Here is a 57,671-nt window from a genome sequence, read left to right on the forward strand (position 1 = left end):
CTGCATAAATGAGCGCCACTAACTAACTGACTACAAGGATCTCTCTAACTGATTTTAGTTTAAGGCTAATTAACTAAACATTACTTCAAAGTGATTTCCTTTGCGGCAAGCGCTTCTTTAAAATCTACACTAACGGTCTTAACAGTATTGAAGAATTTCTTACCGTTAGCAAGCGCTACATCCACTTTGGAGATGCAACCGTTTTCTATAGTTACCTCAGTAACTTTGATCTCCTGATTGATAAGCGCTCTGTAATTTGCAATCCCACCGCGTTTGATAATGAAGTTGCTTTTGGGGAAGTTGATATGATCGTATGAACTGTGTGCAGGTGCGGCGATTTTTAAAATATCTCCTGCTTTAACTTTTGGCGTTTCGCAAGTTTCTTGCGCGTTGGCAGTTACAGTTCCCAGTGCCAATGCGGCTATTAAAAATAAAGTTTTCATAGTACTGATTTTTATAATTATTATGTGTTTGACTTTCTTACCTATATAAAAGCAAGGCATATGCCAACACCATAAAAACTAATCAAAACTATGTTTCAAAATACTGATAAACAGTATTTTAAACTTTGTCAAGCTTGTTAAACTGAAGAATGAATTCGGATATTTTTTACACAAACCGGGTAAAAACGAACCGTTTTTGAGTTAAGATTCATCAAGTTTGTTCCGCAGGGTTTTGCGGGTAATTTGAAGAATTTCGGCAGCTTTGGTTTTATTGTTTCCCGTAGACCGAAGCACTTTCTTAATATATTCCCGTTCCATTTGTGCCAAAGAAACCAATTTATGTTCCGGCATTTCCAGGCTGTACTTTAAATGATCAGGAAGATCTTTTATCGTCACCATTTTATCGCACATAATCACCGCGCGCTGAATCACATTCTCCAATTCGCGTATATTCCCGGGCCACGAGTAGCGCTTTAAAACTTCAAGCGCTTCTGGATCAATCCGTACAAACCGATCTTTGTATTCAACCCCATATTTAAAAAGGAATTTATCTACCAGCAAAGGGATGTCACTCATACGCGCTCTTAAAGCCGGTAAGGGAATTTCAACAACACTCAAACGGTAATACAAATCCTCTCTAAAGGTTTGCTTTTTGATCATTTCCGGCAGGTTATTGTTGGTTGCCGCAATAACTCTTACATCAATCTTTTCAGGCTTTTGAGCCCCAACACGAACGACTTCTTTTTCCTGCAACACTCTAAGCAGTCTTGCTTGAACCGCCAGAGAGGCATTGCCTATTTCGTCTAAAAAGATCGTTCCGCCCTGCGCGGCTTGAAACGCACCTTTACGATCTTTATCTGCACCGGTAAAAGCACCTTTGGTATAGCCAAAAAGTTCGGCTTCAAGAAGGTTTTCGGGTATTCCGCCACAATTCACGGGAATAAAAGGTGCGCTGCTAAACTTGCCTTCATAATGAATCGCACGCGCCACAAGCTCTTTACCTGTACCGCTTTCACCATTGATAAAAATAGTTGCCTTATTGTCTTTTACCCTGTCTATAATTTGAAGTACTTCTTCGATCTTTTCTGAAGCGCCAATGATCTCTCCCTGATGTTTAGATTTGGGAACAGTATTTTTTACCGGCTCTTTAGAAGCTTTAGGCAAAGCTTTAGCTACGGCTGCCTGCAATTCGCCTTTGGTAAAAGGCTTCGTAAGGTATTCTACCACACCAGATTTGATCGCTTTTAAAGAATCTTGTACCGAAGGAAACCCTGTAACCACCAGTTTTGGCAAATCTGGATAATGCTCAGAAACAAATTTAATAAGCTCAAATCCATCAATTTGTGGCATTTTTAAATCGGTGATCAACAGATCTATGTGTGTATCTTTTAAGATCGCCACCGCTTCTTTTACCGAAACCGCTCTGTAGGTATGATAATTCCAGCTGTGCAGATGCCGCTGCAGCAACTCTAAAATGTGCAAATCATCATCTACGATCAATATATTTTCTTTACGTAATCTCATTATTTGGGTAAACTTACTTTAAATACAGCGCCTTTGGTTTCATTATTTTTTGCTGAAATGCTTCCGTTATGGCTGGTGACAATACCGTGTACCACGCTCAATCCCAGTCCGGCTCCAGAACCTGTAGGCTTCGTTGTAAAAAAAGGTTGAAACACTTTTTCAAGCCCTTCTTCTGAAAGTCCCGGTCCTTCATCAAAAATTTCCAAGTAAATATTCTTTGCATCCTGACTCACCCTGATCTGAACCAAACCATCAGGCGGCGAAAAATAGATGGCATTGATCGTTAAATTAAAAAGTATTTGCGTGAGCTGTACCGTATCTACGTGCAGCAACATTTCTTCATCTTCGATGTCTACACTATAGCGCACATTTTCTTTTCTAAACGTGGCATCGAGCAAATTGATCGCTTCTTTAACCTGCGGCACAATGTTAACCAAGGTTTTTTCCTGAGGCATGGCTCTTGAAAAAAACATCAACTTCTTAACCACCTCTCGAGAAAAGATGGCGTTTTTGATGATTTTATCTAAGTCTGCACCGGCAGCGGTATTTTCTTCTAAATCATCTTTGAGCAATTCGGCAAAGCCCAGAATATTGGCCAAGGGCGTGTTGAGTTCGTGTGCGATTCCTGCGGTTAACTCCCCAATGATCGCCAGACGATCGGCGTGCTCCATCTGTTGGCGTAAACGCGCTGCATTTTGTTTACTTGCCACACGATCCAGATAGTCACCAATTTTAATTCCTATATTATCAATAAGCGGCTGTTCTTCGGTTAAAAAATCGAGGGATTCATCATTCAAATACACTTTTATAAAGCCATCAAATTCATCAAAGACTTTAATTTTTGTAGCGAGGTATTTATCGGTTAAAATCGTGCCTGTTGCAACTTTATAATCACCCTGCTTGATGACGACTTCTGTAGCTTCGGGGTATTGAAATCCTATTTTTATACTGTCTGCGATGGCTTGAAACGTTTGCAGATGCTCTTTAGGATCGGCATCAACCAAAATCGAAGAGACTTCATACAAACACGTCAATTCTTTAATACGTTCTTTTAATGCTGCTTTTACTGAATTCATCAAATCAAAAATAGATATCTTACTAAGTTACTCAACCTTTTTACATTATAAGAATCAACAGGTTGAAAGCCACAAAATTTAAGATGCTTTTGCGTTCTTTTTGGTCTTATAAAAAACAAGCACTTGTAGCGCAACACCGATGCAAATGAGGAAGAAAATCTCAAAATTTGCCATAAGTGCACTTACATTGAGTGATTTCTGTGCGCTTTTAGTAAGGTTACGACTTTCGGTGATCTGAATTTCAGACAGTTCTTTCAAATATCCTTTGAGCTGAACGATTTGATCACGATGCATTTTAGGGTTTTGGTGAGCAACTGCTTTAGCTTCCATTTTTTCCAACTCCTTAAATTCTTCCTTAAAGCGCTCTAGTAATTCGGCTTCTGAACGCGTCAACTTTGTCGCTTCAAAGGAGGTGATGCGTTCGTTTATTGAAGTATTCCATTTTTGTGCAGCGACATTTTGCTCTTGCACATGATTCAATTCTTTTTGATGTAAGGCTTCGGCAATAGAATAGATATATCCTTGCACCATCACCCGATCTTTATAAACCTCGTTAACCGTTTTTTGTGCGGTTTCAAAATGATGCTGATCGATACGGTTGGTTGCTAAAACCATTAAAAACACCACCGCGAGCGCCATAATTGTATTCAAACGATTTACCATAACTCTGTTTTTAAGTGCTTTATAAAACTATTCTTAGTCAAGGATCAAAAAGTTCACCAGAATAAAACCGTTAAAAACAGTCGGCTGATTTACAGCTATTTATATAAATAAGCTGAAAAACGCTCTATACAGCATTGCGGAAAAAATACCCGTTTCGGGTAAAAAGTAACCAGTTGTTTACTTTCTTATTTTGAAGTGGTTGACATTGATGACTGTAGTTTTTGCTAAAAAAATACCAGTATTGACTAAGTTATACGCAAAACCTGTTATTTCAACACATTATATTTACGGCATTGCGTCTGAAGCTGTTTACCGCATTGTGGGTTCAAGCGCTTAGGCTATTATTAATTACAACCGGTTTAACAAGATTTGATCTTTATGAAACGCTTACAGCTTACCTATCTTTTTTCCTTGCTCTTTTTTGTACTAGGCATCTCAAACAGCACCGCCCAAAGCGGAGATCAAATGCTGGACGGCATCGGAGAAACCGGACTTATCGCACGCTATATATTTGACGAGAATACCAAAGACTGGTCTCGAAATAACCTGCACGCTTCGACCAATGCAGAAGAAGTGAATTTTGTAGTCAACGCACAATTTGAGCAGGCGCTTCAATTGACTGGCGAAACATATTTAAGCCTTCCTCAAACGACACTAAACACTATAGAATCTTTGTCAATATCCGCTTGGGTTCAGTTAAATACTAATGAAAAGGGACAGGAACTGTTTGATTTTAGCAGTTCATCAAACACGCACTTTTCGGCAGAAACAGTAGGTGATGAAACAATTAAAATAGGTTTGAAGCAAGGCCCCAAAAGCATTTCGGTGTCTATTCCTGATGTTGCTCCAAACCAATGGCAGCATCTTGTGATCGTCCTTGATTTTACAACACAAAATCTTGAAACCTACCTCAACGGAAGATTGATCGCAAAACAACCTACTGCAGCGCTCGACCTCAATTCTTTTTTTGATACCGAAAGCAATAAGCTTACCATTGGTAAGAACGTAAATGGATTGCTTCATGATTTTAGAATCTATCGCATTCCGCTGCGTCAAAATCAAATAGAAACTATTTACAACAATGCTCTTGGCAAAGAAGAAGCTGTAGTGAATGAGCGCCACGAACCCGAAGACAACCTTCAGGTCTTTGATAAAGATGTTCCGCAGTTGTATAACCAGTATCTCTCCAATGTTGCTGATGTAACAGTAGAAACCGTTGTTGGGCAATTACCACGCTTACCGCGCTTTGTAGATGCTACCTACAAATTACCGGTAAACACTTCTCAGGTTCGCGTGATCTGGCCGGCACCAAAAGATAACAGCAGTGTACTTCAACCGGGACAGTATGAAATTACAGGAAGCATTTCTGGCACCAGCTTTAAGCCGAAAGCTACTGTGCTTGTAAAAGCAGTACAACCAAGCAAAACGCCGGTACGCAAGCTCACTTCTTTTGCATTAAACGAAGTAAATCTTAACAACACCAGCTTGGGCGATCATTCAAAATTTATAGAAAACCGCAATAAGTTTATAGACACCCTCGCGCAAACCAATCCTGACTCTTTTTTGTATATGTTTCGCAATGCTTTTGGTCAGGAACAACCCGAAGGAGCGACACCACTTGGAGTTTGGGATACGCAAGAAACCAAATTGCGCGGTCACGCTACAGGGCATTATCTAACCGCTATTGCTCAAGCCTACGCAAGCACAGGCTACGATAAAGCCCTTCAGAAGAATTTTGAAGACAAGATGAATTATATGGTGAATACACTTTATGATTTATCTCAATTATCCGGAAAACCTAAAACTGAAGGTGGCGCGTATGTAGAAGATCCTTCATCGGTACCTCCGGGTCCCGGAAGTACTGCATATACTTCAGATTTGAGTGAAGACGGCATTCGCACCGATTACTGGAATTGGGGTAAAGGCTTTATCAGCGCATATCCACCAGACCAGTTTATTATGCTGGAACATGGTGCGAAATACGGAGGGCAGGAAACTCAGGTTTGGGCGCCGTATTATACGCTACATAAAATTCTTGCCGGACTCATCGATGTTTATGAAGTAAGCGGAAATCCTAAAGCGCTTCAAGTGGCAGAAGGAATGGCAGCTTGGGTACACACCCGTTTGAGCAAATTACCTACCGAAACTTTAATCACGATGTGGAATACTTATATCGCAGGAGAGCTTGGTGGTATCAACGAATCCCTAGCGCATTTGCACCGCATTACCGGTAAGTCTGAATATTTGGAAACTGCCAAACTTTTTGACAACATCAAGGTGTTTTATGGCGATGCCGAACACACGCACGGACTCGCAAAAAATGTTGATACCTATCGTGGATTACACGCCAATCAACACATCCCACAAATTATGGGTGCTCTAGAATTGTATCGCAATTCAAACAGCCCGGAATATTATCACATCGCAGATAATTTCTGGTATAAGACTAAAAACGATTATATGTACAGCATAGGCGGTGTTGCCGGTGCGCGCAATCCTGCCAATGCAGAATGTTTTGTGGCACAACCTGCAACCTTGTACGAAAACGGACTTTCAGCAGGCGGACAGAACGAGACTTGCGGCACTTACAATATGCTTAAACTTACCCGCGGACTCTTCTTCTACAATCAACAACCCGAGTTGATGGATTATTATGAGCAAGCATTATACAATCAAATTCTTGCTTCGGTGGCAGAAAACAGTCCGGCGAATACCTATCATATTCCTTTGCGTCCGGGCTCTAGAAAGCAATTCAGCAATGCAGATATGAGTGGTTTTACCTGCTGTAACGGTACTGCCATTGAGAGCAGCACCAAGCTTCAGAATTCGATTTATTTTAAAAGCGTAGACAACAAAGCGCTTTATGTAAATCTTTTTGTACCTTCTACCTTAACCTGGAAAGAACAGGATGTTGTGATCACGCAAGAAACTTCATTTCCAAGGGAAGATCACACGAAACTTACCGTAAACGGAAAAGGGAAATTTGAGCTAAATCTTAGAATTCCGGGTTGGGCGACAGCCGGCGTGGAACTCAAAATAAACGGGAAAACTCAAAAAATAGCCATTGAAGCAGGAAGCTACTTGAGCCTTGACCGAAAGTGGAAAAATGGCGATACGATCGAATTAAAAATGCCATTCACCTTCCACTTGGACCCGATTATGGATCAAGAGAATATCGCGAGTCTTTTTTACGGTCCGGTACTTTTAGCTGCACAAGAAGATGCACCAAGAACCGATTTTAGAAAGATCACCCTTAACGCCGAAGATCTTGGCAAAACCATCACCGGTGATCCTAAAGCCTTAGAGTTTACCATTGATGGCACTACATTCAAGCCCTTTTTTGAGACGTATGAGCGTCACTCGGTATATCTTGATGTGAGTCTAAAAAATTAAAGACGCATCGAAAAAAAATCAATTCAACCCAAAAAGCTGATTTACTTTTAGTTGAAAAATAACGAGAACGTTATAGCAAGAAGCACAATTTTTTTGTGATTCGCGTAAACAAAAATTAATCGTGTAATGCGGAAGCTCGTATTTAGGGAATTCCTACTTTTACAAACCTATGAAGTACTCTTTTCTCAAAGAGTACTACGTTAAACGCACCATGAACGCACGAATAAAACAGAGTCTTTCGCTTTTATTCCTGGCCTTTTTTCTTACTACAAAAATGGCCGGTCTTCATGTGCTTACCCACGATGATTCAGACCTAAAAGAAGATTGTGCCATTTGCCACGTTTTGGTCACAGATCATCAGACTGCAATAGTTTTACAAGATGCAGAAGAATTTGTTCCTGCAACCTGCTATCCTGTTTTTCAAGAAAAGCAGCACGTAAATCCTACGGTATCGTACAAAGGAAGTTTACACTCCTATCATCTATTCTCCCGGCCTCCCCCGGTAGCTTAAACCCTTGTCGTTTTTATTTTTCTATTGCAACCTTGATACCATAGCTATCGAGGTAACGCATTGTATTGGTTTTAAACCAAGAACACGCATCGTGTCTTTATAAAAGCGACAAGCCTGCATTTTCTTAGCTCCTTGCACTTCAGGGAAGTTTCTAACATCATCACTTTTACACATGTTATTTAGACTGCTGGTACTATGTACAGGCCTAGGGCTTGGCACATACTCCTTTGCACAACAAACCTCAATGATACAAGGTTCTGTTGTAGACTCCATTTCTCTAAAACCACTTTCCGGGGTGACTATTCTGGGAACAGACTCCTATGCTGTCACCAACGCTTTGGGCGAATTTCAACTGAAATCACCCAAGAATTCTCAGGTTTTTGAAGTTTCGCATTTAGGTTATGCTTCGGCGAAATTCATCCTGGACTCCAATCAAAGCGCACCGCTGGTCATCAAGCTAAAACTCAGCAGTACCGCGCTTGACGAAGTTTCGGTACAAGGAAAAACATACAAACGCCTCGAAAAAGAATCGGCTACGGTTTCAGTATCTGTAGATGAAGAATTTCTAAATGCCAATCGCGAAAACAGCCTGATGCAAACCTTGAGAAAAATCCCTGGGGTGAGCACGATGACTATCGGTTCGGGGCAATCCAAGCCTACGATCCGCGGACTTGGATTCAACCGGGTAAGTGTGGTACAAAATGGGGTCAAGCACGAAGCTCAACAATGGGGCAGCGATCACGGCCTTGAGATCGACCAATACGACATACAAGACATTCGCATCATTAAAGGACCGGCCTCCTTGATGTACGGTTCTGATGCCATTGCGGGTGTCGTTGACATTCAACCGTCAAAAGCTCCGGCGATGCATTCGTTTGGCGGTGAAGTCAATATTCTAGGCGAAACCAACAACGACCTTCTCGCAGTCTCAGCCGGCGTGCAAGGCAGAAAAGAAAAATGGTACTATCGCGCACGGCTTACCTATAGGGATTATGCCGATTTTAAAGTGCCTACTGACCGTATCAATTATGAAAATTATGTGTTTGATTTGCACGATAATGACCTGAGAAATACTGCGGGCAGGGAAGCTAACGGAAGTTTCAGTTTTGGGTATGCGAGCGACAACTTCAGATCTGAAACTTTTGTAAGTAACGTCAATGCAAAAAACGGATTTTTCGCCAACGCACATGGACTTGAAGTACGTACTTCCAGCATTGATTATGACGCCTCCAATCGTGACATCGACCTACCCTTTCATAACGTAAATCACATTAAAGTCACCAATAATACCACGATAAACCTGGAGGAACACACCTTGCATTTTGATCTGGGCTACCAAAACAACCAGCGCGAAGAACATTCTGAACCGGTGCCGCACGGCTATATGCCCAAGCCTCCAAATAGCAGAGAACGGGTGTTTACAAAAAACACGTATTCCCTAAATGCTAAAGATATTTTTCAGCTTGAGAAGCATACGCTTTCCGCAGGAATCAATACCGAATTACAAAACAACAACATTGGCGGCTGGGGATTTTTGATTCCGGCGTATGACCGTTATTCTGCAGGAACCTATGTATTTGATCATTTTGAACTTACTGAAGATTTGCATGTACAGGGCGGACTGCGTTTTGACGCGGGACGTGTAGCAACCAAAGCGCATTATGACTGGTACCGCTCGCCGCGTGACAATCCTGATGGATCAACCTCAAATGTATACCTGCAGCGCGCAGAGAACAGAACGCTTGATTTTGGGAGTTTTAGCGGTTCGCTAGGCATCAGTTACATTAACGGCAACACCAATTATAAACTGAACGCCGGCAAGAGTTTTAGAATGCCACTTGCACACGAACTCGCTTCAGACGGAGTGAATTACCATATGTATCGCTACGAACGTGGAAACCTTAATCTCGATCCTGAAGCTTCCTACCAACTAGATGCCGAAGTAACACATACTTCCGGCAGGTTCAATTTTGGAGTAAGTCCGTTTCTCAACTACTTTGAAAATTACATTTATCTCAACCCGACTTCAAATTATTTTGAAACGCTTCAGATCTATGAATACACACAGGCTGAAGTGTTTAGAACCGGTGGTGAACTAACTGCCTGGATGCAGGTTAACCAAGATTTTCGCTTAGACGCTTCCGCAGAATATGTGTACTCCAGACAAACCAGCGGTCCTAAAGAAGGATTTACGATTCCGTTTTCTCCGCCGTTGATCGGGATGCTTTCTGCAAGTTACACTCTGGGTAACTGGAGCCTTTTTAAAGACGTGAATCTTAATGCCGATTTGCGTGTTGCCGCAGCGCAAACAGACATTGTTCCGCCGGAAGAGATTACGGCAGGTTACCAAATGCTCAACCTCGCAGTGATGAGTAAACTCAACCTGTTTAATAGTCAAAAACCTGCTTTACTACGTGTAAAGCTCAACAATGTTTTTAATACAGCATATTACGATCACACCAGCTTCTACAGGCTCATCGACGTGCCGGAAGCCGGCCGAAACCTATCGGTTTCACTAACCCTGCCTTTTTAAACACTTTTATTAATCTATAAACACTAAATCTAAATTTTATGAAACTAAACATTAAACACTTAGCACTTTTTGTACTCTCGGGCATCACTTTGAGTTCGTGCAGTGATGACGACAACGAACTAGTCGTAGAAGAAGCTCCTGTGATCTCAAACTTCGAGTTTGGAGAAGGAAGCACACACGGGGATGAGCAGGTGGCTTACAAAGGATCTGACATTCACTTAGAAGCAGAAATTGTTGCTGAAGCGACCGTAAGCAGTATTGCATTAGAAATTCACGCACACGACCTGGAATTAGGTGAAGGTGAAGAAGAATGGGACCTTAACCAAGTGTATACAGATGCTGATTATCTTGTGATCAATCCTACTTTTCACAAGCACGTAGAGGTACCTGCAAATGCACCGGCCGGAGAGTATCATATTTCTTTAACGGTAACCGACGCTAACGGAAACAGTACAGAAGTAGAAGGTCATCTTCACGTAGAAGACCCGATCACAACAAGCGACCTATCTATCGATGAAAGTGTAGCGCGTGGTAATGATTTTCACGCAGAATTTTTGATCGAAGCGGTACACGGGGTACATAACATCACCGTTGACATTCACGCGCACGGCCTGACCGTAGCTGAAGGTGAAGCAGAATGGGATTTTGAGCAAATTTTTGAAGAAGGTTACCACGGGGAAACGTCAGTAGAATTTCACGAGCATATTGATGTTCCTGCTACTGCGCCAGTAGGTGAATACCACATGGTTATCACTATTGAAGATGAAGAGGGTAACATCTCTGAGATTGACACGCATCTTGACGTGACTGCCTAAGCGCTATTAAAAATTAAATGCCTGCATTTTTGCGGGCATTTAGTTTTCATTGGCTTTTTGACACCATTAAGCTGATTTTAAACTCAGCAAACCACTCTCGATCATCGAGAAAAAATTGAATTTTATGAGAAGAATAGCTTTTATAACACTCGTGTTCAGTAGTCTTTTTATCGCATCATGTTCGTCAGATAATGATTCGGTTAGAGATGAAGAACGCCCAACGATCACCATAAATTACAACGCCGGTTTTCCGCAAGCTTGTGAAACATTACAACGTGGCGAGACCTATACCTTTACTGCCAGAGTACAGACAACCAGGCACTAGCCTCTTACAGTCTTGATCTACATCACAACTTTGATCATCATACACACGACGATCAAGGTGCTACTTGCGACCTGGAACCCGTTAAAACTGCGGTAAATCCCTTAATTTATATGGAGAATTTCAGTTTAGCTGACAGACCGACGGAATATGAAATTCAAATTGAAGTGAGCATTCCTGAGGATATTGACACCGGCGATTACCATTGCTCCTATTCGGTAACTGATGAAACCGGTTGGCAAAGCCGAACTTCAGTTGACATCAAAATTGTGGAATAATTGACTAAATAGCATTTGTTTATCATTTCGTTTTTCAATTCAACTACAATACAAACCATCTCAGGATTTTAAACCCTTTGATGGCAGCCATAAAAAAAAGCCCGCTCATCGCGGGCTTTTTTACTTGCTTCAATTGGTTAAGCTTCACAGCTTACACACTCTTTTTTCTGCTTAAACTTCTGCGCAGCATTCATACTGTGCTGATAGTAAAGCGACTTCAAACCTAGTTTCCAGGCGGTGATATGAATTTTATTAATCTCTTTAATCGGCATATCAGGATGCACTAACAGGTTAATCGATTGTCCTTGATCAATGTGATTTTGTCTGTTTGCGGCTTGATAGATGATCGCCATCTGATCGATCTCTGCATAGGTTTTAAACACATCTTTTTCTTGCTCTGTTAAGAACTCCAGGTGTTGAACACTTCCATCATTATCACGTACGCTTCTCCACACTTCTGGAGTATTCATTCCTTTTTCTTCAAAAAGCTCTTCAAGGAATGGATTTTTGATCGTGGTCTTGATCTTAGCGATATCTTTTACATACACATTAGACCAAATAGGCTCTATACCCTGAGAAACCTGTCCTAAAATAAATGCTGAAGAAGTAGTAGGCGCAATAGCATTAAGCGTTGCGTTACGTCTTCCGTAGCCCTTTAAAGTTTCTGGCTCACCAAATTTCTCTGCAAGCTCTTCTGAAGCTTTATACGAACGTTGTTTGATCTCTCTAAAGATCTCACTGTTTAGATCATAAGCTTCCTGGCTGTCAAACGCGTGTCTCTTAGACTGAAGTAAAGAATGCCATCCTAATACTCCAAGACCTAAAGCTCTGTTTGATTTTGCGAAGTTATACGCACGCTCCATAAACATAAAGGTCTGGCGGTGATCGCGATTGTCTGAATCACGATATTCTTCAAGCTTGTCTATAAATTCGGTAAGTACAGCATCAAGGAAGCATACCATAGTCTCTACAGCATCGGTATTCTTCCACTTATCATAATGCAATACGTTTATTGAAGAAAGCACACATACAAAAGACCACTCGTCGCTAGAAGGCAACATAATCTCTGTACACAAGTTACTTGCATAAATGTCGTGCCCTTTGTCTTTATATACATCCGGCTTTCCGTTGTTGGCATTATCGGTATAGAAAATATACGGATATCCCATCTCACCACGGCGCTGTAACACTTTTGCCCAAACTTCACGCTTATCTGTATCTCCATCGATCATCTCTTGCATCCACGTGCTGTCTACAGTAACCCCGTGTGTCAATTGCTGAATCGAGTTCCCTTCGGTACCAATTTCTAAGAATTCTTTAATATCCGGGTGACTGATAGGTAAGTATGGAGAGAAACGCCCGCGACGTACAGAACCTTGACTCACCACGTCAACCATTTTATCAAACAGCTGCATGATGTGTACTGCTCCACTCGCGTAACCGTTGTTCTTCACCGCAGCACCACGGTGACGAATTTTTCCAAAATACCCAGAAGTACCCCCTCCAAGTTTTGACATCATTCCAACCTCAGACTGTGTATACAGAATGTTACCCATATCGTCATCGATATGCGAACCAAAACAGCTGATAGGAAGTCCACGTTTTTTACCAAAGTTTGACCAAACCGGTGACGCCAGCGAAAAATAGCCTTCGCCCATATACTTGTAGAACTTATCTGAAAAGCCCGGCATTCTTAAGATTTCTTCTGCACGGTCTGCGATCTCGCGTATGCGCTCTTCAGCAGAAACGCCTTCAGAAAGATAACCTGCAGCTAAAAAGCTACGGCTGTGTTCTGTTAACCAATCAAACGACGGTTCATCTGTATTCTTTTCAGTCGCATCCTGTAGTGCGTCGCGACGTGCTTTTAAAAGATCGTTGTCTTTTGTATGTTGAACATTGGTTTCAGTGCTGTTTTCTAGTTTGGTAGTGTTTTCTCTCATGGCTTAAAATAAGTCGTCGCTGGTTATACTTTGTGTTCTTTTGCTATAATTAATCGAGCGTTTCACGAAGAAATCGCCGTGCTTGGTTCCTATAATTTCATCATCAAACCATTCGGTTTCCTGAAGTAATGCTTCGTCAATATCAAATAGTTTTTCAAGACCAATGGCTTCAAGCGATTTGTTGAATCTGTTTTTTAGAAACTCATTGATCACTGCTTTTGGCAAGAAGTCTAGTTCGCCTTTTTCAAAAATCCAGTCCACCACTTTACTCTCTGCTTCAAACGAGTTCAAGCACATTTCTTTGATCAGGTTGTTGTGCTCCTCATCAAACCACTCCGGATTTTCTTTCTTGATGATGTTGATGATATCAACACCAAAATCTCCGTGAATTTGCTCTTCTTTTGAAGTCGCTTCTACCGCATTTGAAATTCCTTTAAGCATATTTTTATGCTTATTGAAGGCCATGATGATCAAGAATTGAGAGAAAAGCGATACGTGCTCGATAAACAAAGCAAAGAGTAAAATAGACTCTGTGTACTCTCTGTCATCGTCACTTTTAGCGTGCTTTAATGAAGTCTCCAAGTAATGCACACGCTTCATGATTACCGGCTTTTTCTTAAGCTCCTTAAACTCTTCGTTAAGTCCTAAAATCTCCAACAGATGTGAATACGCATCGTGGTGTCTTACTTCACTTTCTGCAAAGGTTGCCCCTACTGCAGCGATCTCTGGTTTTGGTAAACGATGGTGCACATCTCCCCAAAAAGTCTTCACTGCAACTTCGATTTGCGAAATGGCAAGCATGGTGTTTTTGATCGCGCTGCGCTCAACTTCGCTAAGACCGGTTTTAAAATCCTGAATATCACTGGTGAAATTAAATTCGGTGTGAATCCAGTACGAGTGTCTAATCGCGGCAACATATTCATTCAACTCCGGATACTCGTATGGCTTAAGGTTGATGCGCTTTTCAAAAATATTTGTTTTACGCTCCAGCGCACGTTTGTTACGATAGATGATATAGGCTTTTGCCACATCATGAAACTCACTACTCATCAATTTATCTTCAACCATATCTTGCACTTGCTCAACGGTTGGGATATATTCAGACTCCTGCTCTTTATTGTTCAACAAAGATTCATACACCTGCATAGAAATTAACTTTGCATCTTGTTCTGAACCATGACCTAACGCCGCCATTGCATTTGCAATTGCATTCGTAATTTTCTCCAGCACAAAAGGCGCCGTGCTGTAATCCCTCTTGATAATTTTTTTGATCTCTTGTGAACTCATGATATCTCCTTAAAATGTCTATTGAAATGCGTAACTCTAAAAATTGAAGTCAAAAATCCTCACGCCGGCACCGACTAAACGTCGACACCCGTCTTAAAAACAGGCAACTAAAAAATTGGATGTGTAACTTTTAACTTCATGTAAAGTTTATATTTTGTTGCTTACGATTTGAGGTGTAGCAAAAAAGGTTTTCAACGATTTATCAACGATTCTCTTGAAAACTTTTTAAATACCTGAAAAACAGCTATTTAATTACCGTAAAACGCAAATGTTAAGATTAAACCAAAGCCTGATTTAAAGCCTTAAAACCTCCTTCTTTTCACCCCAATTTTAGCCAGTCAAAAACCGGTTTAGCAAGTGGTTTTTTAAGGGTTAACACGTATTAAGTTCGCTGAAAAATCATTAAAGTTCAAGGTTTTGTTTTTAGGTTGAAAAAACATTTGATCTAACTTCATCAAATCTCTTTTCAACATTAAAATCGCCGCATAAAAAAAGCTTCTCTGTAGGAGAAGCTTTTTCATTTATATCTAATTCAAAAATTAATTCAATCGAATCGTGTCACCAGATTGCCATTCAGAATACGTTACAGCACCGTCTTGAACCAAAGCAATTTTAAATTTACGATTCATCGTACGAGAACCTTCCGTTTGCTCAATATGAACCTCTACTTCACCATCAACTGTGTTGGCTTCAAAATTCAGCATGGCATAATCTCCTGATTGATAGCCATAACCTTCTCCCGCATCATCATAAAGACTTCCTGAAGCTTTTCCTTCAGCATCCAGATTTACAAAAAGAGTAAGTTCTGAAGTGCTGTAATCTACCGTACTTTGGATCACTGGGCCCACAGGTATGATCGCCCCGTCTCTCAATTTCACACTTGCCTGATATTTATCTGTGTTTTCTTCCAGGCTGATCTCTTGCCAGTCTCCTTGAGGCATTTTTAGATCTTCTGCCCATTGCGGAGTGATCAACAGATCTTCTCCTAAAAGGAAACTCTGCTGCTCTCCTCTCAAAGAAGTGTCTGTAATATCTGCAAAAAATGTAGGGCGCATTATAGGCATTCCGGTTTGAGAAGCTTCTTGAAACAAGGTATATAAATACGGCATTAAGCGGTACCTGCGATTGATCGCTGTACGGGATACCTGCTCGATTTCTTCACCAAAAGCCCAAGGCTCCTGTGCTTCAGTTTCATTTGATGTATGATTTCTACTGAAGGGATAATACGCTCCTAAAGCGATCCAATTAGCAAAGACTTCGGGAGACGGACTCTTAGTAAATCCGCCAATATCGGGACCGTTAAAAGGCTGACCGCTCAAACTTAAATTGATCGACATAGGGATTGACATTTTTAAATTATCCCAAGTAGCCGAGTTGTCACCCGTCCAGGTAGCTGCATAGCGCTGCCCACCTAAGAAGTTTGCTCTTGAAAGTACAAAAGGTCTTTTTTCAGGATTCACTGCCATAATTCCTTCGCGGCTCGAGCGTACCATCAGCAACCCATATACATTATGATAACGCAAATGTTTATCCATAGGCAAATCACCACCACCTCGGTGTAAGTTGCTGTCTGGCATAGAGCCTCCCGGACCGTCAAAAACCGCCGGCTCGTTCATATCATTCCAAACACCGTCAATACCCAAATTCATAAAATCGGTGTACAAAGATGCCCACCATTTTTGTGTACGAGGCTGGGTATAATCTGGAAAAGCAACCTGACCCGGCCAAACTTCGCCGTTAAATTCTTTTCCACCGGCGGTCTGTACCCAATGATCTCCGGCTGTTCCTTGCTGATACACGCTGTACAAAGAATCTTGTTTGACACCCGGATCGATCATATAAACCGATTTAAAATCTTTATCGTGCAGGTAATCGTTTAAGCCTTTAGGATCAGGAAATCCTTCGGGATCAAAGGTAAAAACTCTGAAGCCGTCCATATAATCAATATCCATCCAGATCACATCTGCCGGAATTTTACGCGCTCTGAATTCATCTGCCAATTCTTTTACGCTGGTATCAGGATAGTAAGAATAACGAGATTGCTGATAGCCCAAAGCCCAAAGTGGTGGCATCGCCATCGTTCCTGTGAGCTCACCTAAAGCTTTCATCACCTCTTGAGGCGAATCTTTCTCGATCAGCAAAACTCTAAAGCTAGGCCCTTCACTTATAAAGGTCACTTTATCGTCGAGAACGATCTGCTGGCGCCAACTGTGATCTGCCAAAATACCAAATGAGCTTCCGTCTTTGCGAACGCCCAAAACCCAGGGATGCGCTTGATAGAGCTGCTTTCCTTCAAATTTTCCGTATTCATAATTGTCGGTATTCCATAGGGTAACATCGGTTCCGTTACGACGCAGATCGCCCAATACTTCTCCGGTTCCGTAGAGATCTACGTGTTCTGGAAACGTAAATTGCACGGCATTTTTACCTTCTATTTGTAGAAACTGCGGCTTCACAGCCCAATTGGCAGGAAGCGGTTTTTCTTGTGATACATCTTGCGTGACTGCCAGAGACGGCAGGGTTTTATAGGCCTTAAAATCTTTTGGATAAAAGATCGCAACATCAGGTTGAACAAGGCTCGAGGTTTGCGCTACTGCAAGCTGAAAACTCACAAAAAGCAGCGCAAGAAATAACATGCTGTTTTTTCTCATTGTATATTCTAATTTAGTTGAATGATCAAGGGTGTTTTTGCTGAAACTTCGAGCGTTTCCTCCAGTTTGATTTTACGGTCAGAAAGAATCTCGAGTCCGTTACTGGCTTCCGGCAAAACTTCTCGGAAACGTGTTAAGTCTAAACTTTGATCGGTTGTACTGTTATTGAGCACGACCATAATTTTTTCATCTCCAAGAATCCTGAAATACACATACACATCATTTTCAGGAATGAATTGCGTCAAGGTTCCTTGGTGAACGGCTTTGGCGGTTTTACGCCAATTGAATAGTTTTTTAGTAAAGCTGAAAAAAGCCTCTTGCTGCTCGGTTCTGGAAGCTGCTTCAAAAGCATTCTGCGCATCGCCTTCCCAGCCTCCCGGGAAATCTCTTCGAATGTCCCCATCGCCTTTTCCTTTATCGCCACGCATACCTATTTCAGAACCATAATACAACTGCGGAATGCCGCGCGTGGTTGCGATCAAAGCAAGTCCCAACTTATAATTGTCGAGGTTTTGGTCATAGATCTCATTAAATCTCCCCGTGTCGTGATTCTCTAAAAAGACTAAAAGATTGTTGATATCCGGATATAAAAAGTCGTTTACAAAGTTGTTATAGGCTTTCATCATTCCGGTATCCCAACCCGCACCTTCAGAAAACATTGAGGTGAGGCCGTCGTGCAGCGTGAAATCCATCACCGAGGGTAAGTGGGTATTGTAATTTTGAATGGCACCAATTTTACTATCCTTTTGCCAATAGGCGATTTGCGCCTGATCGTGTAACCAGACTTCGCCAACGATATTGAAATTGGGATACTCATCCATAATGGCTTTGGTCCATTTTGAAATTCCTTCTTTATCATTATAGCTGTACGTATCTACCCGAAATCCGTCAAGATTGGCATACTCGATCCACCAGATCGCGTTTTGAATCAGGTATCGCAACACCAATGGATTTTTCTGATTGAGGTCTGGCATTGTTTTTACAAACCAGCCCTCTACGCAATAATGCTGATCACGCTCTGCCGCGTGCATATCGTATTGCGTTTCCATGCGGTAGTTAGACTGCGCATAACCGGGAAACTGATTGATCCAATCATAGGTAGGCAAATCTTTGATCATCCAGTGTTCTGCACCCCAATGATTGGTCACATAATCCATCACCAACTTCATCTCGCGTTTATGGAGTTGGTCTGCTAGATTTCTATAATCTGCATTTGTTCCGTAACGTGGATCTATTTTATACACATCACTTTGCGCATAGGTATGATACGAATATCCCGGATCGTTATCTTCAAGCAAAGGCGTGCTCCAAATAGTAGTCACTCCTAAATCTTCCAGATAATCCAAATGCGCTACAATTCCTTGTAGATCACCGCCGTGTCTACCACCGCTTGCTTCACGATTATACGTATCGGTTAATCCCTCAACAGAATCATTTTCCGGGTTTCCGTTAGCAAAACGATCGGGCATTAACAAATACATCGCGTCGCTGCTGTCAAAACCTTGACGCTGTGCTGAACCGGTTTCGCGCATTTTCAATTCATAAGGTCGCGTAAACGCCTTTTTTCCTTTTTTACTGAAGTCAAACTGAAATGTTCCCGCTTCTAGTCCTTCGGTTTCGATGGTAACAAAAAGGTAATTGGGATTTTCGGTTTTTGTGATCCCTGTGATGAGCACCTCAGCTTCGGTTGAAACTTCGTAGGCTGCGATATTCTCTCCGTAAAAAAGAATTTGCACTTCAGAAGTTTCCATATCGGCCCACCAATACGGGGGCTCTACCCGATCTATTTGCGCACACAAAGGAGCACTCAAAAGGAATAAAAAGAGGATTGAATTAAAAAAAGGTTTCATAGGAATTGAATTAAAAAACAGCCGAATATTTTAGGGGATAATATCCGGCTGATAGCTTTCTTCTTATACTCGCATACGCTGTTTTAAAGCGTTTACTCTTCCATCACAGACCAGATCGCATAACCGTTTGCCGGAGCTTCTAGCTGAGCACTTCCATCCTCGGCAGTTGCAGGATAGTAAGTTGAATTTTCTGTGTAATCCATCAATTGACGGCTACTCCATCCTGTATTTATGCTACGGCGCTTGGTGCTTGAATTGGTCGAGATGTAAACAATAAGACCGGGGTTGGCCTCGGTTCCATTTCGCTTTGCGATATATTCATCCTCGTCTGCATAAAGCACTTCTAGGTCTCCAACAGCAAGCGAATTGTGAATGCTTACCAGCTTATCCAGTTGCGCTTTAAAAGCTTCGTTTTGATAATCTGAATAAAACAAGGTAGGATACCCGGGATGCGTCATAATAAATGCATACGCCTTGAGTTTGTTTTCGCGCTCGATGTAGTTATCGATGTTCCCGTCATTTTCGGTATCGTGATTTGCGGTAAAGGTTACCGCCTTTTCAGGGTGCGTTTGCCAAACCTGATCTCTGGTCAAATAGGTCAAATCGCTATAACGATCAAACGCCTGCTCCATACGGTAGAAGGCTGCAAAGTCAAATGCACCACTTCCTGTAGCTTCAATATGCTCGCGAATAAGATCTGGATCGCCGTCCCATAATTCACTTACAGAAAAACCACCAACTTCTGCCAGAAAATCTTTGATCACAAAAGACTCGAATCCTAACACATAGTCAAATCTCCAGCCATCAAAGCCCATCACGTTCTTGTAATATTTTGCTACAGAATTCTCATCTTTCCACAACCAGTTTTGAACACGTTCTCTGTTATGATCCAGATTGGTCTCTGCATAAAACAAACTCCCCGGATCGTAATTACTCACACTATTAGGATAAAAATCTTCATAGTTTCTATTGAACATTCCTGAAGCATTACCGTGAGTTTCATCAAAAAGAGTGTAGGTATCATAACCTCGATAAGGGTTGTATTCTAAGCCACCACCCGAGTTGTGATTCAACACAATATCTGCGATCACTTCAATATTGTTATCGTGTGCGGTAGCGATAAGATTCTCCAGGTCAGCACGCGTCCCAAAGCGAGTTGCCACAGTACCGTGCTGCTCATAATCCCCAAAATCAAAATAATCTGACACATCATATCCCATCGAGTACCCACCTGATTGACCTTTGGTCGCCGGCGGTAACCAGATACGATTGACTCCGACTGCACTCCAATCTTCTAATTGCGTAGAAATCGTGTTCCACCATTCAAAACGCGGTTCTACATCCCAGTAAAACGCTTGCATCATCACGCGGCTTCCGTTATCATACTCGGATAAATTAAGCGCCTGATAGTTTACCGGATCTGGAGTTTCCTGACCTTCTTCTGCCTCTACCGCTGCATCATCGTCTGATGAACAGCTTATGCTGATGGCAAGTAACAGCAAAAGCAGAAACGGATATTTAAAAAAATACTGTTTCATAGTTATAAGATTTTCAAAACAAGCTGATACCTAAAACGGCATCAGCTCGTATGGGTGATTAATTTTTAGTAATCGAGTACTTGTATTGTCTTGGATTGCTCAAGTCAAGCGTGATGGTATAATTTCCATCTTCTGGAATACCGATGTTCTGACCACCAAACTCCATTGTTCCGTCTGCATCGTTATCACCTATGTTTAAGTCCCAAGCATCATTTGCTCTGAATTTGATACCGTTATCAGGAGCTTCTTGCTCGGTAAGATCTAAGGTAAGTGACCAGATTTTTGTAGCAGGATCGTAAACCATATCGGTATCGCTATCCCATCCTGTTGGCGTTGCGTTACCAATGATTCCCCAGCTGGTTTTAGTCATCGCATAGGTTAATGCTTCGGTATCTACATTGATTAAGTAATAGCCGCCGGTTCCGTCAGGAGTTCCTGCATTAACTTCACCTTCTTGCTCAATAGTTCCTGAAAAGTCACCGTTATTTTCACCGGTATCTCCGTAATCCCCGTCAAAACTTTCGTTAGTAGGTAAGAATTTAAGTTCAGGAGTATCTGAGTTTACAAAAACAAAACCTTCATAATCTGTGTTTCCTTCAGCAGAAGCGGCAAGCGGAACTGCATCAGCAGGAGTCCAGTCTGCACCATAACCTCCGGCAGACAAGAAATTACCCACCACAAAGATTTGAGGCAGTTGAATCTCCTCTTCTTCTTCGGCCTCAGGAAGCGTTACTGAAATCGCTAATGCATCAGAAAATTGTTCTACCACATTTCCTGCATCAGCACCTACATAAGCACGCACTCTAAAGTAGATCAACCCGGTGTTAGGTTCAGGAGTAAGCGGATCGTTATCCAAACCGGCTTCACGCGCTAAACTCAACATATTACCTACCGTTACCGGAAGATTGGTTTGTGTTCCCACACCAATAACAGAAAAAGTCTCAAAGCTCTCAGTTGTAGCGCCCTGAATCTCATAATTCACCGGAGTTTGTACACCAAAGTCTACTTCATTCCACACAAAACGTTCTGCTAAATTGTCTGAACTAGAAGCCATCAAATTATAAGTTTCTAGTGTTGAGTTTGTAAAAACTACCCCCTCAGGATCTGGCTTTGCAGTAAATGTAAAACCGTCATCATCTGTACAAGCTGTAAAGTTTAAAGCTGCGATAAGCGCAATAAAAACAAGTGTTAAATTTTTCATCGTTTCTTTTATGTATTAGTACCCCGGATTTTGAGTAAGGTTGGTGTTAATCAATATTATATTACTTGGCAACGGAAATAAGTTTCTAAACTCATCTACCGCCGTTCCTGAACGCGAACCGCCTTTAAATGGCCATAGATAATTGCCTGTAGTAAAATCGTTAAAGCGAATTAAATCTGTTCTGCGCTGTCCTTCCCAGTACAGTTCGCGAGCGCGCTCATCAAGAATAAAATCTAATGTCAATGCAGAACTTGTAATGTTCCCACTAGTATTGCCATAGGCACGTGCTCTCAGCTCATTGATGTATCCTGCAGCGGTATTCACATCACCTCCTGCACCACCTCTAAGCACGGCTTCTGCATAAGTAAGGTAGATTTCCGCAAGGCGAATGATAGGCAAATCAGTATCTACAAAATCCCCACCGGTATCGCTTCCGGCAGCGCCGTTAGAATCAATATTGGTGAATTTTGTTACCGCATAGCCATCTGTAAATTGGTTAGCAATAGTGTTGATCTCAAAACTTTGACCGTCTGTGTAAAACATAGCACGGGTATCTGACCAAGCGATAGGATTTCCTTCATCATCACTATCGGTCACAGCAGCATCAAACTTATTTACAAGCGCTTTAGTGGTACGCAGACCACTCCAACCACCATTCACACCAAAGTTGAAGGCATCCATAGATCCACCGATCGCAGCGTGAACTAGAAAAGTGGTTCCTCCGTAAGTACGTGAATTGTTTCCGTCAAAATTGAGTGCGAAAATAAATTCGTTTTGCGCCCCGTTAGTATTGTTATCTGCTAAGAAAAGTTCGTCGTACGCAGAGCCGTTTCCGTTTGCATCTGTCGTATTGATGCTGTAGCTCGAGTTGATCGTCATTTCGGCATAAGTGATCGCATCGGTATAACGTGCTGTGCCCGTCCAAACTTCAGCATTCAAATACAGCTTAGAAAGCAAGGCCCAAGCAGCAACACGGTCTACACGACCATACTCGTTTGCACCACTTTCTTTTAAGGTATTCTGAATTTCAAGCAATTCACCTTCTACAAAATTGAAGATCTCAGCACGTGTACTTTGTTCCGGCAAATCAGTCGAAACTACCGTTACCAAAGGCACACTGCCAAACAGATCCATCAAGTTGAAATAGGCAAAAGCTCTTAGAAAACGCGCTTCGGCGATGTATGCTTCAACCTCAGCATTATCGTTCAACAGCTGTGCATTTTCAATAAATGAATTGGTAAACGAAACTTCCTGCGCCAAACGGTAATACATCCCTGTGGTAAAGTCGTTACCGGCACCCCAGTTCATCGCGTGCAAGTTAGGCAAACCGGGATCTCCCCAACCTACCACGGCGTTGTCTGTGGTCAATTCATTTAAACTGAATAATAATCTCGAGTATTGTGAAGTACCTTCATCAATACCTGTAATATCGGCTTGTCCTGCAGGCCCTTGCTGACCGGTTAACGCAAGACTGGCATATAGTTTTGCCAAAGCTCCTTTTGCTTCGTCAGCATTTGCAAACACGTTAGTTTCAGTAAAACTATCTGGATCAATGGGTGTCTGATCTAAATCATCATGACACGCTATGAGCAAAAGCGTAGGAATAAGAAGCGCTATTTTTTTAATGTAATTCATTTTCATCGTTTTTTAGAAATTTAGATTTACACCAAATGTGAAAATTCGTGGTCTTGGGTAGAAGTTGTTATCGATACCTCCGCCTATTTCCGGGTCTAAGCCGTCATATTCGGTGATGATCAACACATTTTGCGCAGAACCATACAATCGCAATGAAGCATCGTCAAATAACTGCGGAAAGGTGTACCCAAGGGTTATGTTATCAAGTTTGAAGAACGAGGCATTTTGCACATAATAATCACTCTGCAAACTTGACTCTGTAATGGTTTGAAAACCTGTATTAAAATAATCTCTGTGTAAATTGGTAAGAATGCTGTTTTCGGTAGCGCGCACTTCATACGATCTGCTTGAAGCCATGTTGTTGTACGCATAATTCCCTAAACTCGCACGGGTAACGATCGCCAAGTCCCAGCTCTTGTAGTTAAGATTGGTATTGAGTCCCATCGTAACATCTGCAAACGGATTTTTATACAGATAACGATCCTCATCATTGATCTGGTTATCCCCGTTGCGATCTACAAAAGCACCTTCAATAGGACGACCGTTGTCATCATAAACCTGCTTGTAAACCCAATAGCTAAAGGGTGTATAGCCTTCTTTATGCAGTTGAACATTGTTACCTGTTCCTCCGGAAATTCCACCTACTTCTACCTGATCAGGCAGGTTGGTGATTTCGTTATCGTTATACGCTACATTATAGCCAATCGTCCAGGTAAAGTCATCGGTCTGCACCGGAGTTACATTCAATTCAAACTCGATCCCCTTGTTCTCCATATCCCCAATATTCTTATTGATCCTATTTGAGAAATTGGTAAATGGATCTACCGTTACAAAACTGATCAAATCTTCAGTTTTCTTAAGATATGCGTTTAATGAACCCGTTACGCGATTGTTGAATAAAGCATAATCAATACCGGCGTTAAACGTCTTACCTACTTCCCAACGCAAGTCTTCGTTATACGCATCAGGACGATAGGTTTGATAGTACGTATTTCCAAACTGATAGTTGGCGTTTGACCTACTTCCTGTGTAATTGGTTAAGAAAAGGTAATCTCCCAGACCGTTTACGTTAGCGATCTCTCCATAACCTACGCGTAATTTCAGCTGATTGATGGTTTCAGAATTGAAGAAATTTTCGTTGTTGATATTCCAAGCCACTGCAAATGATGGGAAATATCCCCAGCGGTCATCCGGATTCAACTTAGAAGAAGCATCTGCACGCATTGTAGCGGTTAATAAATAGCGGTCGTCATAGTTATAGTTTGCACGACCAAAGTAAGAAAGCAAGGTGCTTCTCCATTTATCGATGAATTCGGCATCATTCCCTTCTTCTTGGGCTTCACTGTCAAAGCTGTAGTTGTCGTACTCAAAGCTCTGGTACGAATATCCCGCAACAGCATTTAACGAACTCTTCCCAAAATCTTTGTCATACGTCAAGTATGCATCAAAAAGTTGGTTGGTCGCTCTATTGATGTAGTTAGAATAGGAACCATTCCAGTCTAATTGCGAAGAAGGCATGTTTTCTGAAACGATGGTTCTTCCGTGGCTGTTGGTTTTATCTAAACCGATGTTCACGGTTGCAGTAATGTCTGAGAAAAAATGCAGTTTATAATCGATCTTAGCATTACCTATAAATCTTCTGATCTCTGCGGAATCATCTTTCTCATTGATCAATGCGATCGGGTTTGTAGGAGAAAGGCTATTTTGAATCTCTCTATCAACTTCAGCATTATAAACATACCAGCCGTTATAATTTAAAAATGGTGAGTCTGCACTGTAAATAGGCTTTGTAGGATCGTAATCTACCGAAGCTCCAATCGCATCACGATTGGCAAATTCGTTTTCAGTGTACATTCCACGCGCATTGATCTCAGCCTTTAAATAACCGTCAAGCACATTAGGTCGTAAACTTACCGAACCAGTAGTTCTGGTAAAGTTATCCCCGCGTAACACACCATCCTGATTAGTATAACCTAACGAAGCACGTACCGGCATAAAGTTACCTACATTCCCTGTGGTACTGAGGTTGTGCTCTGCACCCATCGCTTGCGAGTAGATCTCTTCTTGCCAGTTGATAGACGCATTACCTAAACGCGCAATGGAAGCTTCATTACCTACAGCGTTCACCAGACTTCTAAACTCATCGCCGTTCATCACATCTACATAATTTGTAGGTCTGTACACTGTAGTAGCACCGCTATAGTTGAATTTAAATTCGCGGCCTTTTCCTTTTTTGGTCGTGATCAAGATCACCCCGTTTGCAGCTCGCGAACCATAAATCGCGGTAGAAGATGCATCTTTAAGCACCGTCATACTCTCGATATCGGCCGGGTTGATAAAATCTAATGGGTTACGAGAACCACCCACATTGCTGTTGTCTAACGGGATCCCGTCAACTACATACAATGGCGAACTGTTCAAGGAGATCGAACCAATCCCTCGAATGTTGATGTTTTGACCTTCACCAGGCGCTCCACCTCCTGAGGTTACGGTAACCCCGGCGATCTTACCGGTGATCAACTGCCCTGCAGTGTTTACCTGACCTTTGTTAAAATCTTCGGTAGACACTTGATTTACTGCTCCGGTTGCGTCTTTTTTGGTCACGCTACCATAACCAATCACCACGACTTCATCAAGACTGGTTTGATTTTCTTCCAGGCCTACATCAATAGTCGCCTGCCCTGTATAAATGATTTGTTGCTCGGTAAATCCTAAAAATGAAAACAACAACACATCGCCGTCGTTAACATTGTTAATCGTATAGTTACCATCAAAATCTGTTGTAGAACCATTACTGGTTCCTTTGACAATGATATTGGCTCCGGGAATAGGCATTCCTGTCGCTTGCTCTGTTACCACTCCGCTTACTGAATTTTGCGCGAAGAGTGCAACAGGAAACATGAAGAGCAAAAACCTTAAGCTTTTGAAAAGTTCTCTCATAAAAATTACATTCATTAAATAGTTTCTAAATGCTTGTTTTTGTTTAAAACCCATCTCTTGAAAACGTTTGCGTTTTGCGCTGTAAACCATTACGAAAACGTATTCTTAAAATGAGTCTAAAAGTTAATTGCGTATCAGATCAGGTAAATAATCCACATACAGAAGCAAATTTGAAGATTTTAGATGCTGGTATTACGTGAATAAAATTCTATATAGAAAATTTAAAGCCAAATAAAAACGTAAACACCTGTTTTTAAGTATTTTAAAAAATAAAATGAATACGTTTTATATAGAAATTATACCGAAAAATGAGGTCAAATTACAGCTTCAGACGGGTTTTCTCGAGCAGCATTTGGTCAAAATCCTTCTTATCTAAAAATGATTTATTCCTAATTTTGGTCTTGTATGCGTAGATAGAATTGACCGAATAACCTAAAATCTGGGCAATAATTTCATTATGTTTAATCCCGAGACGAATCAATGCAAAGATGCGAAGCTCTTTATTGAGCAGCTGACCTTTTTTTAATTGAATCTGCTCTTCCGGTTTGAGCAGCGCATTGAATTCTGCAATGAAATTTGGAAAAAGTTTGATAAAAGCTTCATCAAAACTTTCAAGCAATTTTTTCTTCTCTTTTTTCAGATCGTAGACCGTTGTCAGGTACTTGATGCGTTCGAGATTATTGGTCTTTAAATTGCGTTCAATTCCCGTCTTGAATTCTTTGAATTTCTCAAAAATATCGGCATCCTGAGTAAAGAAAAACCCAATGTATTCTTCTTTAATGGTATTGGCCTCCAGCAAAAGATCATTTACCCGATTGAGTTCTTCATTCTGAGAATGTATGGTTTCATTCACTTCAACAATGCGCTCATTTTTTGCTTGTAGATCCTTATGTGCAACAAGCAATGCTTTTCGAGCACGTTTAAGTCGGCGGAGTTGCGTGTAGGTGATCACAGCCAACACGAGCAATACCGCCAGGAGCACGCTCAACATGATGTTTTGTTTGGATAATCGGGCCCGTTGCGTTTCGACCTGATTGATGATCTGCTCTTCGATATTAGGCAAAATGGCGCCTACGCGTATTTTACGTTGCTGTGCACCATACGCTTCAGCATCTGCATTGGCTTTTTTGATAAATACCGAAGCGAGTTTCACATCACCCTTTTGAAATAAAAATTCAGCCAATTGAATCATCGAAAGGTTTTCTTTTGCAGAGGTTTTTATGTCTGCAATAGAGGATTGTGCAAGATGTTTGATCGCTTGCTCTTCATCTCCCATTTGCACATAAATATCACCTAAAACCGAATTCACGACCGCTTGCGACCGCAAATCCTGACGCATTTCTAGCGAGGGTTTTAAATCTTCAAGCGCCTCTTCAAGGTTTCCATATTTATAATTGAGATAACCGCGTAACATAATATAGTCCCAGGTACCGGGCTCAGCAAGTTCTAAGGACTTTTGATGGTATTCTCTTGCCTTTTTACGATATAAATCAGAATAGTAAGAGATTGTGCTATAATCTGCCATATCGCTATAACAACGACCTAACAGTCCGTACAGTGAAAATCGGATCTCCTCAGGAATACGCTCAAGATCGGCCCCATTGAGATATGCCAAAGCTTCACTAAACATTCCTGCAGAAACACAAACATTAGCCAGATCGAGCGTGGTTTCAGCAATCAAACGCGCATCGCCTAATTGCTCGGCAAGTGCCTTAGAGGCTAAGGAATATTTAAAAGCGGAATCTTGTTTGAAAATCCGGTATTCAAAAAACAAAGAGCGGTTGAGTTCAAAGCGCCTTTGCAACGAACTGTCCCGCTGAAGCGTCAATTCGTTGTACAGGGAATCTATTCTTTCAATTTTACGGGCGTCATAGGCTGCCGATCTTTCGATGGTCTCGACCAGTTGTGTAAGTTGCTCAGCATGCTGAGCATAACCTACTTGAGACGGAAATACCACCCATAAAAATGTGAAAAGAAAAAAGAGTTTGTTGTTCATAAGCTTCATCGCTGCAAAATTCGAACAAATTAATCACAAAGCCGGTTAAAAACTCGGTTACACGCGTAGCGGGGTTATTGTCTGCAATACATTGGGTATAGCTATCATGTGCTTTAGCAGCTATTGACACTTCTAATAAGGCCGTAACCAAAGCCTGTGTGGGAGCTTCAGTAAATCCCAGGTATATCTTTAAGCTATAAATTTCATTATCAAAAGCTTAGTAATTCTTTTTTTACTCAAATATTAGGTAAGTGCAAGTGGCGTATTGTTTTATTTCATAACTTACTCTTAGACAGAGTGCTACAACACTGCAACCACAGTCCTACCACACCCTAACCACACTTTACCACAGTTTTTGTGTGTGAGATTGGTTAAAATAAGGTAGCATTCTTGTATCATGTATAACCTTACACCTACCATCTATGGCAAAACTAGACAGCAAAAACGGACTTCAAGGCAACATTGGTAATCTTGTATTTAGAAATGTGAACGGAAAAACCATCGTACAATCCAGGCCCGATACCGCCGGGAAAGCACGCAAAGGGCGAGCAAAACAAACCGCGACCGATTTTGGGCGGGCTTCCCAAATCACCAGTAGCCTTTTTCGCGGACTTCGCCCTTTTCTGAGTACGCATTACGATCCTCAATTCTTTAACCGCTTTCGCAAAGCGGTGTATCAAGGGATGAAAATGACCAGCACCCTGCCTCAAGGAAGTCTGGATTTTTGGCAGGGAGAACCCACCGTATTGGAAGGGCTGGAAACCGACCTGAAACATCAGTATCCGCAGTACGTACAGCTGCCCGGCTTGCAGGTGAGCCTTGAAGCGGGAACTCTGGAGATCAACGTACCCCAATTTAAGGCCAACACTAACCTCTACTGGCCGGTAAAGGCAAGTGAAGCCGAACTGGGGTATTGGATCAGCGTTTACGATTCCAAAACCTACCAGGTGTTGCGACACGAATTATTTCGTATTCCCATTCCCCATAAAACGCGAAGCATCCCTGCTAGCCGTTTTACCGCTACGGCACTGCCGGCCGAAGCGCTGCTTTTGGTCACGACGGGTGTGTTGTACTTTACGGCAGACATGCGTCTGGGGAAATTAGGCATGAATTCAAAAGCCTTTAATCCTACGCAGGTATTGAAGGTGTTTAGGACGTGATCTTTTAAGTGAAATTTAATGGACTCCCTTGTAAGGGTAATTTGAGATTACAATGCTTTAGCAATCGTTTTTATTTGAGGCCAAAAAACTCCAGATGGTTGTTAGCTATTCGCTTCTATAGAATGTTCTGTTCTTTTTTACATCGCCCTAAAAAGAACCAATCCCGAAGCTTCGGGACAAGGCTTATTTTTACATCCTTGAAAACTACGCAAAACCCTTATCGTGCGGATGACAAACCGCTGCGCTGGGCCATCCTCCACTCCCAACTCCGCGTCTTTTGCTTGTTTTACTACAGATGTAAAAAGTATGCCGTTCTAGCATTCCTCCTTCAAATATTAAACATAACTTAAAAAGAAAGCAGAAAAACATCCCTCCAAACCTCCCTTCAAAGGGAGGCTTTAAGTTCAGCGAAAACACTCCCTTCCTTTGAAGGAAGGGCTGGGGATGGGTGTTACCTGAAATTCACTTCGATTTATAATATAAGTCTGTCGAGCAGTCTGGTTTATTGGGAATGTCACTTCGAGTGCCGGACGAAACCAGCGGTGAGACCGGTGTATCGAGAAGTCTTCTGAGTTGAAATCTTTATAGTTTACCAGCATCACAAATTAAAGACTTACGGGAGCAGGGAACGCTAGACATTAGCTTTTGCTTTTTACTATTCGTACTGACTGCATTCAAAAATCAGATGGCTTTTCATTTCATTTGGTTTTACCACTATTGCATTAAACTCGCGATTGGGGAATCCTCCAATGAAATAACCTTCCATTTCTAGTCTATCTAACCAGTCCAGAAATATATTCAATTCAATCATTACAACATTAAAGTCTCTCCAGTCTGAGTTTAGAAATTCCCTAGCGAAATCCAATTCCGGCCACACCGGTATACATTTAGTCTCTTCAGTCCCACAAGTAACGTAATTTCCATTTTTGTCTGAAATCAGAAATAGTTGTTCAAAATCTGCCACTTTCCGCACGAGATAAGCATATCTATCAGAAGCTTTTAAGTTTAGTATATTTTCAACTTTTTTGTTGCTCATTATTTACTGCAAAATAAAAGATAACGGCAGTGGGTCTACAAAACCACCTGTTTCTTGCTTAAAAGTACTTGAAGTGACTGCGATATCCAACAAAAACTACGTATTAGGTGTTTTGAGTTTTGAGGTATATTCTGAGATGTACAGTCTAAAACGAGAAAACCGCTTAGAAGCGGCTTACTAACTTTTGCGTATCAGTCAAAGGGTTCATCATAACTATGTTCGACAATACCATCCTCAATACTAATTTCAGTACCATTTAAGCGAACACTTCCCGAAAATGTTGCACTAAAACATGAATTTGTATTTACCAGTACATTACTTTCTAATGCTCCTTGCGCCACAAAATCTATTTCGGAAGCAGTGCCATTTTGAACTCTAAAATAATGAAGCTCCTCAATTATATTCTTACCCGTTTGTTTATAGGGAAGTTTAAATGTTATGGCGTATGTGTCTTGTTGCGGTTGGAGGACGCCGGTCATTAAATATAAACTTAAGGTATGACCTCTTCCATCGTTATCTAAATCAATGCCCCGCCCGTAGATGTCAAATTGCTTTAGTTCCTTATTAATCTCCATAGATGCGATTTCCGTCTGAGGACAAATTTGTGAATCATCATCTGAACAACAGTTAAGAATGGGTAAACTGAAACAAATTAGTACTAAATGCAGGTAGTTTTTCATTAGTTTGTCTTTTTACAATGTTACTCACGTAAGTGTATAGGATACGTAGTCCTGATAAAACCCGTAAACTTTTTGATTTACTTAAACACCATAAGTTAAAGACTTGCGGGAGCAGGAGAATTAGAAACTCAGACCCTATTCAAATTTTATTGTATTATGCTCTTAAAATAAGTCAAACTCCTCTTGGAAATAATAACAGATTTCCTTGCAGAGTGTGTTGAATTCCTCAAATATGTCCTTAAGATTTTTATCAACTAATTTTCCAGAACTATTCATCACCGATAATGTGATATTATTATGTAACTCGCTAATTGTAGAGAATGAGGAAGTTGAATCAAATTTCAATATTAAATTATTGTGGGCCACAGAATTTCTTAGCGAGCCAATAGTTCTTAATTTATTAATGATTTTTGAATCAAAGTTTTCAATATTAGAGAGAATTTTGAGTTTTTGACCATAGCTAACAACACTACTATTCATTAAAATATGTTGAAATTCTTCCTTTTTTTGTGGATTAAAATAATTCGTAATTACCTCAGATATTAAATCCTCAATGTAAATTGAACAGGCTATGATTTCCCCAATTTTGTCATTTGACTCTTTGAAGCTGAATTCTTCCTCTTTTTTTGGCATCATTATTAGTCTAGCAAATTGAAAAGTAAATAGCGGAATGCAGCTTACTCCTTATGGCATTTCCATTCAAAGAATAAGAGCCGATAGAGATAACCGCTCCTAAGTCTTATAAACAATATTATTTTCAGTTTTTCCTCGTACAAGTTTAAATTTTAATGGATTCCAATTTTCAATATCAGGTTCAATAATATTTTTACTGAAAAATAAAATCTCCTTCCCATCTCTAATTTCATATGCCGTATGTTTGAATTCAAATGCTTTATATGAGCAATCCGAATACAACTCTCTGATCTTAGATACATTATCATAAGAAACTATCCACTTGATATTTTCTATTGACTTAATTTTTTCGCTAACGTCTTTATGATTTTTATCCTCATAATGATTCATATAAAGGCTATCAGCTTTTAAATAATAGGGTGGATCAAAATAAAATACAATATTTTCATTTTCGGCCTCCCATTGGATTTTATCGATAAGCTCTAATGCATCTTTATGGAATAGATGAATTCTTCTTTTTTCCTTGGCAATTTTCTTTATCCGCGCTATCAAATCTATTTTATTAAAGCGACAGTCCATCAAATAATTTCCTGTTTGATTAACTCCGCCGATAACTCCGGCATTAATTATACCCGAACGATTAGTTCTATTCATATAAAAAGTTGAAAAACCTAAATCAAGTAAATCAGCTTTCTCTTTGTTAGTTTGTATTTCACGTTGTTTTTTCCACTCGTCAACTGTTAATTCTGCATTTTGGATTCTTTCACAAAGTTGATTAGTTTTATTTAAAACTGAATGCCAAAAGGCGTAAATTGACCTATCCCTATCATTAATAGTTATTTGCTGGACAAAACCTTCTAATAAAAGAAAAAGGGCAACAGATGCACCGCCAGAGTAAGGCTCAACGTAATGCCCATTAATTTTATTATCAATGCAGATTTTTGCAACAAAAGCAGACAGTTTGTTTTTTCCTCCCGGATATCTTAAAGGTGAATAGAACATTTATTCTTCAATAATTAAATTATTGCTTAAAATTTCGAATAGGGGTTCTAAATGTTTCCAAGCCCTTTTATTATGCTCTAGATCCACGAAAGTTTCAATGTTATGTACTGCCAAATCTAAACCGTCTTTTATCCGATCAATATAGTGTTTTAAATTTCTCAACTGACTAGTGTCTAAATGATTTTCTAATTCATGATTTTTCACATAATCCAACATAATTTTTAACGATGCACTAGAATAATCTTTTTTATTATTAAACTTTAAAATTCTCATCACTTCTTGGGAATCAATACCCTCACTAACAGAATATTTTCCTTTAATATAATTTATAAGCAACGTCACTTTTTTAAGACTATTTTTCTCATTTTCTTCGTTTGTTTTTAAACTTAAATCTTCAAAAAGTCCTTTTTCCTTTAAATAGAAATAGAGTGATTGTTCTAAATAAGTTCGTAACAAAACGGCAAACGAGTAAATCTTATCAATTGGCAAATGCTTTAGCTCAAAAAATAAATTATCAAGTTTCTCATTATCAAATATAATTTCTTTTTCAGCCGAGATTATTCGGTTTTCATAAGCCTTTTTCTTTGACTTTTTTCTTCGCCTTGTAACCTTTTTTTTCTCTGATTCTAAATCAGCCTTCTTTTGGGTCGTTTTGCTCTGTGTTTTACCTTCCTTATTAGTTGTTGAAAAATTAAAATCTGGATTATCATTTAATTTTTGAATAAACTTTCTTTTATCTTCATCCTTATTAAAATCACGAGAAAATCTCTCTGAATCAATGATAATTTTAAAAACTTCTAGTAGTCTCTTTTCAAATTCATCCTGGGGAAGGCTAATTATCAATTCGCCATTTTCATTATCAAATTCAATACCGAGGAATTTACGTGATGGCTCATAAGAATAAAATCGTTCTAAATTTGTAAATTCAAAATCAGCAATATCTATTATAATATTTTCTTCTTTTTCAAGAATTTCTTTTCCTTCATAAAATAAATTATAAGCTTTTAACGGCTTTAAGATTTTCGCTCTACTTTCGTTTAAAACATCACAAATATCTTCAACAATCAACCCATCTTCATAATACATCTCAGCTACAAAGGCGTATTGATTTCCGGTTTTCCATCTTTGTAATGTAGCTCCATTATGTCTCTCATAAATTATTGGATTAGCTAGAAGTCTATTCGGGGCAATATAACATCTCAATTTCCGATCTACTGGGAAATTATTTTTTAAAATATTTTGTAATAAAATATTAGCTTTTGAAATTGAAAGGTACTTTTTAGGATCTTGTAAAAGTTTGAGTGCTGCTGTTCGTCTATTTCCTTCTAGGACTACTTTTTTATTTTTTTCTATACAGATTATCGGCTCTTCACCTACAAAATACCCCTCCTCAGATATTTTTTTTGCCAACTCATAAACTCTTTCGTTATTAATTAAAAACTTTAGTATCTGAGTCTGATTTAAAGTATCCCCTCTATATTTAATTCGGGGATTGTTTAAATCAAGTTGTAATGTTTTTAAGCTATAATCAAATGTTTCCCAAGATGAATAATCTATATACATATAACTTTTAAAAAATACTGTTAGTTTTCAAAATCTAAACAACTAAGTTAACCTATTCATTTTAAAATCTTTTACAGAATCCCGTAAAACCCTATTAAATTACCCGTAGTTCTAAAAAAAGGTAAAAAACCTCAAACACTAAAGCCTGAGGTTTCATCTAATTATTATAAAAAATGCAGTCTACATCTTTGTAAGCAATTCCTCCAAATAACTCACTTTATCTTTCTCAGCCTGTACCAAGCGTTCGTAGAGTTTTTTGTTCTCTTCGTAAGCCTCTATTAATTTATCAAGAGGGTTAAAAGTTGGCTGATAAGCAAAAAGAGAAGAATTGTCGTGATTAGTGACAGTATTCCCAATAATATTAAATACAGCCTCTTCAGAAAAATTCTCAATCCCTTCTTTGGTTACCCCCAACACCTTAGCCACTTCTTCCAGCTTGCTGTCTTCGAGGCTTTCGCTTTGCTCCATATGCGACACACTTTGCTGGCTGATGCCGAGTTCGTGCGCGAGGGCTTCTTGCTTCATCCCGCGCAGTTCGCGAATACGGGCGATCTTTCTACCGATGTGATTGGGTTTGGTTGTGGTCATAGTCTCAAAAATAAGAATTCTTTTGTTAGCCTGTCGCGTTTAAGTACGGGTAAACTACCCGTCCTAATGGGTAGCTTACCAAGCATACGGGTAGGTTACACAGGAGGAGCATACTACCTTTAATGCATCACACGAACCTGTATTGCCTAAAGCTATTCAAAAGTAAGGCTTTTTCTCTTTAGTAGGAGCCCTACAGCCCTAATCCAAAGGGATTTTAGGCAATTCATTAAAACCCGGGATTATGAACACCGCATTTACTACAGATTCTGACCTGCACGACCTTATCCCCCTCCTCTGCTCCCTGAGTCGGGTACATACGGTCTATTTGCTACGGCAGGTCTCCACAAGTCGTACCCAAACGTATACGGGCGGCTTAAGTATTCCGATAAAACCCGATACGCGGGAGGTGCTTACCCTGCTGGTGGTCAGTCACGAGGAAGTGGCCGACCCTATGCACATACAGCACAGCCTATTGAATAAGACTCGGGGCCGCTATGAAGTCTTTACGATACATCTTACGCTACGAGAGGCCAACAGCCGTATCCACTGGGGCAGTACTTTTTTAAACCGGGTGCTCCGGGAATGTAAACTGCTGTACCGGGAAGATGAGCAGCTGGAGCTTCCGGTAAGCGACCTGCAGCATCCGCAGGTGTATGCCCGTATCGCAACCCACTGGAACACCCGTTTGCAACGTGCCCATTACTTCGAAACAAAGGCGGTAGACTGTGAAGACCCTCAAAGCAACTACGGGAAATACCTATTGCTGCAACAGGCGGTGCAGCAGGCCTGTCTGGGCCTCATCTATGTGTTTTGGGAATACCAACCTTCCTGCTTTGCGCTTCCTTACCTGTTGCACCTGTGCGGACACTTTTGCGACCTGCCGCAAATCCTCTATCCCAAACGCTCCTTCCGCTCCCATCAGGTTTATACGCAGCTGTGTCATGCATCCTATAACCTGCATGAAAAAACGGGAAGGGATGCTTCAGATGCTGATGCCCACAAAGCGGAACAGCTTACCTACCGGTTTATCAAAGCGGCCCGTCAACTGGCGGAGGAGAAACTCCGCGAATTAAAGAAACTACACCATACACCTTCTCAAACAAGCTCCTATGAAAACGAAACACATACAAACACGGCTGAATGAGCTGAAAGCGCAAAAGCTGGTGCACCTGACGCCCAAAACCGGAAGAACCGGACGCTATTATGAAGGCACCTACCGGGTAAACACGTACAGTGTAGACTACTACGAGTCGAAAATTTAGCGGAAGTAATGGCAGGACTGACAAAGAACGAGTTCAGTGAACGTGGTGTTTTTGTTGTATCCTCGTCACACAACAGGACTGGCTTCGCCGACCGTACAAGACCTTAATTATTAGATATTTAATTCCGCTTCTTTATTACTTTCTGTCGCAGTAAACATAAATCAAATCATCAACTGCAATGTCTCCGAGTTCTTTAGCTTTTTTCAAATCTTTGCAGGCACTTCTCGTTTCTTTTTTACTTAGTTGCAAATTTCCATTCCTAGTCAAAAGGTTAATTTTTGCCGTTCCTCGATTAGCAATAGCTTGTACATAGTTTGGATGTATTTCAATAGCATTGCTATAATCTTTTATTGCTTTTTCAAAATTCCGAAGCATATCATTCGCGGTACCACTTATAAAATACATTTCAGGATCTTGTGAGTTTATGGTGAAATATCTGTCACAGTTTTTTAGTACTTCTTCAAATTTTCCTTGTGAGTAGTGAATTCGAGCAAGCCAATAAAGTGCCGCTTCCATCATTGCATTGTTATTGTTTTTATGAACAACGTAATAGTAGTCTTCTTTCGCTTTTTCTAAATATCCAGCGTGCATTTTTGAAAGTCCTCTATCAACAAATGAAGCCATATCTGTAGTATCCAACTTAATTGCCTCTGTAAAGTCGGCAATTGCCAAATCGTATTTTTGAAGTCGGTCGTATGAAAGTCCGCGATTTATGTAACACGTCTTTTGGACCGTTTTCTCTTCAACGATTTTCAATAATTCTGTATACTTCTCAATAGCGTTTTCAAAATTCCCAGATTTGAAATTTGAATTTCCAGAAGTATATAAATCCCTTGGGCTTGTTTGACCAATTACTGAAAATGACAAAAGAAGGTAGATTATTGTTAGGCTTAATTTCATAGAATCGAATGTTGTACAACGGCAGTAGGTCTACAAAACCATTTGTTTATGTTTTAAAAGTAATTTAAGTGGTTGTGACATCCAACAAAAACCGCATACGAGGATTTTTGATTTTTGGAGTAATCCATTTGAAGTTTAGGCAACTACTTCAAGTTCACCAAAAACGAGCGAAAAGCGAAGCAGGAATGCTCGTTTCATTTTTTTAAAAAATAGACTGACGAACATCGATAAATCCGTTTTATTGGTTCTGAATTTTGTTTAAATCCAATTAGATCCAAAAAAACTACTCAGTCCCGGAGCTTCGGGAGGTTTATTTGAGTTTTTGATATTATGTTTTAGAGTCTTGTGAAACGGTTACCGGTGTTGAACATAGTATTAATTTATTATTATTTCTACTTTCTTTGGTATAAGCTTTTTGTCAGCTAAATATTTGTCAATACTATCATTGTTTTCCAACTTTAGATTGGTTTGAGAAATTTTAAAATCAGATATTGAGTCATTTATTATGTTGCAATCAGCATAAACATAATGTTTTGCAAAACCACCTTGTATGTATGCAATTCTCCAAGTATTACTTTTCCTTGATAACATTCGAAGCTGTCTGGTCGGAATTGAGTCATTAATTATTACATCAGTCCGATTAAATTCTTCGTTCGGGTTTGCTATTTCAAAGTCGTTTTTCAGAACTTTTTTCAAAGTCAGAGTAAGCAATTTAGGAATGGAATCTTTGGTCTTAAATTCAGCCCAATTTTTTTCTAATTCAGTCACGGTTTTTTGAGGTTCAGATTTTTTGTCCGAACAACTGATTAGTAGAATTAATATTGAAAACAGGACTTTTTTCATATTATGCACAACTTGTCATATCAACACTAAATATATCAATCTCCCCTCAAAATTCACGGGGTTTCAACCCCTTATTCCCTGTATAAAGCACTTAGACTTAGCCTAAATACCTGCCTTTAAGCCCATTTGCTTAAGAAGTTGGTGATTTGTTACCGATTTATATATATTTGGTAAAACGTTTTAGTAATTTAAAATCTTTCAATGAAAACAATCACTACCTTATTTATCTTCTGTTTATTCCTGAGTTGCAGCTCAAAAAGCGATGATGGCACCCAAACCGAAAACACTTCTGCAAGTTTTGATCTAACTGCTGTTAAAGTCACTAATGCTTCGGGAGATGCGCCAGTTAAAGGCGATGAAATTACTATCACGATGACTGTTAAAAATACCGGCTCTTCCTCGGGCACTGTGGCTATCAGTCCCAAATTATCAAGCAGTCGGTTTGGCGATTACCATAATGTAGCACTAGACGCTGTTGAACGGACTTTGCAAGCAGGTGAAACCACGCAACTTACGCTCACCGTGGGCCCGTTTTTTAAAGATGCAATCAAAGAAAAGCATTATGCTTTGGGTAGTGGTGAATATTTCTTTGAAGCTTTTGAGCTTAATGGCGCTGATGACAAAGAATTTGAAGGTCGAATTTTTCAGGTAGCAACAAGCAACCGCGTGCTGGTTCCTGTAATTTACGACCCTACGTATTTCTCAAAAGTGAACTACAATGGAAGCATGAAAACTTACTTAGAACAGGCTTTTACGCGAAAAGTTGAACTTTATAATGAAGGGAATTATACCGAGTTTGAAGGAGGTTTAGATGAAATGATGGATATCGAACACCTCTTTTACACCATTCCTACCGGAAATGTTTCAGCCTATGACGCTGAAGGTGGCTTGTGTGAAAAAGCTATCGCGCTTGGCGGAGACGCGCTTGGCCTTACTAAAGATTGGGAAGGACCGGTAGGAACACAGGGCAACAATCACGGTTTTGACTATTTAATGGCCATCACACCAGATTCTTTTGGAGGTGTAGCCTGCGGTTGGATCGATGTACAAGTTACCGGAGTTTTTGATTTTGATCTATCGATAGACAGGTCTCAAATTCTAATCATTCATGAAACCAGCCACCTCTTAGGTTCCCCACACTGTGATCAATATGATGTAGAAGGTTATGTGATGTGTGGTGGAGAAAAGCATCGTAAATATATAGACCACGGAATTTTTGTGTATTACCAGCGTTCCCGAGATATGATGAGCAATAAGTTTGATTAGTTTACAGTAGACATATGAATTGTGCTCGCTAAAAAATAATCTTTGCCTCTGAATATTTAGAATCCAGCAATACGTCATTACGGAAATGTATACCTTTAAGAAAAAAGAGGTCTTATGAAAAGTTTCTGTTTTGTTCTATTGCTGGCATTCACGGGTGTTTGTTGTTCTTATAAAAATGATGATGATAGCGATCTTCCCCCCATTGATCAACTCCCTCCCCAGACTACCGTAGGGGCGAATACAGCAGGTTGTTTGGTGAACGGTGAAGTTTTGATACCAAAGGGAAATGCAAATGAATCTACATTAAGATGCCAATATGCTAAAAGAGGAGATGAATATACTTTTGGCATATTTATAAACGAAAATTCAAATCCTACTAAATCTGTACGTATCTTATATAATAAGAAAAAAGAACCGTTGCCGATTAATAAACCAATTCTCTTAACCATCCCAAACATTGACGAATCGAGTTGGGGGGAATATTTAATCGAAGCCGGTGTACTTGATAGATTTTCTACTAATGGACAAACTAACGGTGAATTATTAATTCTGGCTTTGGATGAGGCAAAGCGAATAATATCTGGAACTTTCAAATTTACAGCTATCAACAATCAAGGTGAAACAATCGAGATAACTGATGGTCGCTTTGATATGCATTATATTCCGTAGTCTACTATTAAAACATTGTGAAACTAAAACTATTCTTTTTGAGGCTCAGTTAGAATTACGTGGAAAAAAGTGCTATGTAAAAAATAATCTTTGCCTCTGAATATTTATAATTCAGCAATACGTCATTAAGGAATTGTATACCTTTAAGAAAAGAGTTCTTATGAAAAGTTTCTGTTTTGTTCTATTGCTGGTATTTACAGGTGTTTGTTGTTCTTGTAGTAATGATGATGACAGCAATCTCCCCCCAATTGAGCAACTTCCTCCACAGACCACAGTAGGTGCTAACACAGCAGGTTGCTTGGTAAACGGTGAAGTTTTGATACCAAAGGGAAATGCAAATGAATCTACATTAAGATGTCAATATGCAAAAAGAGAAGATGAATATACATTTATACTATTTATAAATGAAAATTCTAATCCATCCAAATCTGTAAGGATACTTTATAGTCAGAAAAACAAGCCTCTTGTAGTTAATGAAATAATTCCCCTAACGATTCCGAATGTCAAAGAATCAAGTTGGGGGGATTATTTAATCTCTGCTGGTTCACTTGGTAGATTCTCTACTAATGAGAATTATGAGGGACAACTACTAATTCTGGCTTTGGACGAAACGAGACGAATTATCTCTGGCACGTTCTCATTTACAGCTATCAATGATCAAGGTGAAACGGTTGATATAACTGATGGTCGCTTTGATATGCACTATATTCCGTAATCAACATACCATTTAAGAAACAAAAACTACCTACGCTACTTCTTTTTTAATTTTCGGTTTTAATAAGTATTACAAAGAACCTTAAATATAAATACAGAATTTCAAATTGAACAAACCCATTTGGGTATAAAAAAAGCCTTTAAGCAATGCTTAAAGGCTTTTGTACCCCGGGTGGGAATCGAACCCACACTCCTAAGAACTGGGTTTTGAATCCAGCGCGTCTACCAATTCCGCCACCGAGGCATTAGGTCAAAGTCTTAAGTTGTTCTTTACCAACACCAGACTTCCAGTATTTTTCTCTTTTACGAGCTTCAATTCGCGTTGAAGCTTCTTCAACCATTAATAAAATCCGGTTTAAATATAAACGGCTTTTGAGGCACATCTACCTCCCGATAATAATCGGGACCGCCACCGAGGCATTAATGGACCGCAAAAGTAATAAAAATTCTCAATCTTCGATCAAATAAATCGCAAATAAATACTTAGAAGCCAATTTAATTTATACTTTTGCAGCCTCTTATACTTTTAGCAAATCTAAACATAAGATAACCATGTCATTATCAGCCCCTGATGCGAAAATTTTTCCCTGCACACAAAGCCGGGATTTGGCCGAAAAAATAGCTAAGGCTTACGGGCAACCGCTGGGCAAAATAATTACATCTACCTATAGCGACGGCGAGTTTCAACCTTCTTTTGAAGAGTCTATTCGCGGTTCACGGGTCTTCATCATCGGCTCAACGATGCCAAGCAGTGAAAACCTGATGGAAATGCTTCTTATGTTAGACGCTGCAAAACGCGCTTCGGCACGTCATATCACAGCAGTGTTGCCGTATTTTGGATGGGCACGTCAGGATCGTAAAGACAAACCTCGCGTTCCTATCGCTGCAAAATTGGTAGCTAATTTATTAGAGACTGCCGGTGCAACCCGTATCATTACGATGGACTTGCACGCAGATCAAATTCAGGGATTCTTTGAGCGTCCGGTTGATCACTTATTTGCTTCAACTGTGTTTTTACCGTATCTGGAGTCTCTCAATTTACCAAACATGACGATCGCTTCGCCAGATATGGGTGGTTCTAAAAGAGCTTATGCCTATTCTAAAGCTTTGGATTGTGATGTAGTAATCTGTTACAAACAGCGTGAGAAAGCAAATGTAATAAGCCATATGGAGCTTATTGGGGATGTAAAGGGGCGCAACGTTATTCTGGCAGATGATATGGTTGATACTGCCGGAACGCTTACCAAAGCTGCAGACCTGATGATGGAACGTGGTGCGTTAAGCGTGAGAGCAATTTGTACACACGCGCTTTTGAGCGGTGATGCTTACGAGCGTCTTGAAAAAAGTAAACTTCAAGAGCTTATCGTAACCGATAGTATTCCGCCTAAGCAAGAAAGCAGCAAAGTGCGCATCTTGAGTTGTGCAGATTTGTTTGCAGATGTTATGCACCGTGTTCATAGCAACACGTCTATAGCATCAAAATTTTTAATGTAGTAATTTATTAATACTTAATATATAATTAAATGAAGTCAATCACGATCACAGGATCTAAAAGAGAAAGCGTGGGCAAAAAGGCAACTAAAGCCCTACGTAATGCTGGAGAGGTTCCTTGCGTATTATACGGAGGAGACGAGCCAGTTCATTTTAACGCACCAGAAATTGCGTTTAAAGATTTGGTTTACACTCCAGATGCGCATACCGCGACTTTGGAGCTTGACGGAAACACCTATATGGCGATCCTTCAGGACATTCAATTTCACCCGGTTACAGATCGCATACTTCACATCGATTTCTATCAAATCTTTGAAGGTAAAGAGGTAACTATGACTATTCCTGTACACTACGAGGGTAACTCTAGAGGTGTACGTAACGGTGGTGTACTACGTAAAACATATCGTACACTTCGCGTTAAGGCATTGCCTAAAAACCTTCCTGATTATGTTGTTGCAGATATTACCAAACTTAAAATTGGTGATAAATTATACATCACAGGTATCGAGCAAGGAGAGTGGAAATACCTTCACCCAGACAACACCGTTGTTTGTCAAGTTAGAACTTCACGTAACGTTGTTGAAGATATGGACGACGAGGATGAAGATGAAGAAACTGAAGGAACAGAAGCTACAGAACAAGCTGCTGACGCTGCAGAATAAATATTGGGAAACCAATTCAATTTTAAAACACCCGCACTGTCGGGTGTTTTTTTTTGACGTTTCTGAATCCCTTCAGTTTTGCAATTTTCTGATAAGCTTAACCCTATTCTGCGTCCAAAACGCAACAAAATCATAAATTTGCAAAGGTTAACTTGCGAAGTCTAAAGCTTCAGCAAGGACGTTTAAAAGCTACAAAAAACACGATTGTTTTAAAATATGTCAGGCTTTTTCAGCAAGCTTTTCGGTTCAAAAAAAGAAAGCATAGATCCTATGAATAAATACCTAATTATAGGTTTGGGGAATATTGGGCCCAAATATGATAACACACGACACAACATCGGCTTTAAGATCATCGATGCTTATGCGCAGGAAAAAGAGACTTCCTGGTCTACCGAAAAACTAGGTGATGTCGCATACACCAAAGTGCGTGGACGTACTGTGGTTCTACTCAAGCCCAACACCTATATGAACCTCAGCGGAAAAGCAGTAAAATACTGGATGCAAAAAGAAAACATCAGTATAGAAAATATTCTGGTGATCACAGATGATCTTAATCTTGAGTTTGGGACCATTCGTGTAAAAAGCAAAGGCAGCGACGGCGGACACAATGGATTAAAAGACATTCAAAATCAACTTTCAACAACCAAGTATCCACGCTTTAGATTTGGAATTGGTGATCGCTTTAGCCGCGGGAAACAAATAGATTATGTTTTGGGAGTATGGGATAAAGACGAAGAACTCGATATGCCAGAAAGAATGGACATCTCGTGCAAGGTAATCGAAAGTTTTATAGCTTCGGGAATAGCAAATACGATGAACGCTTACAACGGCAAATAAATTGAAACAACATACTTCAGCAGATACATTTGACGGTTTAAAAGGCACCGTTGTGACCATTGGCACTTTTGACGGCGTACATCTCGGGCATCGCAAGATCATAGATCGCCTATTGGCAAGCGCGCAAAGCAACGACTTAGAGTCTGTGGTGCTTACCTTTTTTCCGCACCCGCGTATGGTGCTGCAAAAAGACACGGGAATCAAACTCATAAACAGCATAGATGAGCGCATCGCACTTCTTGAAGCTTGCGGTCTTGATCATTTGATCATTCACCCGTTTACGCAAGAATTCTCGAGACTTACCGCAGAAGAATTTGTCAAAGATATCCTTGTAGATCAATTAAAAGCCAGAAAAGTCATCATAGGTTATGATCATCGTTTTGGCCGAAACCGCAATGCCAATATTGATGATCTAAAAGCTTTTGGGGAACAATATGATTTTGAGGTTGAAGAGATCTCTAAGCAAGATGTTGATGATGTGGCGGTGAGTTCTACCAAAGTTAGAAAAGCACTCGACGAAGGAAACATCACTTTAGCCAACGAATATTTAGGCTATCCTTTTATGTTGAACGGTATTGTTTCTCGCGGAAAAGGTCTGGGGAAAAAATTCAACTATCCCACAGCTAATTTAAAAATTGAAGAAGACTATAAATTGATCCCGGCTAAAGGCGTTTATGTCGTTCAGGCAACTTTAGCAAATGAACGTGTTTATGGCATGATGAGCATAGGCACCAATCCTACCGTGGGCGGAAGCGATCTTACTATAGAAACCTTTTTCTTTGATTTTGATGCCAACTTGTACGATCAGCACTTGCAAATTGAATTGCTAACCCGCATTCGCGATGAGAAAAAGTTCAATTCGGTTGACCAACTTATCGCGGCCATGCAAGCCGATGAAAAATTTTCACGAGACTTTATTCAAAAACTGAATGCTTGATCAATGGCTGTATAAACGTGTAGACAACAGCGCCCTTATCGTTTTTAGGGTGATTTTTGGCTTTCTTATTACCGCCGAAGCCTGGGGCGCTATCGCCACAGGATGGATCAAGAAAACCTTACTCGAAGGTGATTTTACGTTTAATTTTATAGGTTTTGACTTTCTACAACCACTTCCCGGCGATGGCATGTACTATTATTACGGGGTGATGGGGTTGTTTGGCGTTTTTGTGATGCTGGGCTTCAAGTACCGCTTTAGTGTGATCGCCTACGGCCTGATGTGGACATGTGTGTATTTGATGCAAAAATCATCGTACAACAACCATTATTACCTCTTGATGCTCTTGTTGGGAATCATGGCCTGCCTCCCCGCACACAGGTATTTATCTCTTGATGTAAAGCACAATCCTAGTCTGAAAAACATAAGTATGCCCCGCTGGGTGTACATCATCATCATCGCACAATTGTGGATTGTTTACACCTACGCCTCGATCGCTAAATTATATCCCGATTGGCTCGATGCGAGTATGGCTGCGCAACTTATGGAAGCGCGTAAGGATTATTGGCTGGTGGGTGATTTTCTTCAGCAGAAATGGGTGCATTGGTGCATCGCCTATTTTGGAATTTTATTCGATGGCTTGATCATCCCGGCATTATTGTTTAAACCTACTCGAAAGATCGCCTTTTTCATTTCGATATTTTTTCATCTTTTCAACTCCTTTATTTTTCATATTGGGATCTTTCCGTATATGTCGCTTGCATTTACACTGTTCTTTTTTCCACCGGAAACCATCAGAAACATCTTTTTAAAAGGAAAAGAATTGTATACCGGAAAAGAGATTATAAGACCCAACTATCAAAAGCCCATCTTGGTCTTTTTCGGTATGTATTTTATCATTCAGATCGCACTTCCCTTAAGGCACTGGATCATCAAAGACGATGTACTTTGGAATGAAGAAGGGCATCGCCTGAGCTGGCGGATGATGTTGCGCTCCAAGGGCGGAATCATTAATTTTAAAGTTATAGACAAAGAAACCGGCCTTGAACTTCCGTTTAACCATCGTGAACAACTCTCCCGAAAACAACAACGTGTGGTCGCTTCAAAACCCGATGTGATCTGGCAGTATTGCCAGCGCATTAAAGAAGATTTTGCTAAAGAAGGCAAGCAAGTCGCCATTTATGTCGATTGTAGAATTCGCGTAAACGGTGGGGGTTTAAACCGCCTGATTGACCCTGACGTAGATATGGCTAACGCAAAATGGGATTATTTCTGGCATAACGAGTGGATTTTACCCTCGCCTTTGAAAAACGAAAAATTGAAACCTCCCTACGCGACTCAAATTCTGGAGTAGTCCCTGCTCACAACCCATAAGTTCCAAGAAAAAATATGCAGTAATCATCCTGAAATTAGGATTGAGTTACTTGATTGTTTTCACGGGCATTTGTGTATTTTTGCCGTCTAAAATTAAAAGCCATGCTACACGTTACAGACATTCGTGACCACAAAGAAGCCTATATTCAAGCACTTACCAAGCGTAATTTTGAGGCTTCCGCAATTTTTGATCAGGTTCTTGAACTTGACGAAAAACGCCGTAGCACTCAGGCTTCCTTAGACAACACACTCGCAGAAAGCAACAAACTTTCTAAGGAGATCGGGATGCTTTTTAAAAATGGTGAAGCTCAAAAAGCAAACTTGCTTAAAGAGCGCACCGGCAAACTGAAAGAAGACTCTAAAAACCTTCAAGAGGTACTTAGTGCAACCGTTGAAGAACTAGAACAGTTGTTGTATACGATTCCTAATATTCCGCAAGACAGCGTTCCTGCAGGAAAAAGCGACGAGGACAATGAAGAGGTTTTCCGCAAAGGTGACGTTCCTGTCTTGGCAGAAGGCAGCCTTCCGCACTGGGAATTGGCCAAAAAATACGACATTATCGATTTTGAATTAGGCACCAAAGTAACCGGCGCCGGGTTCCCTGTTTACAAAGGAAAAGGAGCGCGTTTACAGCGTGCACTCATCAACTATTTTCTAGATAAAAATACCGCTGCAGGCTACAATGAAGTACAAGTACCACATTTGGTAAATGAAGCTTCAGGTTTTGGTACAGGTCAGCTTCCTGATAAAGAAGGGCAAATGTACCACATAGGTATAGACGATCTATATTTGATCCCAACGGCCGAAGTACCGGTAACCAATATGTTCCGCGACAGCTTGCTTGAGGAAAAAGACTTGCCTATTACTTGCACGGGATACACACCGTGTTTCCGCCGTGAGGCTGGTTCTTACGGGGCGCACGTACGCGGTCTTAACCGTTTGCACCAGTTTGACAAAGTAGAAATTGTGCGCATTGAGAAGGCTGAAGATAGCGATGCTGCCCTAGACGGAATGGTAGAACACGTAAAAATGATTCTTGACGAATTAAAACTACCTTACAGAATTTTACGTCTTTGCGGTGGCGATCTGGGCTTCACTTCTACCCTAACCTATGATTTTGAGGTGTTCTCTACCGCTCAGGATCGCTGGCTAGAGATCAGCAGTGTTTCAAACTTTAAAACCTTTCAGGCAAACCGCTTAAAGCTGCGTTACCGCGATGCGGAAGGCAACAAACAATTGGCACACACACTTAATGGAAGTTCGCTTGCACTACCGCGCGTACTTGCCGGAATTCTCGAAAACTATCAAACCGAAGACGGCATCAACATTCCTGAAGTTTTGATACCGTATTGCGGGTTTGACAAAATATAAGTTTTAAATACTAGCGTAAACAGGCTTTCGTTTAAGAGAAGAATACTGCTTTAACTTTAGTATCTTTAACTCAAATCGAGAGCCTGTGTTACGCGCGTTTTTTATAAGCCTTTTTTTAATTTTCTTTTTGAAGCTTTCGGCTCAAGAAGATTTGCTTGCACGCAATTATATGCAACAAGGCGCTTATGAAAAAGCAGCTATTTTATACGAAGGCCTCGTAGAAAAAACACCCGGAAACACCAGTCTAGTCAACAGTCTTGTCGAAGCTTATCAACAACTAGAGCAGTACGACAAAGCACAGGAAGTGCTACTTAAAACCTTGGCGTTATCAAAAAGTCTTGCTTTTCTAAAAGTTGATCTGGGCTACAACTACCAACTACAAAGTCGAGATACCGAAGCGCAAAAACTTTATACAGAAATACTCGATCAGGTACGGGAAAATCCGCCACTAGCCAATATGGTGGGTAGAAGTTTTAAAAACTACAGCCTGCTCGATCAGGCAGCTACGGCTTATACCATTGCAAAAGAGGCCGGCCTCAATAGCATTTATCTCAATGTAGAATTGGCGCGCATTTATGGCGAACAGGGCAAAATTGAACAGATGTTTGATGCTTACATCAATCTTATTCTCGAGAATGATAGGTATCAAAGTTTAGCGCAACGCTCATTCAATGATTTTATAACCGAAGATGCCGAGAATGAAGCCAATCAAATTTTTAGAAAACTCTTGCTGAAACGGCTTCAGGAAGACCCTAATTTGCTCTACAACCGTTTGCTGAGTTGGTTATTCATTCAGCAGCAAGAATACAACAAAGCCTTTATTCAGGAAAAGGCGATTGCCCGTCGCAACAATAATCTCAATGGGGTTTTCACCTTAGCCGCGGTCGCTGTTGAAAATGAAGCTTACGATCTGGCGCGCTCGATATATGAATATCTTGTAGCTCAAGCCCCAAGTGATGAGATGCGGCTTTTTGCGCATCAAGAATTGCTTGATCTTCGGATTCTGAAAAATGATACCGAAGATTTTAAAGCGATTCAAACCGAATTTGAAAGCTTACTCAACCAGTTCGGAAAAACTACCGAAACACTCGAGCTACAAACCAAATACGCACACTTTTTAGCCTTCAATCAAGATAAAAAAGAAGAAGCTTCGGCCTTTTTAAAAGAAACCCTCGATCTAAAACTGAACCGTTTTCAGGAAGCCCGTGTCAAAATGGAGCTCGCCGATATTCTGGTTCTCGAAGAACGCTTTAACGCTGCGCTCATCTATTATTCTCAGATTCAGAAGAATTTAAAAGATAACGTTTTGGCACAGGAAGCGCGTTTTAAAGTGGCCAAAACTAGCTATTATAAGGGAGATTTTGAATGGGCAAAAACCCAATTGAAAGTTTTAAAATCTTCTGCAGAGCAATTGATCGCAAACGACGCGCAAGATCTTTATTTGTTGATCACAGATAACACGGTTGACGATTCTACACAAACTGCACTTAAAACATTTGCCAGAGCAGATTTGTTGCTTTTTCAAAACAAACAAGATGAAGCGCTTGAAGTCTACAACACGCTGTTGGCCGAGCACAAGGATAAAGCGATTGAAGATGAGACCTTACTAGAACAAGCTAAGCTTTTTGAGATTAAAGGTTTGTACGATCTCGCAGCGCAAAATTACAGGCTCATTTTAGAAAAGCACGGCGACGATATTCTGGCAGACGACGCACATTACCGATTGGGCAATTTATATGCTGACCAGCTGCAACAACCCGAGAAAGCTAAGGAACAGTATGAAAGCATCATCTTTAATTTTGCAGACAGTATTTTTTATGTAGATGCACAGCAAAAATACCGCAAATTAAGAGGTGACGCGATTAACTGATGCGTATCTTTGCCGACCAAAAAAATAATTGACTATGATTATATATAATGTTACGGTAAATGTAGACGACAGCGTACATACAGATTGGTTGTACTGGATTCGTAACGAGCACATCCCAGAGATGCTTGCTACAGGTAAATTTGTAAAAGCCCTGATGACCAAAGTTTTGGTTAAAGAAGAAATGGGTGGTCAAAGCTATTCGATTCAATATACCGCAAAGAGCAAAGATTCTTTAGCACGTTACTATAAAGAAGACGCTCCAAAACTTCGCGAAGAAGCCGGTCGTTTTGGCGATAAAGTACTTATGTTTAGAACCGAGTTAGAGATCATTTCTGAACAAACCGAATTCAAACCACAGTAAGCTCTTAGCCTACTCGCTTAAATCCTATTGATGAAAAAAAAGTTTACCCGTACCCATAAAAAAACTGCTTCAGAAGATCCTGTAAAGGCCAAGAAGCATTTGGGTCAACACTTTTTAAAGGATGAAAGCATTGCAAAAAAAATAGCCGAAACATTAAGTTATGACGGTTATTCTGAAGTTTTAGAGATCGGTCCCGGGACGGGTGTACTCACCAAATATTTATTGCGCAAAGACAGCAACGTAACCGCGATGGATCTCGACAGCGAGTCTATCGTGTACCTTAATCACAGCTTTCCGTTAGAGCATCCGCAACTTATGGAAGGCTGTACTTTAAATGTTGTAGAAGCCGACTTTCTCAAGTTTGATCTCAGCAAATTATTTGGTGACCAAGCCTTTGCGATCACCGGGAATTTCCCGTATAACATTTCGACACAAATCGTGTTTAAAATGCTCGAGTGGCGCGATCAAGTGCCTGAATTTAGCGGAATGTTTCAGAAGGAAGTGGCGCAGCGTATTTGCGAGAAAGAGGGCAGCAAAGCCTACGGAATTCTTTCAGTATTAGCACAAGCGTTTTACGATGCCGAATACTTATTTACGGTACCGCCCGGCGTTTTTAATCCGCCGCCTAAAGTAGACAGCGGCGTTTTAAGACTCACCCGTAAACCCAATTATAAAGACCTCGCCTGTGATCCTGATGCGTTGTACAAAGTGGTAAAAATGGCATTTCAGCAACGCCGAAAAACCCTTAGAAACAGCCTCAAGCAATTAGAACTGAGTGATGCCTTTCGCGAAAGCGAAATCTTCAATATGCGTCCTGAACAACTAAGCGTCGAGGCCTTTATAAAACTAACACAAGACATTACAAACGATAAAGCAGGACGTAGTTAGAAGCTTCTGCGCTTGTACATCGTTTTCGCCACGGCAAGAGGGTAAATGTATCTTAAAGCGCCCTAAATCTGTGTTGACTTTATTTATATTTGCCTGACTCAAAAAAATACAAACCCTCAATAAAGTAGCGACTATGGCTTTTGAACTTACCGAAGACCTTATAGAGCAGATTGAAAACTTTATTGAAGTTGGTGATAACACGAGTATTCTCGCGCTTTTAGAAGAGGTTCACCACGCCGATATCGCCGAAATTCTTGACGAGATCTCTACGGAAGAAGCTACCTATCTGATCAAGCTTCTGGACAGCGAGAAAACTTCTGAAGCCTTGATGGAGCTTGATGAGGATTATCGGGAAGAAATTCTTGACAACCTCTCCCCTCAGGAAATCGCAGACGAACTTAACGAACTAGACACCGATGATGCGGTTGACTTTTTATCTGAACTGGATGAGGACATTCAGCGGCAGGTAATTGATGCGATCGAAGATGAGGAGCACGCGCGCGATATCATTGAGATGTTGCGCTACGATGAGGATTCTGCCGGTGGTCTTATGGCAAAAGAACTTGTACGCGTGCGCGAAACATGGACAGTTGCCGGTTGTGTGCGTAAAATGCGGGCACAGGCACAAAATGTAACCCGCGTACATTCGGTTTATGTGGTTGACAAAAACGATCACCTTATCGGGAGACTTTCGCTTAAAGACCTGCTTACCGCTGAAGCCAAGTCGAATATTTCAGATATTTATATTCCCAATGTAGACTCGGTAAACGTGCACGATACCGCAGAAGATGTTGCACGTATTATGCAGAAATATGACCTTGAAGCGGTACCGGTTGTCAACGATGCTGGAGTTTTGCTGGGTCGCATTACGGTAGATGATATTCTTGATTTCATTAGAGATGAAGCCGACGAAGATTACCGGATGGCAGCAGGTATTTCGCAAGTAGTAGAGGCCGATGATAACCTTTTAAAACTCACTCGAGCACGCCTCCCCTGGTTATTGATAGGGATGTTTGGCGGGCTTGGAGCTGCGAGTATCATTACCGGATTCAACAGTATCTTTGAAACTTTCCCCAAGCTGCTTGTTTTTGTTCCGCTCATTCAGGCTACCGCCGGAAATGTGGGTGTACAATCTAGCGCGATCGTCGTTCAAGGTTTGGCTAACGATTCATTAAAAGGCAATATTGCAGGACGTTTACTTAAAGAATGTGCCTTGGCCATTATTAACGGTCTTGCCATTGCAACAGTGGTACTTGTCATTAGCCATTTTTTCTTTGAAACCACCTATTTAGAGTCGGTAAGCATTGGTGTTGCGATCATTGCGGTTATTATTTTGGCAGCCTTGATCGGCACTTTTATTCCGATTGTGTTAGACAAGCGAGGTATAGATCCGGCTGTAGCAACCGGTCCATTTATTACAACCAGCAATGATGTCTTTGGCATCCTTACTTACTTTTTAATTGCCAAACTTATTTTAGGCTTTTAAACCTATTAAATTCTTCTCAAAACTGGCTATAACAGGCACGCACCCTTTATAGTTTCGTATTTTTGCACAATGATGAATGCAAAAACCTTTAAGCTAAACATTACCGTTCCCGCCGAAGCTATTGACGGCTTAGGCCACGTAAATAATGTGATTTATTTACAATGGGTTCAAGATGTCGCAGAAGCCCACTGGCAGCACAATTCAACCGAAGAAATGCTTGAAAAATACGCATGGGTCGCTTTGGAACATACGATCAAATATCACGCTCCGGCATTTGAAGGCGAGCAGATCACGATAGAAACCTGGGTCGAAAAGTTTGAAGGTGTTCGTTCTATTCGCCGGACTAAAATCTTTAGACCTTCAGACAACAAAATTCTTGCAACCTCCATCACAAACTGGTGTCTGCTGAATATGCAAACCCGTAAACCAATGCGTGTGCCCGAGACATTTACTGCTTACTACGAAGAGGTTAATCAATAAGCATCCAACTTTTAACTATGAGAATTCTACATATAGACAGCAACCACGAATTGATGATCGAGCAACTCAAAGCCGCCGGTCATACTAATGAGGAAGACTATACTTCTACAAAAGAAGAGATCGAAGCAAAAATCGATCAGTATGAAGGGGTGGTCATTCGCAGCAGATTTAAGATCGATAAGCAATTTCTTGATGCGGCAACCAATCTTAAATTTATTGCGCGTGTGGGCGCCGGTCTGGAAAGTATTGACATACCCTATGCCGAATCTAAAGGAATCGCTTTGATCGCAGCTCCTGAAGGCAACCGCAATGCCGTGGGTGAACATGCTTTGGGCATGTTGCTTATGTTGTTCAACAAACTGAAGCAAGCAGATGCGGAAGTACGCTCAGGTCAGTGGAATCGTGAGAAAAACCGCGGATTGGAGCTCGAAGGTAAAACGGTAGGACTCATAGGCTATGGCAATATGGGAAATGCATTTTCTAAAAAACTGAAAGGCTTTGACTGCGAGGTGCTCTGTTATGATATTCGTCCGGATTTAGGCAACGAGAATGCCACTCAGGTGAGTTTAGAAGAACTTCAGCAACGTGCAGATGTATTGAGTTTACACACGCCGTGGACGCCACTTACCGATAAAATGGTTAATACTGAATTTATCAACGGATTTAAAAAACCCTTTTGGCTCATCAATACTGCACGAGGTAAAAGTGTTGTAACAGCTGATCTTACAGCAGCCTTAAAAAGTGGAAAAATCTTAGGTGCCGGACTTGATGTTCTGGAGTATGAAAAACTCTCCTTTGAAAATCTGTTTACAGCTACCGAGCAAATGCCCGAACCGCTGCAATACTTAATTCAGGCAGAAAATGTAGTACTTACACCCCATATCGCAGGATGGACTGTTGAAAGTAAAATCAAACTCGCTCAAACCATCGTAGATAAAATCCTAGCACTATAAATTGTTTAGGAATCCTAACTAATAGAGATAGTTCGCTGTCTATCAGATATATTTTATAACTTAGAAGTGAAATTTCACTTCTATGCAACACCTTTACAATCCGCAGTTTCAAAATCAGGATCTTGCCGCTCGGTCTGCTGCTGCATTTGACAAACTCGCTGATGCTTTTAAAACGATGCAATGGGCAAGTCAAAAAGAAAATGGCTTCTCCCCGCTTCAACAAAAATTGTTATTCTTTATTGCTTATCACGGTCCTTCTGAAAATACCGTAAGTCAACTGGTTAAAGAATTTCAAGTTACCAAAGCAACGATTAGCGATTGTGTCAAAACGCTTGAACAACGCAAACTGCTCACCAAAGTTCTCAATTACAAAGACAATAGACGTTTTCATATTACGCTTACCCAAAAAGGAAAAGAAGTCGTTGCACAACTTACCGAACCTGCGACAACACTTTATGAAGCTTTAAATACCGAACATACAGAAGATTTAAAGCAACTCTACAATAGTTTGTTTTCCATACTATCTAAATTGAACAAAGAAAATACTGTCGCTTTAAGCAGATCGTGTCAAGATTGCAAAGCCTATCGTTCAGATGGTATCAATCACGCCTTTTGTATGGAATTACGCGTTCAATTACCCCCGGAAAATCGAAGAATAGATTGTCCTAAACATCAACCTAAATAATACATTATGAAAAAAAGAGTAACCGGATTGGGCGGATTTTTCTTTAAAACCCAAAATCCAGATGCAATTAAAGCCTGGTACAAAACACATTTAGGAATTCCTACAGACCAATATGGCTGGACGTTCTGGTGGCGTGATGAACATGGAAATAAATGCTCAACACAGTGGAGCCCCTTTCAGCAGGATACCTCCTATTTTTCTCCAAGCGAGAAGCAATTCATGATGAATTTTAGAGTAGAAAATTTAGCCGAATTGCTAGAGGTTTTAAAACAAGAAGGTGTCGAGATCGTAGGAGAAATGGAAGAATATGATTACGGTAAATTTGGCTGGATCTTAGACCCGGAAGGCAATAAAATCGAACTATGGGAACCGGTAGATACGTCATTTTTAGATGATAGTGAAGAATAATCTCCCATATTTCTAAACCATGGATCTTCTAATTCGACCATTTAAGCCTGAGGATTATCCTGAAGTCGCTAAAATCTACCATGCAGGAATCGACACCCAAATAGCAACTTTTGAGACAGAGGCCCCAGATTTTGAAGCCTGGAATTTACGCTTTTGCAAGGTTTGTAGATTAGTTGCGCAGTTTGATAATGAGATTGCCGGCTGGGCAGCGTTGAGTCTGGTTTCTAAACGGCAAGTGTATCACGGGGTTGCTGAAGTTACGGTGTATGTCGCGCCGCAACATCAAGGTAAAAAAATAGGTTTTCAATTGCTTGAGGCACTAATTCAAGCGAGTGAACAAGAAGGCTTTTGGACGCTAACTGCACATATTTTTCCGCAGAATAAAGCCAGTATTCACGTACATCAAAAGTTAGGCTTTAGACTTTTAGGAATCCACGAAAAAATCGCTAAACGCAATGGTAAATGGCAAGATAATGCGCTTTTAGAACGCCGAAGTACTAAGATTCTTTAGCGGACTCGTCTTCGTTGCGTGCCTGCTCCAGCTTCTGTTCTAATTCGGCTTGAAATTCCTCAAGAACCGGCTTTACGGTACTTTCAGGAAGATCTTCGATCTTGATATACATTAGCCCATCTATAGCATCATTAAATAATGGATCCACATTAAAAGCAATCACTTTTGCATTCTGCTTGATGTATTTTTTGATCAATACCGGGAGACGTAGATTACCGGTTTCCATCTCTTCAATGATCTTATCAAACTTGTTCAAATCTGCTTCGGTCTCGTCAAAAACAAATTCTTTATCGGCATCTTTCAGCTTGACCTTAAATTCCTTTTTCGGTCTGATGTATTGTGCGATATACGGATCGTAATAGTGCGAACGCATAAATTCGATCATCAGCGACTTAGAAAAATTTGAAAACTGATTACTGATACTCACGCCACCAATAAGGTATTTATGCTCAGGAAAACGCAAGGTGGTATGTACAATTCCGCGCCACAATAGAAAGAGCGGCATTGGCTTTTGTTGATATTCTTTGATCACAAATGCACGGCCCATTTCAATACTTTCACTCATCATTTTATGCAGCTCAGGCTCAAACCTAAATAGGCTTTGTAGATAAAAACCGTTAATCCCATGTTCCGGCATAATATGGGCTCCAAGTCCCATTCTGTAGGCTCCAGCGATTTTTTTACTGTCTTCGTCCCAAAGGAATAAGTGATGATAATGATGATCGTAGCGATCAAGATCTGTAGGCTCATTGGTCCCCTCTCCCACTTCTCTAAACGTGATCTCACGCAAACGCCCAATCTCATTTAAAATGTTGGGAATGATCTCTGCGGAAGCCAAAAACACCTCATAATTTTTGCTCTGCAACAGCCTTTTCTCGTTCTCACGAAGACTATTCACCTCCTGCTCAATAAGTTCGGCCTTGACTTCGTTGGCAATTTTCTTAGGTTCTTTAGGGGTTTTTAGAGAATGTGGAATTGTGCTCAAAAGCGACGATTTCTTCTCGAAGGTCTTCGCCAGAATATAGGTTTTACGTCTTAGAAATTCCGTAAAATCTTCTAAGCTTTCGTGCTCTTTTTGCGCTTTAACCGAAATCGGATTCCCGATACGCACGTGAATGGTACGCTTTTTCTGCGTAAGCAATTCCGAAGGAAGTTTAGCCGTACGCAGCGTATCGCTGATGCGTGAAAGCTGATAGAACAGCCTGCTATTTTTAGCGTGAAAATAAATAGGAACTACAGGAACTTCTGCACGTTTGATGAGTTTCATTGCAGCCTCTTCCCAAGGTTTATCAATGATAAGCTTATCATCCTTATATGTAGAAACTTCTCCCGCAGGAAAAATCCCTAAGGGATGCCCGTCTCTCAAATGCCTGATCGCCTGTTTGAATCCGGCGATACTCGATTGCGCATCCTTATGATCTTCAAACGGATTTACCGGCATCACGTAAGGCTTTAACGGCTTGATACGATGCAGAAGAAAATTTGCGATGATCTTAAAATCGGGACGCTGCTCAATGAGTAGTTTAAGCAATAAAATCCCGTCAATTCCTCCTAAAGGATGGTTACTGATCGTGATATAACTTCCTGCTTTGGGCAGGCGTTTTAAATCTTCTTCGGGGATATCAAAATCGATCTCAAATTCATCTAAGATCGCATTTAGAAATTCTAGATCGCTTAAGTGCTTGTTGCGATCGTAGATCTCGTTGGCTTTTGAGATCTTAAGTACTTTCATCAAGGTCCATCCCATAAACGTACCCGCAAAACCAAATTTATCTACATTGATCGCCTTTGCAACTTCTTTTGCGGTAACTAATCCCATGAATTCCTTGTCTTCAAAAAACCTTTACATCAGGTAAAGATCGTAAGTTATAATTTGTTAGGTTCTTGTTTTTGCAATCGCATAAACCCACTTAGTAAGTAGGAAACAAAGATAGCAAAAAAGGCTGCAAGCACGTTATACAGTTAACAACTGAACCGTATTTTGCATCACCTGTTTTAAAAGAATTTTTTTGTCTTTTTCAAGCGATTTGAGCGCTTCTTCTGTGGCGTGACGTAAGGTATACAGCGACACATTCTCGTGTACCGTCACTTTAAAATCAGCGCGCAGCTTGGCAACCAGCGCATCTAGATTTTTATATTTATTGTCTACACAAACCGAAAAACTAATCGCCGAATTTTGAATCAAATCAACTTTCATCTTATAGGTGCCTAAAAGTTTAAAGATCTCGCTGATGTTATCTTCAGCCATAAACGAAAAATCCAATGAGGAAAGCGCAATAAGCACTTGATTGGTTTTTCTGATATAACACGGAACCAACGGTTCTATTAAATTCCCGACACTCACCTGAGTTCCTGCTTCCTGCGGATTCAAGAAGGATTTCACAAAAAGCGGAATTTCTTTACGCTGCAACGGCTGAAGCGTTTTAGGATGAATTACTGAAGCGCCGT

At 40.5% G+C, this 57,671-nt stretch carries 48 protein-coding genes, 1 tRNA gene and 1 pseudogene (1 of these 50 cut by a window edge); 26 read left to right on the forward strand and 24 right to left on the reverse strand.

Going from position 1 to position 57,671, the window contains the following annotated elements; translation table 11 throughout:
• Positions 1–80 precede the first annotated feature (80 nt).
• The 4 genes from MED217_RS16795 to MED217_RS16810 form a co-directional block, all read right to left on the reverse strand.
• Positions 81–443 (reverse strand): hypothetical protein, encoded by a 363-nt coding sequence (locus tag MED217_RS16795; protein WP_009781756.1) that lies wholly within the window; start codon positions 441–443, stop codon positions 81–83.
• Positions 444–644: 201 nt separating this feature from the next.
• A complete protein-coding gene (locus MED217_RS16800) occupies positions 645–1,967 on the reverse strand; it encodes a sigma-54-dependent transcriptional regulator (protein ID WP_009781757.1) in 1,323 nt (440 codons plus the stop codon).
• A complete protein-coding gene (locus MED217_RS16805) occupies positions 1,967–3,043 on the reverse strand; it encodes a sensor histidine kinase (protein ID WP_009781758.1) in 1,077 nt (358 codons plus the stop codon). The genes MED217_RS16800 and MED217_RS16805 overlap by 1 nt, the downstream gene beginning before the upstream one ends.
• A 78-nt stretch (positions 3,044–3,121) precedes the next feature.
• Positions 3,122–3,706 carry an MCP four helix bundle domain-containing protein gene (locus MED217_RS16810; protein WP_009781759.1) on the reverse strand — a complete coding sequence of 195 codons (585 nt, stop codon included), beginning with the start codon at positions 3,704–3,706 and terminating at the stop codon, positions 3,122–3,124.
• Between the two features lie 378 nt (positions 3,707–4,084).
• Here MED217_RS16810 and MED217_RS16815 point away from each other — a divergent pair, with 378 nt between their 5' ends.
• The 5 genes and pseudogenes from MED217_RS16815 to MED217_RS16835 all read left to right on the forward strand — a co-directional run bounded on the left by MED217_RS16815 (position 4,085) and on the right by MED217_RS16835 (position 11,558).
• Positions 4,085–7,099, forward strand: a complete 3,015-nt coding sequence (locus MED217_RS16815) for a beta-L-arabinofuranosidase domain-containing protein (RefSeq protein WP_009781760.1) — start codon at positions 4,085–4,087, stop codon at positions 7,097–7,099.
• Positions 7,100–7,268: 169 nt separating this feature from the next.
• Positions 7,269–7,610 (forward strand): hypothetical protein, encoded by a 342-nt coding sequence (locus tag MED217_RS16820; protein ID WP_009781761.1) that lies wholly within the window; start codon positions 7,269–7,271, stop codon positions 7,608–7,610.
• A gap of 244 nt (positions 7,611–7,854) precedes the next feature.
• Positions 7,855–10,143 (forward strand): TonB-dependent receptor, encoded by a 2,289-nt coding sequence (locus MED217_RS16825; RefSeq protein ID WP_009781762.1) that lies wholly within the window; start codon positions 7,855–7,857, stop codon positions 10,141–10,143.
• A gap of 38 nt (positions 10,144–10,181) precedes the next feature.
• Positions 10,182–10,958 (forward strand): DUF4625 domain-containing protein, encoded by a 777-nt coding sequence (locus MED217_RS16830; protein ID WP_009781763.1) that lies wholly within the window; start codon positions 10,182–10,184, stop codon positions 10,956–10,958.
• Between the two features lie 124 nt (positions 10,959–11,082).
• Positions 11,083–11,558: pseudogene (locus MED217_RS16835) on the forward strand (DUF4625 domain-containing protein).
• A 137-nt stretch (positions 11,559–11,695) separates the two neighbouring features.
• Here the strand turns inward: MED217_RS16835 and MED217_RS16840 are convergent.
• The 9 genes from MED217_RS16840 to MED217_RS16880 all read right to left on the reverse strand — a co-directional run bounded on the left by MED217_RS16840 (position 11,696) and on the right by MED217_RS16880 (position 28,605).
• Entirely contained in the window at positions 11,696–13,498 is a 1,803-nt protein-coding gene (locus MED217_RS16840) for a ribonucleoside-diphosphate reductase subunit alpha (protein ID WP_009781766.1), read from the reverse strand.
• A 3-nt stretch (positions 13,499–13,501) separates the two neighbouring features.
• A complete protein-coding gene (locus MED217_RS16845) occupies positions 13,502–14,785 on the reverse strand; it encodes a ribonucleotide-diphosphate reductase subunit beta (RefSeq protein ID WP_009781767.1) in 1,284 nt (427 codons plus the stop codon).
• A 539-nt stretch (positions 14,786–15,324) separates the two neighbouring features.
• Positions 15,325–17,436, reverse strand: a complete 2,112-nt coding sequence (locus MED217_RS16850; protein ID WP_009781769.1) for a TIM-barrel domain-containing protein — start codon at positions 17,434–17,436, stop codon at positions 15,325–15,327.
• A gap of 8 nt (positions 17,437–17,444) precedes the next feature.
• Positions 17,445–19,286, reverse strand: coding sequence for a glycoside hydrolase family 13 protein (locus MED217_RS16855; protein ID WP_009781770.1), 1,842 nt, complete (start codon positions 19,284–19,286; stop codon positions 17,445–17,447).
• Between the two features lie 92 nt (positions 19,287–19,378).
• On the reverse strand, positions 19,379–20,824 hold the full coding sequence (locus tag MED217_RS16860; RefSeq protein WP_009781771.1) for an alpha-amylase: 1,446 nt from the start codon (positions 20,822–20,824) through the stop codon (positions 19,379–19,381).
• A gap of 58 nt (positions 20,825–20,882) precedes the next feature.
• A complete protein-coding gene (locus tag MED217_RS16865) occupies positions 20,883–22,025 on the reverse strand; it encodes a SusE domain-containing protein (protein WP_009781772.1) in 1,143 nt (380 codons plus the stop codon).
• Positions 22,026–22,040: 15 nt separating this feature from the next.
• Entirely contained in the window at positions 22,041–23,666 is a 1,626-nt protein-coding gene (locus MED217_RS16870; protein ID WP_040533014.1) for a RagB/SusD family nutrient uptake outer membrane protein, read from the reverse strand.
• A gap of 6 nt (positions 23,667–23,672) precedes the next feature.
• On the reverse strand, positions 23,673–26,600 hold the full coding sequence (locus tag MED217_RS16875; protein WP_154648973.1) for a SusC/RagA family TonB-linked outer membrane protein: 2,928 nt from the start codon (positions 26,598–26,600) through the stop codon (positions 23,673–23,675).
• 319 nt (positions 26,601–26,919) lie between these two features.
• Positions 26,920–28,605, reverse strand: a complete 1,686-nt coding sequence (locus MED217_RS16880; RefSeq protein ID WP_009781775.1) for a DUF6377 domain-containing protein — start codon at positions 28,603–28,605, stop codon at positions 26,920–26,922.
• Between the two features lie 413 nt (positions 28,606–29,018).
• Here MED217_RS16880 and MED217_RS16885 point away from each other — a divergent pair, with 413 nt between their 5' ends.
• Positions 29,019–29,756, forward strand: a complete 738-nt coding sequence (locus MED217_RS16885; protein WP_009781776.1) for a hypothetical protein — start codon at positions 29,019–29,021, stop codon at positions 29,754–29,756.
• A 655-nt stretch (positions 29,757–30,411) separates the two neighbouring features.
• Here MED217_RS16885 and MED217_RS16890 read toward each other — a convergent pair.
• The 6 genes from MED217_RS16890 to MED217_RS16915 form a co-directional block, all read right to left on the reverse strand.
• Positions 30,412–30,792, reverse strand: coding sequence for a DUF2750 domain-containing protein (locus MED217_RS16890; protein WP_009781777.1), 381 nt, complete (start codon positions 30,790–30,792; stop codon positions 30,412–30,414).
• A 191-nt stretch (positions 30,793–30,983) separates the two neighbouring features.
• Complete coding sequence (locus MED217_RS16895) at positions 30,984–31,472, reverse strand: hypothetical protein (protein ID WP_009781778.1); 489 nt, start codon at positions 31,470–31,472, stop codon at positions 30,984–30,986.
• Positions 31,473–31,634: 162 nt separating this feature from the next.
• Positions 31,635–32,108, reverse strand: a complete 474-nt coding sequence (locus tag MED217_RS16900; RefSeq protein WP_040533015.1) for a hypothetical protein — start codon at positions 32,106–32,108, stop codon at positions 31,635–31,637.
• 96 nt (positions 32,109–32,204) lie between these two features.
• Positions 32,205–33,107 (reverse strand): DNA adenine methylase, encoded by a 903-nt coding sequence (locus MED217_RS16905; RefSeq protein ID WP_009781780.1) that lies wholly within the window; start codon positions 33,105–33,107, stop codon positions 32,205–32,207.
• The gene (locus MED217_RS16910; RefSeq protein WP_009781781.1) at positions 33,108–34,670 is read right to left on the reverse strand and encodes a ParB N-terminal domain-containing protein; all 1,563 of its coding nucleotides are present in this window, start codon (positions 34,668–34,670) and stop codon (positions 33,108–33,110) included.
• A gap of 180 nt (positions 34,671–34,850) precedes the next feature.
• The gene (locus tag MED217_RS16915) at positions 34,851–35,258 is read right to left on the reverse strand and encodes a helix-turn-helix domain-containing protein (RefSeq protein WP_009781782.1); all 408 of its coding nucleotides are present in this window, start codon (positions 35,256–35,258) and stop codon (positions 34,851–34,853) included.
• A gap of 241 nt (positions 35,259–35,499) precedes the next feature.
• Here MED217_RS16915 and MED217_RS16920 point away from each other — a divergent pair, with 241 nt between their 5' ends.
• Together MED217_RS16920 and MED217_RS19065 are read left to right on the forward strand one after the other, a co-directional pair.
• On the forward strand, positions 35,500–36,402 hold the full coding sequence (locus tag MED217_RS16920) for a hypothetical protein (RefSeq protein ID WP_009781783.1): 903 nt from the start codon (positions 35,500–35,502) through the stop codon (positions 36,400–36,402).
• Entirely contained in the window at positions 36,368–36,520 is a 153-nt protein-coding gene (locus tag MED217_RS19065) for a hypothetical protein (RefSeq protein ID WP_154648975.1), read from the forward strand. Before MED217_RS16920 ends, MED217_RS19065 begins: the two co-directional genes overlap by 35 nt.
• Before the next feature lie 135 nt (positions 36,521–36,655).
• On the opposite strand, the gene MED217_RS16925 is transcribed toward MED217_RS19065, so the two are convergent.
• Both MED217_RS16925 and MED217_RS16930 read right to left on the reverse strand, forming a co-directional pair.
• Positions 36,656–37,420: a tetratricopeptide repeat protein gene (locus tag MED217_RS16925; protein WP_009781785.1), complete on the reverse strand. Its 765-nt coding sequence runs from the start codon at positions 37,418–37,420 to the stop codon at positions 36,656–36,658.
• Positions 37,421–37,795: 375 nt separating this feature from the next.
• Complete coding sequence (locus MED217_RS16930) at positions 37,796–38,263, reverse strand: hypothetical protein (RefSeq protein ID WP_009781786.1); 468 nt, start codon at positions 38,261–38,263, stop codon at positions 37,796–37,798.
• A gap of 201 nt (positions 38,264–38,464) precedes the next feature.
• On the opposite strand from MED217_RS16930, the gene MED217_RS16935 reads away from it, so the two are divergent.
• The 3 genes from MED217_RS16935 (at position 38,465) to MED217_RS16945 (ending at position 40,913) form a co-directional block, all read left to right on the forward strand.
• Positions 38,465–39,529, forward strand: a complete 1,065-nt coding sequence (locus tag MED217_RS16935) for a DUF11 domain-containing protein (RefSeq protein WP_009781787.1) — start codon at positions 38,465–38,467, stop codon at positions 39,527–39,529.
• 114 nt (positions 39,530–39,643) lie between these two features.
• Positions 39,644–40,198, forward strand: coding sequence for a Riean_0653 family protein (locus tag MED217_RS16940; protein ID WP_009781788.1), 555 nt, complete (start codon positions 39,644–39,646; stop codon positions 40,196–40,198).
• Between the two features lie 160 nt (positions 40,199–40,358).
• Positions 40,359–40,913 (forward strand): Riean_0653 family protein, encoded by a 555-nt coding sequence (locus tag MED217_RS16945; RefSeq protein ID WP_009781789.1) that lies wholly within the window; start codon positions 40,359–40,361, stop codon positions 40,911–40,913.
• A gap of 163 nt (positions 40,914–41,076) precedes the next feature.
• Here MED217_RS16945 and MED217_RS16950 read toward each other — a convergent pair.
• Positions 41,077–41,156: transfer RNA gene (locus tag MED217_RS16950), tRNA-Leu, on the reverse strand.
• 308 nt (positions 41,157–41,464) lie between these two features.
• Here MED217_RS16950 and MED217_RS16955 point away from each other — a divergent pair.
• The 15 genes from MED217_RS16955 (at position 41,465) to MED217_RS17025 (ending at position 55,223) form a co-directional block, all read left to right on the forward strand.
• Positions 41,465–42,406: a ribose-phosphate pyrophosphokinase gene (locus MED217_RS16955; protein WP_009781791.1), complete on the forward strand. Its 942-nt coding sequence runs from the start codon at positions 41,465–41,467 to the stop codon at positions 42,404–42,406.
• 29 nt (positions 42,407–42,435) lie between these two features.
• Complete coding sequence (locus tag MED217_RS16960) at positions 42,436–43,065, forward strand: 50S ribosomal protein L25/general stress protein Ctc (protein ID WP_009781792.1); 630 nt, start codon at positions 42,436–42,438, stop codon at positions 43,063–43,065.
• A gap of 216 nt (positions 43,066–43,281) precedes the next feature.
• On the forward strand, positions 43,282–43,902 hold the full coding sequence (gene pth / locus MED217_RS16965; RefSeq protein ID WP_009781793.1) for an aminoacyl-tRNA hydrolase: 621 nt from the start codon (positions 43,282–43,284) through the stop codon (positions 43,900–43,902).
• A gap of 1 nt (position 43,903) precedes the next feature.
• Positions 43,904–44,839 carry a bifunctional riboflavin kinase/FAD synthetase gene (locus tag MED217_RS16970; protein ID WP_009781794.1) on the forward strand — a complete coding sequence of 312 codons (936 nt, stop codon included), beginning with the start codon at positions 43,904–43,906 and terminating at the stop codon, positions 44,837–44,839.
• Positions 44,832–46,190 carry an HTTM domain-containing protein gene (locus MED217_RS16975; protein ID WP_009781795.1) on the forward strand — a complete coding sequence of 453 codons (1,359 nt, stop codon included), beginning with the start codon at positions 44,832–44,834 and terminating at the stop codon, positions 46,188–46,190. Before MED217_RS16970 ends, MED217_RS16975 begins: the two co-directional genes overlap by 8 nt.
• Positions 46,191–46,312: 122 nt before the next feature.
• On the forward strand, positions 46,313–47,581 hold the full coding sequence (gene serS, locus MED217_RS16980) for a serine--tRNA ligase (protein ID WP_009781796.1): 1,269 nt from the start codon (positions 46,313–46,315) through the stop codon (positions 47,579–47,581).
• Positions 47,582–47,708: 127 nt separating this feature from the next.
• Positions 47,709–49,451 carry a tetratricopeptide repeat protein gene (locus tag MED217_RS16985; protein WP_230199284.1) on the forward strand — a complete coding sequence of 581 codons (1,743 nt, stop codon included), beginning with the start codon at positions 47,709–47,711 and terminating at the stop codon, positions 49,449–49,451.
• A 34-nt stretch (positions 49,452–49,485) separates the two neighbouring features.
• Positions 49,486–49,812 (forward strand): DUF4286 family protein, encoded by a 327-nt coding sequence (locus MED217_RS16990; RefSeq protein WP_009781798.1) that lies wholly within the window; start codon positions 49,486–49,488, stop codon positions 49,810–49,812.
• A gap of 30 nt (positions 49,813–49,842) precedes the next feature.
• Positions 49,843–50,700 carry a 16S rRNA (adenine(1518)-N(6)/adenine(1519)-N(6))-dimethyltransferase RsmA gene (rsmA, locus tag MED217_RS16995; protein WP_009781799.1) on the forward strand — a complete coding sequence of 286 codons (858 nt, stop codon included), beginning with the start codon at positions 49,843–49,845 and terminating at the stop codon, positions 50,698–50,700.
• Positions 50,701–50,833: 133 nt separating this feature from the next.
• Positions 50,834–52,186 (forward strand): magnesium transporter, encoded by a 1,353-nt coding sequence (gene mgtE, locus MED217_RS17000; protein WP_009781800.1) that lies wholly within the window; start codon positions 50,834–50,836, stop codon positions 52,184–52,186.
• A 69-nt stretch (positions 52,187–52,255) separates the two neighbouring features.
• Positions 52,256–52,666: an acyl-CoA thioesterase gene (locus MED217_RS17005; protein WP_009781801.1), complete on the forward strand. Its 411-nt coding sequence runs from the start codon at positions 52,256–52,258 to the stop codon at positions 52,664–52,666.
• Between the two features lie 17 nt (positions 52,667–52,683).
• Positions 52,684–53,619, forward strand: coding sequence for a 2-hydroxyacid dehydrogenase (locus tag MED217_RS17010; protein ID WP_040533016.1), 936 nt, complete (start codon positions 52,684–52,686; stop codon positions 53,617–53,619).
• Between the two features lie 82 nt (positions 53,620–53,701).
• The gene (locus MED217_RS17015) at positions 53,702–54,304 is read left to right on the forward strand and encodes a MarR family winged helix-turn-helix transcriptional regulator (protein WP_009781803.1); all 603 of its coding nucleotides are present in this window, start codon (positions 53,702–53,704) and stop codon (positions 54,302–54,304) included.
• 6 nt (positions 54,305–54,310) lie between these two features.
• Positions 54,311–54,712 carry a VOC family protein gene (locus MED217_RS17020; protein WP_009781804.1) on the forward strand — a complete coding sequence of 134 codons (402 nt, stop codon included), beginning with the start codon at positions 54,311–54,313 and terminating at the stop codon, positions 54,710–54,712.
• Between the two features lie 19 nt (positions 54,713–54,731).
• The gene (locus MED217_RS17025; RefSeq protein WP_009781805.1) at positions 54,732–55,223 is read left to right on the forward strand and encodes a GNAT family N-acetyltransferase; all 492 of its coding nucleotides are present in this window, start codon (positions 54,732–54,734) and stop codon (positions 55,221–55,223) included.
• On the opposite strand, the gene MED217_RS17030 is transcribed toward MED217_RS17025, so the two are convergent.
• On the reverse strand, positions 55,210–57,042 hold the full coding sequence (locus MED217_RS17030) for a bifunctional lysophospholipid acyltransferase family protein/GNAT family N-acetyltransferase (protein ID WP_009781806.1): 1,833 nt from the start codon (positions 57,040–57,042) through the stop codon (positions 55,210–55,212). The two genes, MED217_RS17025 and MED217_RS17030, sit on opposite strands and share 14 nt — an antisense overlap.
• A gap of 135 nt (positions 57,043–57,177) precedes the next feature.
• Positions 57,178–57,671: the end of an aspartate kinase gene (locus MED217_RS17035; protein WP_009781807.1), read on the reverse strand. It continues 760 nt past the right edge of the window; 494 of the gene's 1,254 nt are visible here — the last part of the coding sequence; the start codon falls outside the window, past its right edge; the stop codon is at positions 57,178–57,180.

The organism is Leeuwenhoekiella blandensis MED217, from assembly GCF_000152985.1.
GTDB classification, from domain to species: Bacteria; Bacteroidota; Bacteroidia; order Flavobacteriales; family Flavobacteriaceae; genus Leeuwenhoekiella; species Leeuwenhoekiella blandensis.

Coding starts and splice junctions, on each gene's coding strand:
- MED217_RS16795 (WP_009781756.1), bottom strand. CDS start 443: ATGAAAACTTTATTTTTAATAGCCGCATTGGCACTGGGAACTGTAACT.
- MED217_RS16800 (WP_009781757.1), bottom strand. CDS start 1,967: ATGAGATTACGTAAAGAAAATATATTGATCGTAGATGATGATTTGCAC.
- MED217_RS16805 (WP_009781758.1), bottom strand. CDS start 3,043: ATGAATTCAGTAAAAGCAGCATTAAAAGAACGTATTAAAGAATTGACG.
- MED217_RS16810 (WP_009781759.1), bottom strand. CDS start 3,706: ATGGTAAATCGTTTGAATACAATTATGGCGCTCGCGGTGGTGTTTTTA.
- MED217_RS16815 (WP_009781760.1), top strand. CDS start 4,085: ATGAAACGCTTACAGCTTACCTATCTTTTTTCCTTGCTCTTTTTTGTA.
- MED217_RS16820 (WP_009781761.1), top strand. CDS start 7,269: ATGAAGTACTCTTTTCTCAAAGAGTACTACGTTAAACGCACCATGAAC.
- MED217_RS16825 (WP_009781762.1), top strand. CDS start 7,855: ATGATACAAGGTTCTGTTGTAGACTCCATTTCTCTAAAACCACTTTCC.
- MED217_RS16830 (WP_009781763.1), top strand. CDS start 10,182: ATGAAACTAAACATTAAACACTTAGCACTTTTTGTACTCTCGGGCATC.
- MED217_RS16840 (WP_009781766.1), bottom strand. CDS start 13,498: ATGAGAGAAAACACTACCAAACTAGAAAACAGCACTGAAACCAATGTT.
- MED217_RS16845 (WP_009781767.1), bottom strand. CDS start 14,785: ATGAGTTCACAAGAGATCAAAAAAATTATCAAGAGGGATTACAGCACG.
- MED217_RS16850 (WP_009781769.1), bottom strand. CDS start 17,436: ATGAGAAAAAACAGCATGTTATTTCTTGCGCTGCTTTTTGTGAGTTTT.
- MED217_RS16855 (WP_009781770.1), bottom strand. CDS start 19,286: ATGAAACCTTTTTTTAATTCAATCCTCTTTTTATTCCTTTTGAGTGCT.
- MED217_RS16860 (WP_009781771.1), bottom strand. CDS start 20,824: ATGAAACAGTATTTTTTTAAATATCCGTTTCTGCTTTTGCTGTTACTT.
- MED217_RS16865 (WP_009781772.1), bottom strand. CDS start 22,025: ATGAAAAATTTAACACTTGTTTTTATTGCGCTTATCGCAGCTTTAAAC.
- MED217_RS16870 (WP_040533014.1), bottom strand. CDS start 23,666: ATGAAAATGAATTACATTAAAAAAATAGCGCTTCTTATTCCTACGCTT.
- MED217_RS16875 (WP_154648973.1), bottom strand. CDS start 26,600: ATGAGAGAACTTTTCAAAAGCTTAAGGTTTTTGCTCTTCATGTTTCCT.
- MED217_RS16880 (WP_009781775.1), bottom strand. CDS start 28,605: ATGAAGCTTATGAACAACAAACTCTTTTTTCTTTTCACATTTTTATGG.
- MED217_RS16885 (WP_009781776.1), top strand. CDS start 29,019: ATGGCAAAACTAGACAGCAAAAACGGACTTCAAGGCAACATTGGTAAT.
- MED217_RS16890 (WP_009781777.1), bottom strand. CDS start 30,792: ATGAGCAACAAAAAAGTTGAAAATATACTAAACTTAAAAGCTTCTGAT.
- MED217_RS16895 (WP_009781778.1), bottom strand. CDS start 31,472: ATGAAAAACTACCTGCATTTAGTACTAATTTGTTTCAGTTTACCCATT.
- MED217_RS16900 (WP_040533015.1), bottom strand. CDS start 32,108: ATGATGCCAAAAAAAGAGGAAGAATTCAGCTTCAAAGAGTCAAATGAC.
- MED217_RS16905 (WP_009781780.1), bottom strand. CDS start 33,107: ATGTTCTATTCACCTTTAAGATATCCGGGAGGAAAAAACAAACTGTCT.
- MED217_RS16910 (WP_009781781.1), bottom strand. CDS start 34,670: ATGTATATAGATTATTCATCTTGGGAAACATTTGATTATAGCTTAAAA.
- MED217_RS16915 (WP_009781782.1), bottom strand. CDS start 35,258: ATGACCACAACCAAACCCAATCACATCGGTAGAAAGATCGCCCGTATT.
- MED217_RS16920 (WP_009781783.1), top strand. CDS start 35,500: ATGAACACCGCATTTACTACAGATTCTGACCTGCACGACCTTATCCCC.
- MED217_RS19065 (WP_154648975.1), top strand. CDS start 36,368: ATGAAAACGAAACACATACAAACACGGCTGAATGAGCTGAAAGCGCAA.
- MED217_RS16925 (WP_009781785.1), bottom strand. CDS start 37,420: ATGAAATTAAGCCTAACAATAATCTACCTTCTTTTGTCATTTTCAGTA.
- MED217_RS16930 (WP_009781786.1), bottom strand. CDS start 38,263: ATGAAAAAAGTCCTGTTTTCAATATTAATTCTACTAATCAGTTGTTCG.
- MED217_RS16935 (WP_009781787.1), top strand. CDS start 38,465: ATGAAAACAATCACTACCTTATTTATCTTCTGTTTATTCCTGAGTTGC.
- MED217_RS16940 (WP_009781788.1), top strand. CDS start 39,644: ATGAAAAGTTTCTGTTTTGTTCTATTGCTGGCATTCACGGGTGTTTGT.
- MED217_RS16945 (WP_009781789.1), top strand. CDS start 40,359: ATGAAAAGTTTCTGTTTTGTTCTATTGCTGGTATTTACAGGTGTTTGT.
- MED217_RS16955 (WP_009781791.1), top strand. CDS start 41,465: ATGTCATTATCAGCCCCTGATGCGAAAATTTTTCCCTGCACACAAAGC.
- MED217_RS16960 (WP_009781792.1), top strand. CDS start 42,436: ATGAAGTCAATCACGATCACAGGATCTAAAAGAGAAAGCGTGGGCAAA.
- pth (WP_009781793.1), top strand. CDS start 43,282: ATGTCAGGCTTTTTCAGCAAGCTTTTCGGTTCAAAAAAAGAAAGCATA.
- MED217_RS16975 (WP_009781795.1), top strand. CDS start 44,832: ATGCTTGATCAATGGCTGTATAAACGTGTAGACAACAGCGCCCTTATC.
- serS (WP_009781796.1), top strand. CDS start 46,313: ATGCTACACGTTACAGACATTCGTGACCACAAAGAAGCCTATATTCAA.
- MED217_RS16990 (WP_009781798.1), top strand. CDS start 49,486: ATGATTATATATAATGTTACGGTAAATGTAGACGACAGCGTACATACA.
- rsmA (WP_009781799.1), top strand. CDS start 49,843: ATGAAAAAAAAGTTTACCCGTACCCATAAAAAAACTGCTTCAGAAGAT.
- mgtE (WP_009781800.1), top strand. CDS start 50,834: ATGGCTTTTGAACTTACCGAAGACCTTATAGAGCAGATTGAAAACTTT.
- MED217_RS17005 (WP_009781801.1), top strand. CDS start 52,256: ATGATGAATGCAAAAACCTTTAAGCTAAACATTACCGTTCCCGCCGAA.
- MED217_RS17010 (WP_040533016.1), top strand. CDS start 52,684: ATGAGAATTCTACATATAGACAGCAACCACGAATTGATGATCGAGCAA.
- MED217_RS17015 (WP_009781803.1), top strand. CDS start 53,702: ATGCAACACCTTTACAATCCGCAGTTTCAAAATCAGGATCTTGCCGCT.
- MED217_RS17020 (WP_009781804.1), top strand. CDS start 54,311: ATGAAAAAAAGAGTAACCGGATTGGGCGGATTTTTCTTTAAAACCCAA.
- MED217_RS17025 (WP_009781805.1), top strand. CDS start 54,732: ATGGATCTTCTAATTCGACCATTTAAGCCTGAGGATTATCCTGAAGTC.
- MED217_RS17030 (WP_009781806.1), bottom strand. CDS start 57,042: ATGGGATTAGTTACCGCAAAAGAAGTTGCAAAGGCGATCAATGTAGAT.